General features: G+C 50.1%; 53 protein-coding genes and 1 tRNA gene (2 of these 54 cut by a window edge). 24 read left to right on the forward strand and 30 right to left on the reverse strand.

The window, feature by feature from the left end; all coding sequences use genetic code 11:
- Positions 1-1,117 carry the 5' portion of a nicotinate phosphoribosyltransferase gene (pncB, locus tag RTX30_RS07835; RefSeq protein ID WP_312688630.1) on the reverse strand. The gene continues 86 nt to the left of window position 1, outside the view, so only the first 1,117 of its 1,203 coding nucleotides appear in the window; its start codon is at positions 1,115-1,117; its stop codon lies off the left edge, out of view.
- A 265-nt stretch (positions 1,118-1,382) separates the two neighbouring features.
- Here pncB and pepN point away from each other — a divergent pair, with 265 nt between their 5' ends.
- Positions 1,383-3,995 (forward strand): aminopeptidase N, encoded by a 2,613-nt coding sequence (gene pepN, locus RTX30_RS07840; protein ID WP_312688631.1) that lies wholly within the window; start codon positions 1,383-1,385, stop codon positions 3,993-3,995.
- A gap of 38 nt (positions 3,996-4,033) precedes the next feature.
- Here pepN and ssuB read toward each other — a convergent pair whose 3' ends face one another.
- Genes ssuB through ssuE form a run of 5 tightly spaced genes read right to left on the reverse strand, consistent with a single transcriptional unit; the run spans position 4,034 to position 8,286 of the window.
- Positions 4,034-4,810, reverse strand: coding sequence for an aliphatic sulfonates ABC transporter ATP-binding protein (gene ssuB / locus RTX30_RS07845; protein WP_312688632.1), 777 nt, complete (start codon positions 4,808-4,810; stop codon positions 4,034-4,036).
- Entirely contained in the window at positions 4,807-5,595 is a 789-nt protein-coding gene (gene ssuC / locus RTX30_RS07850; RefSeq protein WP_312688634.1) for an aliphatic sulfonate ABC transporter permease SsuC, read from the reverse strand. Before ssuC ends, ssuB begins: the two co-directional genes overlap by 4 nt.
- Positions 5,596-5,604: 9 nt before the next feature.
- Positions 5,605-6,750: an FMNH2-dependent alkanesulfonate monooxygenase gene (ssuD, locus tag RTX30_RS07855; protein WP_312688636.1), complete on the reverse strand. Its 1,146-nt coding sequence runs from the start codon at positions 6,748-6,750 to the stop codon at positions 5,605-5,607.
- On the reverse strand, positions 6,747-7,718 hold the full coding sequence (locus RTX30_RS07860; protein WP_312688637.1) for a sulfonate ABC transporter substrate-binding protein: 972 nt from the start codon (positions 7,716-7,718) through the stop codon (positions 6,747-6,749). Before RTX30_RS07860 ends, ssuD begins: the two co-directional genes overlap by 4 nt.
- A complete protein-coding gene (gene ssuE / locus RTX30_RS07865; protein ID WP_312688638.1) occupies positions 7,711-8,286 on the reverse strand; it encodes an NADPH-dependent FMN reductase in 576 nt (191 codons plus the stop codon). The genes RTX30_RS07860 and ssuE overlap by 8 nt, the downstream gene beginning before the upstream one ends.
- Positions 8,287-8,535: 249 nt before the next feature.
- Between ssuE and pyrD the strand changes: the two genes are divergently transcribed.
- Together pyrD and zapC are read left to right on the forward strand one after the other, a co-directional pair.
- A complete protein-coding gene (gene pyrD, locus RTX30_RS07870) occupies positions 8,536-9,546 on the forward strand; it encodes a quinone-dependent dihydroorotate dehydrogenase (protein WP_312688639.1) in 1,011 nt (336 codons plus the stop codon).
- Between the two features lie 168 nt (positions 9,547-9,714).
- Positions 9,715-10,257, forward strand: coding sequence for a cell division protein ZapC (zapC, locus tag RTX30_RS07875; protein ID WP_312688640.1), 543 nt, complete (start codon positions 9,715-9,717; stop codon positions 10,255-10,257).
- Here the strand turns inward: zapC and RTX30_RS07880 are convergent.
- Positions 10,254-11,363 carry a YcbX family protein gene (locus tag RTX30_RS07880; protein ID WP_312688642.1) on the reverse strand — a complete coding sequence of 370 codons (1,110 nt, stop codon included), beginning with the start codon at positions 11,361-11,363 and terminating at the stop codon, positions 10,254-10,256. The two genes, zapC and RTX30_RS07880, sit on opposite strands and share 4 nt — an antisense overlap.
- Before the next feature lie 100 nt (positions 11,364-11,463).
- Between RTX30_RS07880 and rlmKL the strand changes: the two genes are divergently transcribed.
- The 6 genes from rlmKL (at position 11,464) to rmf (ending at position 19,394) form a co-directional block, all read left to right on the forward strand.
- The gene (gene rlmKL / locus RTX30_RS07885; protein ID WP_312688644.1) at positions 11,464-13,572 is read left to right on the forward strand and encodes a bifunctional 23S rRNA (guanine(2069)-N(7))-methyltransferase RlmK/23S rRNA (guanine(2445)-N(2))-methyltransferase RlmL; all 2,109 of its coding nucleotides are present in this window, start codon (positions 11,464-11,466) and stop codon (positions 13,570-13,572) included.
- A 12-nt stretch (positions 13,573-13,584) separates the two neighbouring features.
- Positions 13,585-15,492 (forward strand): ABC transporter ATP-binding protein, encoded by a 1,908-nt coding sequence (locus tag RTX30_RS07890; RefSeq protein ID WP_312688646.1) that lies wholly within the window; start codon positions 13,585-13,587, stop codon positions 15,490-15,492.
- Between the two features lie 11 nt (positions 15,493-15,503).
- The gene (pqiA, locus tag RTX30_RS07895) at positions 15,504-16,772 is read left to right on the forward strand and encodes a membrane integrity-associated transporter subunit PqiA (RefSeq protein ID WP_312688648.1); all 1,269 of its coding nucleotides are present in this window, start codon (positions 15,504-15,506) and stop codon (positions 16,770-16,772) included.
- On the forward strand, positions 16,762-18,402 hold the full coding sequence (gene pqiB, locus RTX30_RS07900) for an intermembrane transport protein PqiB (RefSeq protein WP_312688650.1): 1,641 nt from the start codon (positions 16,762-16,764) through the stop codon (positions 18,400-18,402). The genes pqiA and pqiB overlap by 11 nt, the downstream gene beginning before the upstream one ends.
- Positions 18,399-18,971, forward strand: a complete 573-nt coding sequence (gene pqiC / locus RTX30_RS07905; RefSeq protein WP_312688652.1) for a membrane integrity-associated transporter subunit PqiC — start codon at positions 18,399-18,401, stop codon at positions 18,969-18,971. The genes pqiB and pqiC overlap by 4 nt, the downstream gene beginning before the upstream one ends.
- 255 nt (positions 18,972-19,226) lie before the next feature.
- On the forward strand, positions 19,227-19,394 hold the full coding sequence (gene rmf / locus RTX30_RS07910; protein ID WP_071889965.1) for a ribosome modulation factor: 168 nt from the start codon (positions 19,227-19,229) through the stop codon (positions 19,392-19,394).
- Positions 19,395-19,463: 69 nt separating this feature from the next.
- On the opposite strand, the gene fabA is transcribed toward rmf, so the two are convergent.
- Both fabA and RTX30_RS07920 read right to left on the reverse strand, forming a co-directional pair.
- Positions 19,464-19,982 (reverse strand): bifunctional 3-hydroxydecanoyl-ACP dehydratase/trans-2-decenoyl-ACP isomerase, encoded by a 519-nt coding sequence (fabA, locus tag RTX30_RS07915; RefSeq protein ID WP_312688655.1) that lies wholly within the window; start codon positions 19,980-19,982, stop codon positions 19,464-19,466.
- Positions 19,983-20,051: 69 nt separating this feature from the next.
- Positions 20,052-21,812, reverse strand: coding sequence for a Lon protease family protein (locus tag RTX30_RS07920; RefSeq protein ID WP_312688657.1), 1,761 nt, complete (start codon positions 21,810-21,812; stop codon positions 20,052-20,054).
- Positions 21,813-21,983: 171 nt separating this feature from the next.
- On the opposite strand from RTX30_RS07920, the gene matP reads away from it, so the two are divergent.
- A complete protein-coding gene (gene matP / locus RTX30_RS07925; RefSeq protein WP_312688659.1) occupies positions 21,984-22,436 on the forward strand; it encodes a macrodomain Ter protein MatP in 453 nt (150 codons plus the stop codon).
- A 73-nt stretch (positions 22,437-22,509) separates the two neighbouring features.
- Here matP and ompA read toward each other — a convergent pair whose 3' ends face one another.
- Positions 22,510-23,562 (reverse strand): porin OmpA, encoded by a 1,053-nt coding sequence (gene ompA, locus RTX30_RS07930; protein WP_312688661.1) that lies wholly within the window; start codon positions 23,560-23,562, stop codon positions 22,510-22,512.
- A gap of 367 nt (positions 23,563-23,929) precedes the next feature.
- A complete protein-coding gene (gene sulA / locus RTX30_RS07935; RefSeq protein ID WP_312688662.1) occupies positions 23,930-24,439 on the reverse strand; it encodes an SOS-induced cell division inhibitor SulA in 510 nt (169 codons plus the stop codon).
- A gap of 217 nt (positions 24,440-24,656) precedes the next feature.
- Here sulA and RTX30_RS07940 point away from each other — a divergent pair, with 217 nt between their 5' ends.
- On the forward strand, positions 24,657-25,277 hold the full coding sequence (locus RTX30_RS07940; protein WP_312688664.1) for a TfoX/Sxy family DNA transformation protein: 621 nt from the start codon (positions 24,657-24,659) through the stop codon (positions 25,275-25,277).
- On the opposite strand, the gene yccS is transcribed toward RTX30_RS07940, so the two are convergent.
- Positions 25,271-27,400, reverse strand: coding sequence for a YccS family putative transporter (gene yccS / locus RTX30_RS07945; protein WP_312688666.1), 2,130 nt, complete (start codon positions 27,398-27,400; stop codon positions 25,271-25,273). The two genes, RTX30_RS07940 and yccS, sit on opposite strands and share 7 nt — an antisense overlap.
- A 17-nt stretch (positions 27,401-27,417) precedes the next feature.
- Entirely contained in the window at positions 27,418-27,864 is a 447-nt protein-coding gene (locus RTX30_RS07950; protein ID WP_312688667.1) for a YccF domain-containing protein, read from the reverse strand.
- A 122-nt stretch (positions 27,865-27,986) separates the two neighbouring features.
- On the opposite strand from RTX30_RS07950, the gene helD reads away from it, so the two are divergent.
- Positions 27,987-30,041 carry a DNA helicase IV gene (gene helD, locus RTX30_RS07955; protein WP_312688669.1) on the forward strand — a complete coding sequence of 685 codons (2,055 nt, stop codon included), beginning with the start codon at positions 27,987-27,989 and terminating at the stop codon, positions 30,039-30,041.
- Between the two features lie 26 nt (positions 30,042-30,067).
- On the opposite strand, the gene mgsA is transcribed toward helD, so the two are convergent.
- Positions 30,068-30,526 carry a methylglyoxal synthase gene (gene mgsA / locus RTX30_RS07960; RefSeq protein ID WP_312688671.1) on the reverse strand — a complete coding sequence of 153 codons (459 nt, stop codon included), beginning with the start codon at positions 30,524-30,526 and terminating at the stop codon, positions 30,068-30,070.
- A 134-nt stretch (positions 30,527-30,660) separates the two neighbouring features.
- Between mgsA and RTX30_RS07965 the strand changes: the two genes are divergently transcribed.
- On the forward strand, positions 30,661-31,074 hold the full coding sequence (locus tag RTX30_RS07965) for a CoA-binding protein (protein ID WP_312688672.1): 414 nt from the start codon (positions 30,661-30,663) through the stop codon (positions 31,072-31,074).
- Between the two features lie 25 nt (positions 31,075-31,099).
- On the opposite strand, the gene hspQ is transcribed toward RTX30_RS07965, so the two are convergent.
- Both hspQ and rlmI read right to left on the reverse strand, forming a co-directional pair.
- Positions 31,100-31,417, reverse strand: coding sequence for a heat shock protein HspQ (hspQ, locus tag RTX30_RS07970; protein WP_312688673.1), 318 nt, complete (start codon positions 31,415-31,417; stop codon positions 31,100-31,102).
- 60 nt (positions 31,418-31,477) lie between these two features.
- Entirely contained in the window at positions 31,478-32,668 is a 1,191-nt protein-coding gene (gene rlmI, locus RTX30_RS07975) for a 23S rRNA (cytosine(1962)-C(5))-methyltransferase RlmI (RefSeq protein WP_312688674.1), read from the reverse strand.
- Positions 32,669-32,760: 92 nt separating this feature from the next.
- Between rlmI and yccX the strand changes: the two genes are divergently transcribed.
- Positions 32,761-33,042: an acylphosphatase gene (yccX, locus tag RTX30_RS07980; protein WP_312688758.1), complete on the forward strand. Its 282-nt coding sequence runs from the start codon at positions 32,761-32,763 to the stop codon at positions 33,040-33,042.
- Here yccX and tusE read toward each other — a convergent pair.
- Both tusE and yccA read right to left on the reverse strand, forming a co-directional pair.
- A complete protein-coding gene (tusE, locus tag RTX30_RS07985; protein WP_312688675.1) occupies positions 33,039-33,368 on the reverse strand; it encodes a sulfurtransferase TusE in 330 nt (109 codons plus the stop codon). The genes yccX and tusE overlap by 4 nt on opposite strands.
- Before the next feature lie 88 nt (positions 33,369-33,456).
- A complete protein-coding gene (yccA, locus tag RTX30_RS07990) occupies positions 33,457-34,116 on the reverse strand; it encodes an FtsH protease modulator YccA (RefSeq protein WP_312688676.1) in 660 nt (219 codons plus the stop codon).
- A 271-nt stretch (positions 34,117-34,387) separates the two neighbouring features.
- Between yccA and RTX30_RS07995 the strand changes: the two genes are divergently transcribed.
- On the forward strand, positions 34,388-36,016 hold the full coding sequence (locus RTX30_RS07995; protein ID WP_312688677.1) for an ABC transporter substrate-binding protein: 1,629 nt from the start codon (positions 34,388-34,390) through the stop codon (positions 36,014-36,016).
- A gap of 143 nt (positions 36,017-36,159) precedes the next feature.
- A tRNA-Ser gene (locus tag RTX30_RS08000) sits at positions 36,160-36,247 on the forward strand.
- A 372-nt stretch (positions 36,248-36,619) separates the two neighbouring features.
- On the opposite strand, the gene RTX30_RS08005 is transcribed toward RTX30_RS08000, so the two are convergent.
- The 8 genes from RTX30_RS08005 to RTX30_RS08040 form a co-directional block, all read right to left on the reverse strand.
- Positions 36,620-36,850, reverse strand: a complete 231-nt coding sequence (locus RTX30_RS08005) for a hypothetical protein (RefSeq protein ID WP_312688679.1) — start codon at positions 36,848-36,850, stop codon at positions 36,620-36,622.
- Between the two features lie 550 nt (positions 36,851-37,400).
- A complete protein-coding gene (locus tag RTX30_RS08010) occupies positions 37,401-37,892 on the reverse strand; it encodes a hypothetical protein (protein ID WP_312688681.1) in 492 nt (163 codons plus the stop codon).
- Positions 37,885-38,727, reverse strand: coding sequence for a transcriptional regulator (locus RTX30_RS08015; protein WP_312688682.1), 843 nt, complete (start codon positions 38,725-38,727; stop codon positions 37,885-37,887). The genes RTX30_RS08010 and RTX30_RS08015 overlap by 8 nt, the downstream gene beginning before the upstream one ends.
- A 293-nt stretch (positions 38,728-39,020) precedes the next feature.
- Positions 39,021-39,698: a hypothetical protein gene (locus RTX30_RS08020; RefSeq protein WP_312688683.1), complete on the reverse strand. Its 678-nt coding sequence runs from the start codon at positions 39,696-39,698 to the stop codon at positions 39,021-39,023.
- The gene (locus RTX30_RS08025; protein ID WP_312688684.1) at positions 39,688-41,319 is read right to left on the reverse strand and encodes a hypothetical protein; all 1,632 of its coding nucleotides are present in this window, start codon (positions 41,317-41,319) and stop codon (positions 39,688-39,690) included. Before RTX30_RS08025 ends, RTX30_RS08020 begins: the two co-directional genes overlap by 11 nt.
- On the reverse strand, positions 41,309-43,837 hold the full coding sequence (locus RTX30_RS08030; RefSeq protein ID WP_312688685.1) for a CS1-pili formation C-terminal domain-containing protein: 2,529 nt from the start codon (positions 43,835-43,837) through the stop codon (positions 41,309-41,311). Before RTX30_RS08030 ends, RTX30_RS08025 begins: the two co-directional genes overlap by 11 nt.
- Before the next feature lie 24 nt (positions 43,838-43,861).
- Positions 43,862-44,530 (reverse strand): hypothetical protein, encoded by a 669-nt coding sequence (locus tag RTX30_RS08035; RefSeq protein ID WP_312688686.1) that lies wholly within the window; start codon positions 44,528-44,530, stop codon positions 43,862-43,864.
- A 60-nt stretch (positions 44,531-44,590) separates the two neighbouring features.
- Positions 44,591-45,175, reverse strand: a complete 585-nt coding sequence (locus tag RTX30_RS08040; protein WP_312688688.1) for a common pilus major fimbrillin subunit EcpA — start codon at positions 45,173-45,175, stop codon at positions 44,591-44,593.
- 895 nt (positions 45,176-46,070) lie between these two features.
- On the opposite strand from RTX30_RS08040, the gene RTX30_RS08045 reads away from it, so the two are divergent.
- Positions 46,071-47,834 (forward strand): ShlB/FhaC/HecB family hemolysin secretion/activation protein, encoded by a 1,764-nt coding sequence (locus RTX30_RS08045; RefSeq protein ID WP_312688690.1) that lies wholly within the window; start codon positions 46,071-46,073, stop codon positions 47,832-47,834.
- A 211-nt stretch (positions 47,835-48,045) separates the two neighbouring features.
- On the opposite strand, the gene RTX30_RS08050 is transcribed toward RTX30_RS08045, so the two are convergent.
- Positions 48,046-48,639 carry a LuxR C-terminal-related transcriptional regulator gene (locus RTX30_RS08050; protein ID WP_312688692.1) on the reverse strand — a complete coding sequence of 198 codons (594 nt, stop codon included), beginning with the start codon at positions 48,637-48,639 and terminating at the stop codon, positions 48,046-48,048.
- Positions 48,640-49,234: 595 nt separating this feature from the next.
- Between RTX30_RS08050 and RTX30_RS08055 the strand changes: the two genes are divergently transcribed.
- Both RTX30_RS08055 and agp read left to right on the forward strand, forming a co-directional pair.
- Complete coding sequence (locus RTX30_RS08055) at positions 49,235-50,620, forward strand: diguanylate cyclase (RefSeq protein ID WP_312688693.1); 1,386 nt, start codon at positions 49,235-49,237, stop codon at positions 50,618-50,620.
- A 170-nt stretch (positions 50,621-50,790) separates the two neighbouring features.
- Complete coding sequence (agp, locus tag RTX30_RS08060) at positions 50,791-52,029, forward strand: bifunctional glucose-1-phosphatase/inositol phosphatase (RefSeq protein WP_312688694.1); 1,239 nt, start codon at positions 50,791-50,793, stop codon at positions 52,027-52,029.
- Positions 52,030-52,065: 36 nt separating this feature from the next.
- On the opposite strand, the gene RTX30_RS08065 is transcribed toward agp, so the two are convergent.
- Entirely contained in the window at positions 52,066-52,293 is a 228-nt protein-coding gene (locus RTX30_RS08065) for a YccJ family protein (RefSeq protein ID WP_312688696.1), read from the reverse strand.
- A gap of 19 nt (positions 52,294-52,312) precedes the next feature.
- Positions 52,313-52,909, reverse strand: a complete 597-nt coding sequence (wrbA, locus tag RTX30_RS08070) for an NAD(P)H:quinone oxidoreductase (RefSeq protein ID WP_312688698.1) — start codon at positions 52,907-52,909, stop codon at positions 52,313-52,315.
- A 394-nt stretch (positions 52,910-53,303) separates the two neighbouring features.
- Between wrbA and RTX30_RS08075 the strand changes: the two genes are divergently transcribed.
- The 3 genes from RTX30_RS08075 to rutR all read left to right on the forward strand — a co-directional run bounded on the left by RTX30_RS08075 (position 53,304) and on the right by rutR (position 55,294).
- On the forward strand, positions 53,304-53,480 hold the full coding sequence (locus RTX30_RS08075; protein WP_071889987.1) for a general stress protein: 177 nt from the start codon (positions 53,304-53,306) through the stop codon (positions 53,478-53,480).
- Positions 53,481-53,610: 130 nt separating this feature from the next.
- Entirely contained in the window at positions 53,611-54,525 is a 915-nt protein-coding gene (locus tag RTX30_RS08080) for a DMT family transporter (protein ID WP_312688703.1), read from the forward strand.
- Positions 54,526-54,655: 130 nt separating this feature from the next.
- Complete coding sequence (gene rutR, locus RTX30_RS08085; protein WP_312688705.1) at positions 54,656-55,294, forward strand: HTH-type transcriptional regulator RutR; 639 nt, start codon at positions 54,656-54,658, stop codon at positions 55,292-55,294.
- On the opposite strand, the gene RTX30_RS08090 is transcribed toward rutR, so the two are convergent.
- Positions 55,291-55,686: a lysozyme inhibitor LprI family protein gene (locus RTX30_RS08090; RefSeq protein WP_312688707.1), complete on the reverse strand. Its 396-nt coding sequence runs from the start codon at positions 55,684-55,686 to the stop codon at positions 55,291-55,293. The genes rutR and RTX30_RS08090 overlap by 4 nt on opposite strands.
- Positions 55,687-56,187: 501 nt before the next feature.
- On the opposite strand from RTX30_RS08090, the gene RTX30_RS08095 reads away from it, so the two are divergent.
- Together RTX30_RS08095 and RTX30_RS08100 are read left to right on the forward strand one after the other, a co-directional pair.
- Positions 56,188-57,171: an autoinducer 2 ABC transporter substrate-binding protein gene (locus RTX30_RS08095; protein ID WP_312688709.1), complete on the forward strand. Its 984-nt coding sequence runs from the start codon at positions 56,188-56,190 to the stop codon at positions 57,169-57,171.
- Between the two features lie 105 nt (positions 57,172-57,276).
- Positions 57,277-57,337, forward strand: partial view of a sugar ABC transporter ATP-binding protein gene (locus tag RTX30_RS08100; RefSeq protein ID WP_312688711.1) — the start only. 1,439 nt of this gene lie beyond the right edge of the window; only the first 61 of its 1,500 coding nucleotides appear in the window; the start codon lies at positions 57,277-57,279; its stop codon lies off the right edge, out of view.

Consider the following 57,337-nt stretch of genomic DNA (forward strand, 5'->3'; position numbering starts at 1 on the left):
GGCTGTCCGATAATTTAGCCACCGGTTTGCCGTTACACTCGACCAGCTTAATCACAATATTCAGCGGCTTAACGTCAGGGATATCGCACGTTAAGCGGGTACCGATGCCGAAGCTGAGATTAACCCGTGATGAAAAGTGGCTGTAGAGATCCAGCGCTTTATTGAGATCGAGGTTGTCAGAGAACACCAACGTTTTGGACAGCGGATCGATACCCAGTTTTTCATAATGGGCGATGGCTTTTTCACCCCATTCCACCGGATCCCCTGAATCATGACGCAGTCCCTGATAACGGGTCGCGAATTCCGGGCCAAAGTCGCGTAAAAACGCATCCATCGTAATACAGTCGGTGAGCGCAATCCCTAACTGACCCGGATACTCTTCCAGCCAGGCCGCAAGGGCAGCACGCTGGCTGGTGGCAAGGCTTGGGCTGATTTGCTGATGCGCCTGGAACCACTCATGTGCCTGGGTGCCCATTGGCGTCAGGGAAAGACGGCGTGCCAGGTCGTAATTACTGGTACCAACAAACCAGGGTTCCTGTTGAAGGCGTTGCACAATGGCTTGCTGCACATCGCGTGAGAAACGACGACGGGTGCCGAAGTCCATCAGACGGAAGCCGGACATATCCAGCGCGGCGGTTCTTACAGCAAAATCCGCCAGCTTTTCTTCCAGATGCAGCAGAGCCTGCTGCACACCCATCTGTGGTGAGCGGCAACGGTGTACCACTTCACTGATCATCGCCAACAGCGGCACTTCCCACATAATCACTTCACGCCACGGGCCGGAAAGACGAATGTTGAGCTTGCCGTTGTCGTTGCTGATCGTGACCTGTTGCGGGTCGTAACGGAAGTTACGCAGCCAGTCGAGGTAATCAGATTTGAAGAAAGGGAGGCTGGACAGCCAGCGGAACTCGTCATCCTGCAAGCGCAAATGTTGCATGGCATCGACGTGTTCGCGGATCGCGTCAGCATAGATGCCGAGCAGGTCGTCGCCGCGACAGCGGAATTCTGCGGTTACGTGCACATCATAATAATGATGGAACACCGCCTGCTGCATATGCAACTTGTAAGCGTCGGTATCCAGCAGCGTTTGCAGACCAGGGAAAGCGAGTTGAGTCATGGCGCGCAGTAGCATCCTCTTACAGGAGCGTTTAGTACAATAAACAAAGCAGGTAAGTTGCTGGAGTATACCTTGTTTACCAATTTATTGAACCCCGATCACACCACATCGCACAGAATGGGTCGATGGCATTTCGTGCCTCTTGTTGCATAAATGTAGCAAACAGAGCGTTTCCCTCTGAAAAGATGAAGATTCTGCGTGGCGCGTTTTACGCAACCGGAATAGACTGGAGTCGTAACCACACAGAAGATGCTAAAGGTTTTTTATGACACAACAGCCACAAGCTAAATACCGCCACGACTACCGTGCGCCGGATTACCTGATTAGCGATATTGACTTGACCTTTGATCTCGACGCTGCCAAAACCGTCGTCACTGCGGTGAGTAAAGTGTCACGCCATAGCGCCTCTCCTGTACCGCTGCGTCTGGATGGCGGCGATCTGACGCTGATTTCCATCCATGTTAACGACACTGCCTGGACCCAATATAAAGAAGAAGGCAACCAACTGGTGATCGACGGTCTGCCGGACCGCTTTACGCTACGCATCGTTAATGAGATCAGCCCGGCGGCGAATACTGCGCTGGAAGGGCTTTATCAGTCCGGTGAAGCACTGTGCACTCAGTGCGAAGCCGAAGGGTTCCGCCATATTACCTGGTATCTTGATCGCCCGGATGTGCTGGCGCGCTTTACGACCAAACTGATTGCGGACAAAACCCGCTATCCGTTCCTGCTGTCCAATGGTAACCGTGTCGACCAGGGCGAACTGGACAAGGGTCGCCACTGGGTACAATGGCAGGATCCCTTCCCGAGACCCTGTTATCTGTTTGCGCTGGTGGCGGGGGATTTTGACGTTCTGCGCGACACCTTTACGACCCGCTCCGGGCGTGAAGTGGCGCTGGAGTTGTATGTCGATCGCGGTAACCTCGACCGCGCACCGTGGGCGATGACCTCGCTGAAAAATTCCATGAAATGGGATGAAGCGCGTTTTGGACTGGAGTACGATCTCGACATTTATATGATCGTGGCTGTCGATTTCTTCAATATGGGGGCAATGGAGAACAAAGGGTTGAACATCTTCAACTCGAAATATGTTCTTGCCCGTACCGATACCGCCACCGACAAAGATTATCTCGATATCGAACGCGTGATCGGCCATGAATATTTCCATAACTGGACCGGTAACCGCGTGACCTGCCGCGACTGGTTCCAGCTCAGCCTGAAAGAGGGGCTTACCGTGTTCCGCGATCAGGAGTTTAGTTCTGATTTAGGGTCACGCGCGGTAAACCGCATTAACAATGTGCGCACCATGCGCGGCATGCAATTTGCGGAAGACGCCAGTCCGATGGCGCACCCGATCCGTCCGGATAAAGTTATCGAAATGAATAACTTCTATACACTGACGGTGTACGAAAAAGGGGCTGAAGTGATCCGCATGCTTCATACCCTGCTTGGTGAAGAGAACTTCCAGAAAGGGATGCAGCTCTATTTTGAGCGTCATGATGGCAGCGCAGCGACCTGCGACGATTTTGTGCAGGCGATGGAGGATGCATCCAATATCGATCTGTCTCATTTCCGCCGCTGGTACAGTCAGGCAGGCACACCGATTGTCTCGGTGCAGGATGATTACAACCCGAACACCGAACAATACACCCTGACCATCAGCCAGCGCACCCCGCCAACGGCGGAGCAGCAGGAGAAGCTGCCGCTGCACATCCCGTTCGATATTGAACTGTACGATAACGAAGGCAAGGTGATCCCGTTGCAAAAAGGCGGGCATCCGGTGCATCACGTGCTGAATGTGACGCAGGCCGAACAGACGTTTGTGTTTGATAATGTCTACTTCCAGCCGGTACCGTCGTTGCTGCGTGAATTCTCTGCGCCGGTAAAACTGGAATATAAATGGAGCGATCAACAACTGACCTTCTTAATGCGCCATGCCAGCAATGACTTCTCACGCTGGGATGCGGCGCAAAGCCTGCTGGCGACGCACATTAAACTCAATGTGGCGCGTCAGCAGCAGGGGCAGGCGCTGTCGCTTCCTTTGCATGTGGCAGATGCTTTCCGCGCGATCCTGTTGGATGAAACCATCGATCCGGCCCTGGCGGCGGAGATCCTGACTTTGCCTTCGGCGAATGAAATTGCCGAACTGTTTGAGGTGATTGATCCGCTGGCAATTGCCACGGTGCGCGAAGCGCTGACCCGCACGCTGGCGACCGAACTGGCTGATGAGTTCCTTGCCGTGTATAACGCACATAAACTCGACAGCTATCAGGTCGAGCATGCAGATATTGGCAAACGTGCATTGCGTAACACTTGCCTGCGTTATATCGCCTTTGGCGATGCACAACTGGGCGACAAACTGGTCAGTAAGCAGTATCACGACGCCGATAATATGACCGATGCGCTGGCAGCTCTGTCTGCAGCCGTGGCGGCGCAATTGCCTTGCCGCGATACGCTGATGCAGGAGTACGACGACAAATGGCATCATGACGGTCTGGTGATGGACAAGTGGTTTATTTTGCAGGCAACCAGTCCGGCAGATAACGTACTGGAGACGGTGCGTGGATTGCTGAAACACCGTTCGTTTACGCTGAGCAACCCGAACCGTATTCGTTCGCTGATTGGCGCCTTTGCCGGCAGTAATCCGGCGGCGTTTCATGCGCTGGACGGCAGCGGTTATCAGTTCCTGACTGAGATGCTGACTGAGCTGAACAGCCGCAACCCACAGGTGGCCTCGCGCCTGATTGAGCCGCTGATCCGCCTGAAACGCTATGATGCCAAACGTCAGGCAATGATGCGTGCGGCGCTGGAGCAGTTAAAAGCGTTGCCGAACCTCTCTGGCGATTTGTACGAAAAAGTCAGTAAGGCACTGGCGTAACAAAGAAGAGGGGCGCTGTTCGCGCCCCTTTTTGTCGATCAGGCCTGGCGGGTTCGCGGTACCACCGTGTTTTCCGATCCGCGGCGCTTCATTACCCGGTTCAACACTTCCTCTTCCAGTTCCGCCAGCCGTACCGATCCCAGACGACGCGGTCGCGGAAGATCAATACTCAAGTCCAGGCCAATTTTGCCTTCTTCTATTAATAAAACGCGATCGGCCATGGCAACCGCTTCACTTACATCGTGCGTCACCAGCACCACCGTGAATCCCTGTTCCTGCCACAGTTGTGTGATCAGCGCCTGCATCTCCAGGCGGGTTAACGCATCCAGCGCACCAAGCGGTTCATCCAGCAGCAGCAGCCCCGGTTTGTGCACCAGCGCACGCGCCAGCGCCACACGCTGTTTCTGCCCGCCAGAGAGCGCCGCAGGCCACTCCGATGCGCGCTGTTCCAGCCCGACAGACTGCAGCGCCTGCTGTGCCGCGTTGCGCCAGGGCCCTTTTAATCCCAGCCCGACATTATCGATAACCGACTTCCACGGCAGCAGCCGCGCATCCTGAAACATCATGCGCGTGTCGCTCTGAATGCTGGCCAGTGGCGTTGTGCCCGCCAGCAGTTCGCCGCGGTTTGGTGATTCGAGCCCCGCCAGCAAGCGCAGCAGGGTGCTTTTGCCGCCACCGCTGCGACCGACCACCGCAACAAACTGCCCGGTGGCGATATGCAGATCAAGCCCATTCAACACCGGTTTATCGCCATAGTGTTTGCTTACGCCACTCAGTAACAGCGGGATCCCCTGATTCAGCTTTGCCGTATTCATGCGTTTGCCTCCTTCCCATGATAAGCGGGGTGCCAGCGCAGCCACAGGCGTTCCAGCAACTGCGCGCTGACATCGGCGAGTTTGCCGAGCAGGGCATAAAGAATGATCGCGACCACCACCACATCGGTTTGTAGAAATTCGCGGGCGTTCATCGCCAGGTAACCGATACCGGCATTGGCTGAGATGGTTTCCGCCACAATCAGCGTGAGCCACATCAGGCCGAGGGCGAAGCGCACACCCACCATAATGGAAGGGAGTGCACCGGGCAGGATCACATGGGCGAACAGCGCAAAACCGGACAAACCATAACTGCGCGCCATTTCGACCAGTCCGGGATCAATGTTGCGAATGCCATGCCAGGTATTGATATAGATCGGGAAAAGCGTACCGAGCGCGACGAGGAAAATTTTGGCACTCTCGTCAATGCCAAACCACAAGATCACCAGCGGGATCAGCGCAAGATGCGGTACGTTACGCAGCATTTGGATGGAGGTATCCAGCAAACGTTCGCCCCAGCGAGACAAACCGCTGATCAAACCCAGCGCCAGACCGATACTGCCACCAATGGAAAAGCCGATAGCCGCACGCCAGGAACTGATGGCCAGGTGCTGCCACAGTTCGCCGCTGGCACTCAGGGTCCAGAACGCTTCCAGCACCCCTTCGGGCGAGGGGAGAATACGCGTAGACAACCAGCCTGCTGATGAGGCAATTTGCCAGATAATCACAATCCCGGTTGGCAACAGCCACGGCGCAATGCGCAACAGCGTTTTGTTCTGTGCAGCCATCTGTGCTCCTTAGCTCTGCGCCACTTTTCGTGGAATAAATTCATTCGCCACTGTCTCGCCCTGTAATAGCAATGGCTGAGGCTGCGGGATCCGCGGGATGGCGACATCAAGGTGAGGGAACAGTAATTCACCTACGCGGTACGCCTCTTCAAGATGCGGATAACCGGAAAGGATAAAACTGTCGATACCCAGCGCGGCATATTCGTTAATCCGCGCCGCTACGGTTGGCCCGTCGCCGACGAGCGCCGTTCCTGCGCCGCCGCGTACTAACCCGACGCCTGCCCACAGATTCGGACTGATTTCCAAATCGCTACGCCGACCTTTATGCAGGGCGGCCATCCGCTGCTGGCCAACCGAATCCTGCCGGGCGAAGGCGGCCTGGGCCGTTGCAATCGTCTCGTCATCAAGATGAGAAATCAGACGATCTGCGGCCTGCCAGGCTTCGGCATTGGTTTCGCGCACAATAATATGCAGACGGATGCCAAAACGCACTTTACGTCCGTGTGCTGCTGCTTTTGCGCGGACCTGGTCAATCTTCTCTTTCACCGCTCCAGGGGGCTCACCCCAGGTGAGATAAAGATCGACTTGCTCTGCCGCAAGATCCTGCGCCACATCCGATGAACCACCGAAATAGAGCGGAGGCCGCGGTTGTTGAACCGGCGGGAAAAACAGCTTTGCGCCACGTACATGGACATGTTTGCCCTCAAAATCCACCGTTTCCCCTTCCAGCAGTCGGCGCCAGACATGTGTGAATTCCGACGACACTTCGTAACGCTCGGTATGGTTCAGAAACACACCATCGCCTGCCAGCTCCTGCGGATCGCTACCGGTGACCAGGTTAAACAGCGCGCGACCATTAGAGAGACGATCCAGCGTGGCGGCCTGGCGTGCGGCCACGGTGACTGATGTAACGCTTGGGCGTAGAGCGACGAGGAATTTAAGGCGCTGCGTAACCGGGATCAAAGACGCGGCCACCAGCCAGGCGTCTTCACAGGATCGCCCGGTCGGGATCAGCACGCCGCTAAATCCCAGCCTGTCCGCCGCCTGGGCGATTTGCTGCAAATAGGCTTGATCAACAGGCCGGGAGCCGTGGTCAGTGCCCAAATAATGACCATCACCATGGGTGGGTAAAAACCAGAACAGATTCAGGCTCATAACTTCGCTCCTTGTTGAGTTGGCTGCCAGATGCGGGTGCGAATATCGACTTTTTTCGGTAACAGATGGTTGTCGTAGAAAAGATCGGCTGTCTGCTGTTGTAACGCTGCCGTGGCCTCGTTGACCGGTACAATTTTGGTTGGCGGACGGTGATCAAAATAGGTGGCAATGACGGGTTGCGGTAATCCCATGGTTTTTGCCAGCAGCGCGACACTTTCATCACGGTGACTAAGGGTGAGGGCATCCGCTTCGCTAAAGGTGTCAAGTACGCCCTGAATAAAGGCACCGTTTTTTTCTGCATAGGGGCGGGCAGATAAATAGAAGGAGCCGGTCTGTTTCAGCGTGGATCCATCTTTTAATACTCGCACACCACCTTGTAATAGGGCGGCGGAGTAGTACGGATCCCAGATTGCCCAGGCATCGACATTCCCTTGCTGGAATGCCGCGCGGGCATCTGCTGGCGTCAGAAACACGGGTTGTATGTCAGTAAATTTCAGCCCGGCCTGTTGCAGCGCGCGCAGCAGCAAATTATGGGAGCTGGAGCCTTTTTGTAACGCCACTTTATGGCCTTTTAACTCACCGACGGTTTTGATAGCACTGTTTTCTGCCACCAGGATCACTTCGGCTTTTGGTTTCGGCGGCTCAACGCCAACGTAGACTAAATCGGCACCCGCCGCCTGCGCAAAGATCGGCGGGATATCGCCCGTGCTGCCGATATCAATACTGCCGACGTTAAGCGCTTCCAGCATTTGCGGGCCGGCCGGGAACTCGACCCAGGAAATTTTGGTGTTCGGGTAGCGTTTTTCCAGTAAGCCATGGCTTTTAGCCAGCACCATACTGACGCTGCCCTTTTGGTAGCCAATGCGTAATGCCTCTGGCGCAGGTTCTGCCGCCTGTGTCCAGGTCGCCACCGTCAATAATCCGCTCAGTGTCAGCCAGCGGGCGGGATGATTAAAAAATTTAAACATGAGCCACTCCCTGTGGTCGGTGAAAGTCAGGGGCCTGAATATCGCGGCGGTGCAGCGCCTGCCAGAACGTTTCCAGTGCGCTGTCCAGCCGGATTTGCAGGTTGGGGCTCAGGCCGGGTTTGTGTTGATAATCCAGCACCTGGCTGTCGTCGGCGAAGACGCCGTGCAGGATCTCCTGGGCTTTTAGCGCACTGAGCACTGGCTTGAGTGCGTAATCAACCGCCAGCATATGTGCCACCGTACCGCCCGTGGCCAGAGGCAGCACCACTTTGCCTTCCAGCGCGCGTTCGGGCAGTAAATCCAGCAATGTCTTCAGCGCGCCGGAAAACGAAGCCTTATAGATAGGGGTGGCGACGATCAAACCGTCGGCCTCTTTCAATTGCTCAATCAACGTTTTTAACGCCGGGCTGTCGAAGCGGGCATAAAGCAAATCTTCAGGCGCGAAGTTATGCAGGTGCCAGTGGCACACGTCGATATCCTGAGCACTCAAATGCTCGCGGGCATATTCCAGCAACGCGCTGGAGCGGGAAGGGAAGCGCGGGCTTCCGGCAAGGGTGACAACGCGCATACAAGCTCCTTATAACCAATTGTTTGCTTTTAGGTAACATTCATAACAATTGATGTCAGTGTGACAGAGCCGATTTATTCCACTAAATGCTTTATTTGAAGAAAAAATGCTAAAAATTGCATAAAGAGAAAGCAGCCAGGGAAACGATTGCGCCCAAAGACGCTTTTTTTGCCGCAGGTCAATTCCAATTGCCGGGGGTTTCGCAGATAATACGCCCCCGGTTTGCACACCGGGAATCCAGGAGAGTTCATGTACTATCCCTTCGTTCGTAAAGCCCTTTTCCAGCTCGATCCTGAGAGCGCTCATGAATTAACATTTCAGCAATTACGCCGTGTGACCGGCACGCCGCTCGAGGCGCTGGTGCGTCAGCGTGTACCGGAAAAACCGGTTCAATGCATGGGGCTGACCTTCAAAAATCCGCTGGGACTGGCGGCAGGTCTGGATAAAAATGGCGAATGCATTGATGCACTCGGCGCGATGGGGTTTGGCTCCATTGAGATCGGCACGGTAACGCCACGCCCGCAACCGGGAAATGATAAACCGCGGATCTTCCGTCTGGTTGCTGCCGAAGGCTTGATCAACCGCATGGGCTTTAATAATCTCGGCGTGGATAACCTGGTCGAGAATGTTAAAAAAGCCCACTTTGATGGTGTACTGGGCATTAATATTGGCAAAAATAAAGATACACCTGTCGAGCAGGGAAAAGATGACTACCTGATTTGCATGGAAAAAATCTATGCCTATGCGGGTTATATCGCTATCAATATCTCCTCGCCGAACACGCCGGGGCTACGTACCCTACAATATGGCGAAGCGCTGGATGATCTCCTGACCGCGATTAAAAATAAGCAAAGCGATTTGCAAAACATCCATCATAAATATGTTCCGGTGGCGGTGAAGATCGCGCCGGATCTTTCTGAAGAAGAATTGATCCAGGTGGCCGACAGTTTAGTTCGTCACAATATTGATGGTGTGATCGCCACCAATACCACACTGGAAAGATCGCTCGTTCAGGGAATGAAACATTGTGATGAAACCGGTGGTTTAAGTGGACGTCCACTGCAATTAAAAAGTACTGAAATAATCCGTCGTCTGTCGCAGGAATTAAATGGCCGTTTGCCGATTATTGGCGTTGGCGGTATCGACTCGGTTATCGCTGCGCGCGAGAAAGTTGCTGCAGGCGCAACGCTGGTACAAATCTATTCTGGTTTTATTTTTAAAGGCCCACCGCTGATTAAAGAAATCGTCACCCATATCTAATCTTTTTTTCCTTACTGAACCACCAGGGCTTTATTTCCAGCCCTGGTTGTTTTATATTCCGTCACTGTTGCTAATTTAAACATTATAGTCTTTTATTATTGGGTAATAACCGAGGCGGCAGAACAGGATGAAAAAGTAACAGGATGTTTAAGGGACGGGGGGAGAGAAATGCGAATTAAGCCTGACGATAATTGGCGTTGGTATTTTGATGACGAGCATGATCGAATGATGCTCGACTTAGCCAATGGCATGTTATTTCGTTCCCGCTTTGCCCGTAAGATGCTGACGCCCGATGCTTTTTCGCCATCCGGTTTTTGTGTTGATGACGCCGCGCTCTATTTCTCTTTCGACGAAAAATGCCGCGATTTAGATTTATCTCATGAGCAGCGAGCGGAACTGGTGCTCAATGCGCTGGTAGCGATTCGTTTTTTGAAACCGCAAATGCCAAAAAGCTGGCATTTCACTGCGCACGGTGATCTCTGGTCGCCTGTCATCGGTGAAGGTGCCTGCGTCTGGCTGAGCGATACGCAAGAGTGCGTAAATCTGCTGGTGGTTGAGACAGGCGAAAATGCTGCGCTCTGCCTGCTGGCGCAGCCGTGCGTGGTGATCGCCGGACGCACGATGCAGCTCGGCGATGCGATTAAAATCATGAATGATCGCCTGAGACCGCAAACGCATGCCAGCAGCCTGCGCTATGAGCAGGCTGTTTAAGCCTCCAGCCGAAGCGCTGTTTTAGGTATACAGCTACAGCAGAGAATTGAACCGTCTCCGGCGATGGCCGATTTTTTCATGGCGCTGACTTCACCTTCCACCAGACGTATGCGACAGCAACCGCAAATCCCCGCCCGGCAGGAATAAGGCACGCGAATCCCCTGGTTTTCCAGTTGCTCCAGCAATACCTGCTGATTATTGCCGCGGAAAGTCTGCCCCTGCCAGTTAATTTCTACCGTGTTGGTCGGCTGTATATCCGTTTCTAACGCCTCTTCCACTTCACCGGCACCGTAAAGCTTCGCCGGTGCGGTCGCCAGTACCACGACCTCGTCACCGACACGGATCACCCCACTATTACGGGCAATTAAATTCTGACCGAAATTCACATCACCCGTATCTTGTGCAGTGCGGAATCTCTGCAATGTCGCCAGGGGTTCACCAGAAGGATGTTTCTGGCCACGCTCCGGGCTGACCGTAGTGAAAACACAACGGCTGCAGGGCTTCACCACATCAAACACCACATCACCCACCCGCAGCACTTTCCAGCTATCTTCTTCCCAGGGCTGTGCGCCTGTTACCACCAGGTTGGGGCGAAACTGCTCCATTTTCACGCTGGCCGGGCACCGGTTCTGTAAATCACGCAGTGAGGCTTCGTTGGTCAGCAAATAGGGGAAACCGTCGGCGAAGGATAAGGGCACCGCTTCATGCCGCTTGACCCGGCGGGTCAGGGTTGCGCCCACCCAACGTAGCTGTACATCACGGGCAAAAAAGCCGCTAAGCCACTGGTTAATCGCCGCCGGCGCGATCAGAGCGGTGAAATGGTTCCCCCAAACTTCCGTTGGCGAGGCTTCAGGAGCGAAGTCGCCAAAGCGGATCAGCGCGCTGCTGCCGTCGGGGGCGGTCAGATGCAGACCATCGGTGAGCGGCGACGGCGTAAAGCGCACCATCTGCGGAAACTGCCGGGCAGTCATAAAGGTGCCATCGGGCTGGGTAATCATAAAAACGCGGTCAAAGGCAAGGCCGCTGATGTCGGCAAAAGCATGCGTCAGGCCAATACCGCGCATGGATTTCACCGGATGGATAAAAAGACGTGAGAGAGTCGGCACGTCTTACCCCCTGTCAGACGAAAATTAGCCCTCAACTTTATGACATGAACGCCAGATTAGCTATAATGCGCAACAATTTTCGTTGAGTATAAGTGACATTATGATTTCTCTGTTTGCCAGTACGGCCCGCGGGCTGGAAGAGCTGTTAAAAACTGAACTGGAAAAACTCGGTGCCGTCGAGTGCCGTGTGGTTCAGGGTGGTGTCCATTTTGAAGGTGACACGCGGCTCCTGTACCAGAGCCTGATGTGGAGTCGTCTGGCTTCGCGTATTATGCTGCCGCTCGGTGAGTGTAAGGTTTACAGCGACCTTGACCTCTACCTTGGCGTGCAGGCGATCCCGTGGACAGAGATTTTCAATCCTGGCGCGACCTTTGCCGTCCATTTTAGCGGGCTGAATGAAGAAATTCGCAACAGCCAGTACGGTGCATTGAAAGTAAAAGACGCGATTGTCGATAGCTTTACCCGCAAAAACTTGCCGCGTCCAAACGTCGAGCGCGACATGCCGGATCTGCGCATTAACGTGTGGTTGAATCAGGAAACGGCCAACATCTCGCTGGATCTGAGCGGTGAAGGTCTGCATTTACGTGGTTATCGCGATCGTACCGGTATTGCGCCGATCAAAGAGAATCTCGCAGCCGCTATTGTCATGCGTTCTGGCTGGCAGCCGGGGACGCCGCTGCTGGATCCCATGTGTGGTTCCGGCACTTTGTTGATCGAAGCTGCGATGGCTGCAACCGACCGGGCTCCGGGGCTGCATCGCGGTCATTGGGGTTTTGGCGGTTGGGCGCTGCACGACGACGCCATCTGGAAAGAGGTTAAAGCCGAAGCGCAAACCCGTGCGCGCGAAGGGATCGCGGCTTACCCATCGCGCTTCTACGGTTCTGACATTGACGCGCGGGTGATTGAACGTGCCCGTAGCAATGCCCGTCGCGCCGGCGTGGGCGAACTGATCGCTTTTGAAGCAAAAGACGTGGCGCAGTTAACTAACCCGCTGCCGAAAGGCCCATACGGTACGATTATCAGCAACCCGCCCTACGGTGAACGTCTTGAAAGCGAGCCGGCGTTGATTGCGCTCCATAGCTTGCTGGGGCGGTTGCTGAAAGCGCAATTTGGCGGCTGGAATCTGTCGCTGTTCAGCGCCTCTGTCGATTTGCTTAATTGTCTGCAGCTGCGCGCTGAGCGGCAGTTTAAAGCTAAGAATGGCCCGCTGGACTGTGTGCAGAAAAACTACCATCTGGCCGAAAATACGGGTGAAGCAAAGGCCCCGGCGATGGCGGAAGATTATGCAAACCGCCTGCGCAAAAACGTGAAAAAGCTGGAGAAATGGGCGCGTCAGGCGGGGATCGAATGCTATCGCCTGTACGATGCCGATCTGCCGGATTATAACGTGGCAGTGGATCGTTATGCGGATTGGGTGGTGGTGCAGGAGTACGCCGCGCCGAAAACCATTGATGCGCAGAAAGCGCGCCAGCGTCTGTTTGATATTATTGCTGCCACGATCCATGTGCTGGGGATCGCGCCAAATAAACTGGTGTTGAAAACCCGCGAACGGCAGAAAGGCAACAATCAGTATCAGAAGATGAATGAGAAGGGCGACTTTATGGAAGTGAGCGAATATAACGCTCGCCTGTGGGTTAACCTGACAGATTATCTGGATACGGGTCTGTTCCTCGATCACCGCATTGCGCGTCGCATGTTGGGGCAGATGAGTAAAGGCAAAGATTTCCTCAACCTGTTCTCTTACACCGGTAGCGCCACTGTGCATGCTGGTCTGGGCGGCGCCCGTTCCACCACCACGGTAGATATGTCCCGTACGTATCTCGAATGGGCTGAACGTAACCTGCGTCTGAATGGCCTGAGCGGCCGTGCGCATCGCCTGATCCAGGCCGATTGCCTTGGCTGGCTGCGCGAGACGGATGAACAGTTTGACCTGATCTTTATCGATCCGCCGACCTTCTCTAACTCGAAGCGTATGGAAGACTCCTTTGATGTGCAGCGCGATCATATGCGTTTGATGGAAGATCTCCAGCGTCTGCTGCGCAAGGGCGGTACCATTATGTTCTCCAATAACAAACGTGGTTTCCGTATGGATCTCGACGGGCTGGCGAAACTGGGTCTGAAGGCACAAGAAATTACCCAAAAAACGCAGTCGCAGGATTTCGCCCGTAACCGTCAAATCCATAACTGCTGGCTGATTACCGCAGCCTGAAAGGAAAAGTAAATGTCATTAATCAGTATGCATGGCGCATGGCTGTCATTCAGCGACGCGCCGCTTCTCGATAATGCCGAACTGCATATCGAAGAAAACGAGCGCGTCTGCCTGGTCGGCCGTAACGGTGCCGGTAAATCCACGCTGATGAAAATCCTCAACCGGGAAGTAAACCTGGATGATGGTCGCATCGTTTATGAGCAGGATTTAGTGGTGGCGCGTCTGCAACAGGATCCACCGCGCGATGTCACAGGCAGCGTCTACGATTTTGTTGCCGAAGGGATTGAAGAACAGGCCGAGTACCTCAAGCGTTACCACGATGTTTCGCACCTGGTGATGACCGACCCCAGCGATAAAAACCTGGCTGAACTGGCGCGTGTCCAGGAGTTACTGGATCACCACGGCCTGTGGCAGCTGGAAAACCGGATCAATGAGGTTCTGGCGCAATTGGGGCTGACGGCGGATATGTCGTTGTCGGCACTGTCCGGCGGCTGGTTGCGTAAAGCCGCATTAGGGCGCGCGTTGGTCAGCGGCCCGCGGGTACTGCTGCTCGATGAGCCGACCAACCACCTTGATATCGAAACCATCGACTGGCTGGAAGGGTTCCTGAAATCGTTTGGTGGCACCATCATTTTTATTTCGCATGACCGTTCCTTTATTCGCAATATGGCAACGCGCATTGTCGATCTCGATCGCGGTAAACTGGTTTCTTATCCGGGGGATTACGATCAATATCTGTTGGATAAAGAAGAAGCCCTTCGCGTGGAAGATCTGCAAAACGCTGAGTTTGATCGCAAACTGGCGCAGGAAGAGGTGTGGATCCGTCAGGGCATTAAAGCGCGTCGTACCCGTAACGAAGGCCGCGTGCGCGCTCTGAAGGCTATGCGCCGTGAACGCAGCGAGCGCCGCGAAGTGATGGGTAGTGCAAAAATGCAGGTGGAGGAAGCGTCCCGCTCCGGCAAAATCGTCTTTGAGATGGAAAACGTTAACTATGCCGTTGACGGGAAAACGCTGGTTCGCGACTTTTCGACTCAGGTTCAGCGTGGTGACAAAATTGCACTGATTGGCCCGAACGGCTGCGGTAAAACCACACTGCTGAAGCTGATGCTTGATCAACTGAAAGCAGATAGTGGCCGCGTGCATGTGGGTACCAAACTGGAAGTCGCCTATTTCGACCAGCACCGTGCCGAGCTGGATCCGGAAAGAACCGTCATGGACAACCTCGCGGAAGGTAAACAGGAGGTGATGGTCAACGGTAAGCCGCGCCATATCCTTGGTTATCTGCAGGACTTCTTGTTCCATCCGAAACGGGCAATGACGCCAGTGCGCGCGCTTTCTGGTGGGGAACGTAACCGACTGCTTTTGGCGCGTTTGTTCCTGAAGCCCAGCAACCTGTTGATCCTCGATGAACCGACCAACGACCTTGATGTCGAGACCCTGGAATTGCTGGAAGAGCTGATCGACAGCTACCAGGGCACTGTTCTGCTGGTGAGCCACGATCGTCAGTTTGTGGACAACACGGTGACGGAGTGCTGGATTTTCGAGGGAGAAGGGCGGATTGGTCAGTATGTAGGCGGTTATCACGATGCGCGCGGGCAGCAATCTGCTTCCCAGGCGCAGAAGCAGGCCGCGGTGAAAAAAAATACGGAAACGCCGGTTGCCAAAGCAGAAACTGTCAAACGAAGCGCCAACAAACTAAGCTATAACCTGCAGCGTGAGCTGGAACAGTTGCCCCAGAAGCTGGAACAGCTGGAAGCTGAACTGGAATCGCTGCAGGCCCAGGTGGCGGATGCCGCGTTCTTTAGCCAGCCTCATGATCATACGCAAAAAGTTCTGGCTGATATGGCTTCGGCGGAGCAGGCGCTGGAAACAGCGTTTGAACGCTGGGAGTATCTGGAGGCTTTGAAAAACGGCGCATAAAGGGAGTCAGTATGTGTGAACATCACCACGCTACCCGTCACATTCTTTGTTCACAATGTGACTTGCTGGTTGCGTTGCCGTCGCTGGAACATGGTCATAAAGCCACTTGTCCTCGCTGCGGCACCACACTGACGACCGAGTGGGACGCGCCGAGGCAGCGTCCCACTGCTTATGCTATTGTCGCGCTATTCATGTTGCTGCTCTCCAATCTGTTTCCTTTCATCAATATGAAGGTCGCGGGCGTCACCAGTGAAGTCACACTGCTTGAGATCCCCGGCGTAATGTTTTCGGAAGATTACGCCAGCCTTGGCACGTTTTTTCTGCTGTTTGTCCAACTGGTGCCAGCTTTCTGCTTGATCACCATCCTGCTGCTGGTCAACCGCGTTACGATGGATTTTCGCCTGAAAATCGCGCTGGCGAGGATCCTGTTTCAGCTGAAAAGTTGGGGGATGGCTGAAATCTTTCTTGCTGGCGTGCTGGTGAGCTTTGTGAAATTGATGGCTTATGGCGATGTCGGCATTGGCAGTAGTTTTATTCCCTGGTGCCTGTTCTGTCTGCTGCAATTGCGTGCGTTTCAGTGTGTTGACCGCCACTGGCTGTGGGATGACATTGCTCCGGCGCCGGTTGTACAACAAACATTGCATGTGGGCGTCCCGGGCATTCGTCAGGGGCTGCGTTCATGCCCGTGCTGCACAGCGATTGTGGCGGCGGATGATCCCGTTTGCCCACGTTGCCATACGCGCGGGCGTGTGCGGCGTAAAAACAGCCTCCAGTGGACCATGGCATTACTGGCCACCGCCGTTCTGCTCTATCTTCCCGCTAATATTTTGCCGATTATGGTGACGGATCTGTTAGGCGATCGCATGCCCTCGACGATCCTCGCCGGCGTGATTTTGCTCTGGAGCGAAGGCTCCTACCCCGTGGCGTTGGTGATCTTTATTGCCAGTATTATGGTGCCGACCCTAAAAATGATTGGCATCGCCTGGTTATGCATTGATGCGAAGGGGCACGGCAGACGCGATTGTGAAAGGATGCACCTGATTTATGAAGTGGTTGAGTTTGTCGGGCGTTGGTCAATGATCGACGTGTTTGTTATCGCAGTACTGTCTGCGCTGGTGCGTATGGGCGGATTGATGAATATCTATCCTGCGATGGGGGCGATTATGTTTGCACTGGTCGTTATTATCACGATGTTTGCGGCAATGACTTTTGATCCGCGTTTAAGCTGGGATCGCGCGCCAAAAACGCACCATGAGGAGTCGTTAAAGCATGGAGAATAAGAGTGGGGAGGCCAAGGTGCAGAAGGTAAGAAACTGGTCGCCGGTATGGATTTTCCCGATCGTCACCGCCCTGATTGGCGCCTGGATCCTGTTTTATCATTACAGCCATCAGGGGCCGGAAGTGACGCTGATCACCACCAATGCAGAGGGCATTGTTGGCGGAAAGACCACCATTAAAAGTCGTAGCGTGGATGTTGGCGTGGTGGAGAGCACCACCCTGACCGATGATTTAACCCATGTTGAAATTAAAGCGCGACTCAATTCCGGGATGGAAAAGCTGCTGCATAATGATTCGGTCTTCTGGGTCGTGAAACCGCAAGTGGGGCGCGAAGGCATCAGTGGGCTGGGAACGCTGCTTTCCGGCGCGTATATCGAACTTCAGCCGGGAGTAAAAGGAAACAAGCCGGAACAGTATAATTTACTGGATTCTCCGCCGCTGGCACCGCCAGACGCTAAAGGCATCCGGGTGATCCTCGACAGTAGCAAGGCCGGGCAACTGACCGCTGGCGATCCTGTCCTGTTCCGTGGCTATCGCGTTGGTTCTGTCGAAACCAGCACGTTCGATACGCAAAAACGCACTATGAGCTATCAGCTCTTTATTAATGCGCCAAATGACCGGCTGGTGACGAGCAATGTGCGTTTCTGGAAAGATAGCGGCATTGCCGTGGATCTCACGTCGGCCGGCATGCGGGTTGAGATGGGGTCGCTGGCCACGTTGTTCGGCGGCGGCGTGAGTTTTGATGTACCGGAGGGCGTCGATCTTGGTCAGCCGGTGGCGGAGAATACGGCCTTCACGCTGTATGACGATCAGCGCAGTATCCAGGAGTCGCTCTATACCGATCATATCGACTACCTGATGTTCTTCAAAGACTCCATCCGCGGCCTGCAGCCAGGAGCACCCGTTGAGTTCCGCGGTATTCGTCTGGGTACCGTCAGTAAGGTTCCATTCTTCACTAAAGGTATGCGGCAGGCGTTGAATGATGACTATCGCATTCCGATCCTCGTGCGCATTGAGCCAGGGCGCTTGATTAACCAGCTCGGTGAAGATCCCGATATGAGCGCGCATCTTAATGAATTGCTAAAACGCGGCCTGCGCGGCTCTCTGAAGACCGGCAATATTGTTACCGGCGCACTGTATGTCGATCTCGATTTCTACAACAACGTGCCTGCCATCAATGGCATGCATGAATTTGCTGGTTATCAGATCATCCCTACGGTGAGCGGTGGTTTAGCGCAGATCCAGCAGCGCCTGATGGACACGCTGGATAAAATTAATAATCTGCCGCTGAATCCGATGATCCAACAAGCAACCAGTACTTTGTCGGAGAGTCAGCAGACGCTTAAACGCTTGCAAACGACGCTGGATAATTTGAACAAGATAACGGCCAGTCAGTCGATGCAGCAACTGCCTGCAGATATGCAAAGCACTCTGCGCGAGCTAAACCGCAGTATGCAAGGCTTCCAGCCCGGTTCAGCGGCTTATAACAAAATGGTGGCGGATATGCAGCGTCTTGACCAGGTTCTGAGAGAGCTTCAACCAGTGCTAAAAACCCTCAACGATAAGAGCAATGCGCTGGTGTTCGAAGCGAAAGGGAAAGACGATCCGCAGCCAAAGAGGGCGAAACAATGAAAAAATACATTCTGACCGGCATTGTCTTGCTGCTGACGGCGTGCAATAGCGGTAGCGATAATAAACGCTACTACCAGCTTCCCTCGCCAACGCAAACTGCGGTACAGACCAGCACAGGGCAGGCACAGGGAAGCCGCCAGCTGTGGGTTGAGCAGGTTTCCGTACCGGATTATCTGGCGGGCAACGGGGTGGTTTACCAAACCACCGATGTGCAGTTCGTTATCGCCAATAATAATCTGTGGGCCAGCCCGCTTGATCAACAGCTACGCAATACGCTGGTGGCAAACCTCAGTAACCAGCTACCGGGTTGGGTTGTGGCGTCGCAACCGCTGGGTAGCGAGCAGGATACGCTGAATGTCACTGTAACGGGCTTTCATGGGCGCTATGACGGGCGGGTTATTATCAGCGGCGAGTGGTTACTCAAGCATCAAGGGAAGCTGGTGAAACGGCCATTTCATATTGAGCTCAAGCAGCAGCAGGATGGTTACGATGATATGGTGAAAATGCTGGCGCAGGGGTGGCAGCAGGAAGCCGCCAGTATCGCGACGGAAATACAACGTCTGCCATAACGAAATATAATGGTTTACAGACCGCCAGAAGCGTAAGCCCTGGCGGTTTTTTTTATCTCTTTTGCCTCAGAACGTTACTTGTACTCGATCACATTTCTTGTACAAATGAACCATCGAATAGTTCACATTTATGACACTGGCGTGAATTTTGCGCATTGACGGCAAAGTCGATTCAAGGTATTCGTAACCTGTGGTTGCACATTTAGTGACCACTGTTTTCTTTTCCACCAGATCAAATAATGAGGGAAACGAGGCATGAAGAGACAAAAACGAGATCGCCTGGAACGGGCACATCAACGTGGTTATCAGGCTGGTATTACTGGACGCCCGAAAGAAATGTGTCCGTACCAAACCCTGAATCAAAGGTCCGAGTGGCTGGGAGGCTGGCGGCAAGCCATGGAGGACAGGGCCGTAATTGCCTGATCTGTCTCTTTAAAAAAGAAACCTCCGCATTGCGGAGGTTTCGCCTGTACAGGGTAGTGAAACCCAATATCAGAATGCAGACGTGTCCTGGAACAGACCGACTTTCAAATCATTTGCGGTATAAATAACGCGACCATCCACCAGCACTTCACCGTCAGCCAGACCCATGATCAAACGGCGGTTAACAATGCGCTTGAAGTGGATACGGTAGGTAACGAGTTTCGCGGTCGGCAGGATTTGACCGGTAAATTTGACTTCACCTACGCCCAGCGCACGGCCTTTACCTTCGCCACCCAACCAGCCCAGATAGAAACCAACCAGCTGCCACATTGCGTCCAGACCCAGACAGCCTGGCATCACAGGATCGCCAATGAAATGGCAGCCAAAGAACCACAGGTCCGGGTTGATATCCAGTTCAGCTTCAACATAGCCTTTATCAAAGTTACCGCCGGTCTCAGACATTTTGACCACACGGTCCATCATCAGCATGCTAGGGGCCGGCAGTTGCGGGCCTTTTTCACCAAACAGTTCGCCGCGACCAGAGGCAAGAAGATCTTCTTTTGTATAGGATTCGCGTTTATCTACCATGTTCTCAGTAAGCCTTATTTGTAGTTTCGGACGCAGGATAGCTAACACGTGTACGCTGAACAAGTCCGATCAGTTTTGACTAAACCAATTTAACCAGCGAAGCGGCCACGGAAAACGATGACGAGCATCTTGTTGCATCGCCTGGGCGATACGTTCCTGGATGGCTTGCTTAAGGTTATTCTGCCCTTCAGCATCCCATGACAGGCCAGTTAATAAGGGTAGTGCATCCGTCACGTCATCGACCGCCCAAATGAAAAATTGCTTCGCCTCCATGGCATCCAGCAGACTTTGTGGCAGGGATAAGTGACGGACATTCGCCGCAGGAATAATGACACCTTGTTCACCCGTCAACCCACGTTGCTGGCAGATGGCGAAAAAGCCTTCGATTTTCTCGTTCAGTCCGCCTACAGGTTGCGCACGACCAAATTGATCCACGGAACCGGTAATCGCCAGGTTTTGATTCAGTGGCACTTCAGCTAACGCGCTGATCAATGCACATAATTCAGCCATGGAGGCACTGTCACCGTCTACTTCACTGTAAGATTGTTCAAACGTGAGTGAAGCGGAGAAGGGGAGTTGCTGTTCTAAATCCAGCTCAGCCATCAAAAAGGCCTGCATGATCATCATGCCTTTGGCGTGGATATTGCCGCCGAGTTCTGCTTTACGCTCAATGTCATTGAATTCGCCGTCGCCCGTGTGGACAACGCACGTAATGCGCGAGGGCTCGCCGAAGGCACGCGGATGACCAGGAAACTCAATGACCGACAGCGCATTTATCTGACCAATACGTTCACCTTCAGTTTCGATCAGGATCTGCTCAAGTAAGATCTCATCCTGCATACGCTCGGCCAGGAAGCCTTCCCGCCATTCACGCTGTGCAAGCATGGTCTGAAGTTCTTCACCACTAAACGTCTCGCTGGTTGACATAGCGGCAACTTCGCGCAGTTGCCGCATAAGCCACAATGGGCACAGGGGCAGTGTTTCCTGATCGCCCGTATAGCGAACCGCTTCACGGATAAGCGTCTTCCATGCATCCGTGGCCGGGCAGGGAAGCTGTGCGCAGTGCGCGGTTTGCTCAACCCAGCGGCGCCATACTGCCATCGTTTCAGCATCGGCAATCTGCAATGTTTCTTCGTATTCGCTGTAAATGGCCTGCGAAGCGAGTTCTGGTTCCATCTCCTGGAATTCAGCCAGAGAATCGCGTTCACCGATAAGGATGACCTTCAGATCCAGCGGCATCGATGGAACGATTACCGGCAATGGCCGTGACTCGTCAAACGAGACCCAGTCGAAACGACGACGAGTGATCATGCTTTTCAGACGCATCCACAACAGCGGCTGGGCTAACAGAGTGCGCAACGAAATCACCAGGATGCCGCCATTTGCCTGATGTACCAGACCAGGTTGCAATGTGATTTCATGGTTAAACTGACGCAGGCAACCGAACAATTGCTCTGCTTCCACCCAGTCAGCAATGACGACCCGCTGATGACCCACGAAGTTAGCCGTCGGATCTTCAGTAGTTTCAAAGCGGATTTCTGCACCATTGATATGATATTGACCGCCTGTTAGCGGCCGCGCTTCAGCGCTCATTTCATCGGCAGCGTTAGCGATAAGCTCGAGATATTCGGCTTCTTCTGGCGCTTTGGCTAATAAAAAGCGCGACGTTGCCAGCGGATAAAGCAACTGCTCCAGCGCGTACTGTAATCGGGGTTGCGTATCGGCCAGTGAAAAGTCGGTGCCTTGCGCCAGCTCAGACGATTCAAATATTTCCTGATAGCTATCGGTATCAGGAATTACGTCGTTCCATTCGAGTTTTGTAATGGTCAAAGTCGTTTTTTTAGTTGGGTGTAAAAGCGGGGATTATACCGTAAACACCGGTACAGCACACGGATTACCCGACGCAACCACGGTCACGATCCAACGTGGATGATTTCTTTTCAGCAGAGCCGCAAAAAACTGATATTCTGAACTGAGTTACACGGTAACGTTGAGATCGCAATGAAATATCAACAACTGGAAAATCTCGAAAGCGGCTGGAAATGGAAGTATCTGGTGAAGAAGCATCGTGAAGGGGAATTAATCACGCGCTATATAGAAGCCAGTGCTGCTAAAGAAGCAGTCGATGTATTGTTGACCCTTGAAAATGAGCCGGTACAGGTTAATAGCTGGATAGTGCAGCACATGAATCCCGCGCTGCTCAACAAGATGAAACAAACCATCCGGGCCAGGCGCAAGCGGCATTTTAATGCTGAACATCAGCACACGCGTAAGAAATCCATCGATCTGGAATTTGTTGTCTGGCAACGGCTTGCCGGGCTTGCGCAGAGGCGCGGGAAAACATTATCAGAAACGATTGTACAGCTGATAGAAGATGCGGAGCATAAAGAGAAATATGCCAGCCAGATGTCGACGCTAAAGCACGATCTACAGGCATTATTAGGCAAAGAATGACGCGTGCTGTTTGTTTTACAAATAGCAGGCAATAAAAAACCCCGCTCACAGGCGGGGTTTTTTAGACGGAAACTTAAGCCTGAGGCTGAGTTACCACGTCTTTGCTGCCACGAACTTCGATCTCAACACGACGATCCGGAGCCAGGCAGTCGATCAGCGCAGCGCGCGGTTTCACGTTGTCACAGGTATTGCCAGTAACCGGCTGGGATTTGCCCATACCACGTGCGGAAACTTTGTTCGCCGGGATACCTTTAGATACCAGGTAATCAACAACGGACTGAGCGCGTTTTTCAGACAGACCCTGGTTGTAAGCGTCAGAACCGATACGGTCGGTGAAGCCCAGAACCACTACGGAACCGTCTTTCGGATCCAGGTTGCTCAGCTGGCTGTACAGCTGATCCAGCGCCTGCTGACCTTCCGGTTTCAGGGTAGCTTTGTTGAAGTTGAACAGAACGTCAGACTTCAGAGTGAAGTGCTTGGTCTGTACTTCCGGAGCCGGAGCCGGAGCCGGAGCTGCTACAACCGGTGCAGCATCTTCTTGCTGGCCGAAACGGTAGGAAACACCAACGCTCAGCAGACCGTTATCCGGACGTCCACCAACGGTATTTGCATCACCGATGTTGTTAGTCCACTGGTATTCCAGACGGGTAGCGATGTCGCGGGTAACTGCCCACTCAACACCACCAGCGAATACTGGGGAAACACCGGTGTCGTGATCTTTGAAACCTGCGTTGTTCTGAGCGTCTGCACGCCATACCATACCACCCAGACGGGTGTACAGATCCAGGTCATCAGTAATCGGGTAACCCAGTTTAGCGGTCAGCTGAACGCCCTGAGCTTTAAAAGCACCGTTTACGGTATCGCCTTTGTACGGCATACGGCCTAACCAGTCGTAGCCCATTTCAAAGCCAACGTACGGGTTAACCTGATAACCACCGAACGCACCAGCACCTAATTGGCTTTCGTGAGTCGGGCCATCGTTAGGGATCTGGTTGTTACCAACATCGTGGAACTGAGACCAGCCCAGTTTAGCACCTGTATACCAGGTGTTATCTTTCGGAGCGGCCTGCGCTACGGTAGCGAAGCCAGCCAGTGCCACTGCAATCGCGATAGCTGTCTTTTTCATTTTTTGCGCCTCGTTATCATCCAAAAATCGCCATGGGAATCTCTCAGAGAAGCCACGGTTAAATCCTTCACCGGGGGCATTGCTCATTTATAACTCAGCAGATATCTTTACCGATATCCTTGGCTTATGCCGAGCACCCCTGGCGATGTAAAGTCTACAACGTAGTTAGAAACTTACAAGTGTGAAGTCCGTCAGGCATATGAAAAAAAAGGCTTTGTGTACACATTATTTAACATTTCTGACTAAGCTTTAGTCGATATGATTTACCCGCAAAGCAGGCTGGACGAGCTTTGTCGCTGTATTTGACAGAGAAAAGGTACAAGCCAACTATTAATAAAAAATATCCTGGGATAAATCTTAAATTTACTCAATGATACAAATTTGAGTGAATTTTTATCCCCGATAGCTGTCTCGGAGCCAAAGGATCATGACGAACGGGACGCATTACGAAACCAATAGCGTTACCTTCTTCTGCGGCCATTGCCAGACGCCGGTGTTCTTCTTCCGTTAATTCTTCAGCATGCCAGCCAATTACAACACTATAATTACCGGTGCGTAATGCGCGAATCATCGATTCCAGAGTAACGTCAGGCGATAGCTGATTAAGTTGCATAACCTTGGTCAGGGGAAGACCTGCGGCTTGTACCCAATCACGGCTTAACTTTTGTTGGGGCGTTAACCACAATTGCCAGCGTGATTGTTGGCCCAACTGCTGCAGTAAAGGAAGCAAAAGAAGTTGCGTCATCATGGGCTGGTCTTCGCGATAGACCACTTCGCTAATCAACCCTGTCGTGACGCTGGTGGGTTCAACACGCTTAACGGTGCTGAGTGCGGAAGCGAATGTTGTTGAACGATTAGCATAACCAGAAGTGTACATAATCAATCCAGCCCTTTGAGTTACTGTATAAACATACAGTAACCTTTGGACGTTCAAAGATCAACCTCATTTTCTGAAACAAACTCGCAATTTTGTTTTGTCGCAGCTTCACAAAGTAAAATTTGCTTGCCGTCCTGCCCACAGTTGCCTATTTTCCTGATTAACGGATCCGTTACCTATCTTAATGTCGTTACTACGTGATTTTAAAGGAATAATCATGGAAGAGCTGTCACACCAACGGATTCATCAATCGTGTAAATACCTGTCCTCGCTCGGGGAAATTCGCCATCGCGCACATTTTGGTGGCTATAGCCTGGCGGTGGACAATACCATCTTCGCTCTGGTGTCTGTAGGCGAACTTTATCTCCGCGCTTGTGAAGAAAGTACACACTATGCCATCACCCGTACCGCACCTCTGCTGAGCATCAACAGACGCGGACGTCAGGTCTCGTTAAATTACTATTTCGTCAACGAGGGCTTATGGAGCGATCGGACGCTCTTATTGCAGTTGGGGGAATTGTCGCTCAACGCTGCACGACGCGATACGCTACAACGATCTGTGCAGAAGCGATTAAGGGACTTGCCGAACGTGACATGCCAGCTTGAAACCTCATTATGTGGAGTGGGGATAACCGATGTGCAGACGCTGCGCATGCTTGGGGCGAAGGCCTGTTGGCTGAAACTAAAAAGAGTGAACCGACATCTTAGCGTAAATGTTCTTTTTGCGCTGGAAGGGGCAATCAACGGTTTACATGAAGCAGCACTCCCGGTGCAAAAACGCCGGGAGTTAATTGAGTGGCTTAATGAATTGCAGGTTAAGGGAGCAAAAGCTTACTGAAGGATTTGCCGTTTCAGTCGGTACACTTCGGGCAATAAAGCAATTAACAGCCCAATTTGCTGAAGCACCAGAGGGGCTTTGCTGTCCGGTCGTGGTTCGAGATGTTTGATACGCTGTGATAATTCGGCGAGTGCGGCCTGCACTCGCCCTTCACTGCCCGGTAAATGATGCAGTGCATCATCTACATAGCAGACGGCGTCATCAAGCAGTCGAAGGATCTCCGGTTGCGTAAGCTGCTCGCGATGTGCTCCCAATGCTGAAATGTAACTGGTAAAGGTATGGTTCAGGCATAAGAGCCGGAACGCTGCATCGCGAAGTTCTGGCGTGGCGCCCGGTTCTGAAGACATATTCGATACGACAGAGGCCAGTTCCGCATCTCGGTTATAAGCATTACGCCGTGCAATCCGGTAGGCCAGCCGGTTATCCCGCCCCTGGTGATATTGTTCCAGGATGGCATCGAGGTAACGGCAATTCGCGTTGAAAGCCTGCTCTGTTATTCTGGAAAGGTGGCGAAAACGCCAGTCCGGCCAGATAAAACTCACCGCAGCCCAGGCAATAGCACAGCCGATAAGCGTATCAATAATGCGGGGAACCGCCACTTCATACCCTTCGCCCAGCAGGTTAAAGCAGAGTAGAACAAGTAACGTAATAAACATGGTTGCATGGGCATACTGTATGGTGCGAAAAGCGAAAAAAAGCACCCCGGTGATCACGATGAGTACCAGTTGTCCTTCATGTGAGGGGACAAAATAGAGAACAGGTAAGCCAATAGCCACACCAATCAGCGTGCCGATCACTCGCAGGGTTAAACGATGGCGGGTCGCATTATAGTTTGGCTGGCAAACAAACAAACTGGTAAGCAGGATCCAGTAACCATGCTGTAAACCTGTCACCTGGATAAAAGCGTAACCGACGCACAGCACGACGGACATGCGAATAGCGTGGCGGAACAGGGCGGATTCAGGTGTCAGGTTGTTGCGAAGCCGTAGCCAGATATCGCTGAAGCCACTCAGCCGATCATCAGCAAGCTGCTCTTCTGTGTCGCTGGGCTGTTGCAACTGCGGTTGCCCGGACTCTATGGTCGCGAGCTGAGCATCAATGGCGCGTAAGTTGTCGAGCAGAAAACCCAGCGCTTTCAAATGTTCCGATGATGTCGTGCCATTCGCCCGAATGCGGTCCAGCGCAGCATCAAGGTGAACAAATGCTCTTTCGAAGCGCGCGTCATGCTGATAGGGCGTACGCAGCAAAATGGCGCGGGCGAACTGGGCGCAGGCCAGAGATTGCATTGACAGTAGCCGCTGAAAACGGAACATAACATCGCTATAGCGGAAGTGCTCGCGCAGGGTCTGGTATTGAATATGTGAAGAGCTGGCGCGTTCATGAATATCCTGCGCGACAAAATAATAATGCAGCGTTTGACGAGTGCTACGTTGCCCGCGATCGCCGCGCAAACGGGTAAGCAGCGTGGCTTTAGTCTGGTTGAGCGTCGTGACCAGTTGACCATTGGCGAGGGCGAGATCGTAAAAGGGAGCCTGGCTCTCATCTTCAATATCCGGATCAAAGAGACGCGCTTTGAGCTCCAGATAGTGCGCCAGCCCTTCGTAGCAGCGCGACAGGTTATCCTGGAGGGCACGAACAGGAAAGACCAGGTGCCCAACTAACGTTAAAACGTTAAACCATATAGCGCCAGCGAGCAGTAACAGGGGCTGTTGATACCACTGCTCAAAAAGCGATATCCCCAGCATGGTATAAATCGCGATTAGCAGCGCGCCAAAAGCAATCGTGGCGTAACGTTGGCCCAGTCCTCCCAGCAGGATAAAACCAATCGTTGAACTGACCAGGCCAATGGCGAATAACCACGGCCAGGGGTATAAAAGTTCGACAGAGGCTGAAGCAATAAAGAAGCAGAGCAGCGTAATAAGAAGATTGCGTAGCCGCCCGGTAAGGCGGTCGTCCAGATCCGCCAGTGCGGCTGCGACCACACCCAGAGTAAGCGGGATAGTCAGCTTGACCTCTTGCAGCATCCAGGGCAGTACTGCAGTTCCGCAGAGCGCGATAAAAATCCTGACATTATAGAGCCAGGCACTGTTCCATGTGTAACGGCGAATAAGAGGACTCAGCATAATGAATGACGATCCGTTTACTGAAAACGGCGACGCGCGTTAGCTTCGCGCGCGGCGCGGGCTGTTTCGACCGAGACGACCCGGCGGCCAACCGGCCATAATGCAATAGCGGCAATCTTGAAATTCGCCACGCCGACGGGAATACCAATAATGGTCATGCACTGGGCGATCCCCGCAACGATATGCATGATGCAGAGCCACCAGCCGAAAAGAACAAACCAAAGAATATTCAGCACGGTACCGCCAACGTTCAGCAGCCCGTTTTTACCCTGAGGCGTTAGTTCGTCGACATGAATCGCTTCATTACCCCAAGGGATTAGCGAGAGTTTAGTGATTTCCCAGCAAGAGCGCGTCAACGGCAGGGTAACAATTAACAGAATGCTCACCAGCGTTGCCACTAACCAGCCCAGGGTGGTGGCAAAACCGCCAAGAACAAAGTTGAGAATATTCAGAATGGTACGCATAAAACCTCAGTGCAATGCAGTAAGCGAAATATCCCCGCAATTGTAACGATTTTTTTGGCTGGAGCACCAATTCTCTGGCAGGTAAACTGACAAACATTGTCACAAGCTGAGAACGATAAGTCATGGAATTGAAAGCGACGTCATTGGGAAAACGGCTGGCGCAGCATCCTTACGATCGCGCGACGATCCTCAATGCAGGCATAAAAGTGGCGGGAGACCGACATGAATACCTTATTCCTTTCAACCAGCTACTGGCAATAGAGTGCAAACGCGGGTTGGTCTGGGGTGAAATGGAGTTCCTGCTTACGGATAAAAAAGTTGTTCGTCTCCATGGTACGGAATGGAGCGAAACCCAACGTTTTTATCACCATCTCTACGAGCGCTGGAATAACTGGAGCGTGGAAATGAGTGAAGTTGCGGCAGGCGTTTTATCCAGACAACTGGATGTGATTGCCGGTCGCGTTGAACAAAAAAAGTGGTTAACGCGCAAACAGGTCAGTGGTCTTCAGCAGCAATTACAGCAAGCATTCACGGCGCTACCTATACCGACCAGCCGCCTGAATGAGTTCGATAATTGCCGCGAACTGTGGCGTCAGTGTCAGGAATGGCTTAACGATCTTGAAGGCCGAAGGGCACAGCATAACCAGACTTATACCGATGCCATGCTGACGGAGTATTCGGCGTTTTTTGATCAGATCGAAACCTCACCTTTAAATCCTGCGCAAGCGCGCGCGGTCGTCAATGGTGAACAAGCATTACTGGTGCTCGCTGGTGCCGGTAGCGGTAAAACCTCTGTTCTGGTGGCGAGAGCAGGATGGTTATTGACGAGAGGAGAAGCGGCGGCCGATCAGATCCTGCTATTAGCCTTTGGTCGCAAGGCGGCACGGGAAATGGATGAACGTATTCGCGCACGGCTGCATACAGACGAAATCTCCGCTCGTACTTTTCATGCTCTGGCGCTACATATCATTCAGCAGGGCAGTAAAAAAGTGCCGCAGATCAGCGAACTGGAGGGCGATACATCAGCTCGTCTGGCGCTGTTAACCGAAAGCTGGTGCCAGCAATGCAGTGAAAAGAAAGCGCAGGCTAAAGGTTGGCGGCAATGGCTGGAAGAGGAGCTCGCGTGGAGTGTTCCGGAAGGCAACTTCTGGGAAAACGAAAAATTACAACGGCGTCTTGCTCCGCGGCTGGATCGTTGGATTGGCCTGATGCGTATGCACGGTGGCGCGCAGGCAGAAATGATTGCCAGTGCGCCTGAAGAGATACGTGATCTGTTTAGTAAGCGTATTAAGTTAATGGCGCCTTTGCTGAAAGCCTGGAAAACGGCCTTAAAAGCGGAAAATGCCGTCGACTTTTCTGGCTTGATTCATCAGGCGGTGAATGTACTGGAGAAGGGGCGTTTTATCAGCCCGTGGAAACATATCCTGGTGGATGAATTTCAGGATATTTCGCCGCAGCGGGCACTGCTGTTGGCGGCGCTGCGTAAACAAAACTCACAGACTACGCTATTTGCGGTGGGGGACGACTGGCAGGCGATTTATCGGTTCAGTGGCGCGCAACTCTCCCTGACTACGGCGTTCCATGATTATTTTGGCGAGGGCGATCTCTGTGCGCTGGATATCACTTATCGTTTCAATACGCGGATTGGTGAAGTGGCGAATCGCTTCGTTCAGCAAAATCCATGGCAACTGGCGAAACCGTTAAACAGCCTGACAGCAGGCGATAAGCATGCCGTTACGCTGCTGGGGCAAGATCACCTGGATGCCCTGTTGGATAAATTGAGCGGCTATGCCACGCCAGAAGACCGTATCCTTGTTCTGGCCCGCTATCATCATGGCAAACCCACCAGCCTGGAAAAAGCTACAACGCGCTGGCCTAAATTACAGCTCGATTTTATGACAATCCATGCCAGCAAAGGCCAGCAGGCAGATTATGTGATTGTGTTAGGGTTAAACGAAGGGACAGATGGTTTCCCTGCGCCAGCCCGCGAATCCATAATGGAACAAGCGCTGTTGCCCCAGCCAGAGGATTTTCCTGATGCGGAAGAGCGGCGTCTGCTGTATGTCGCGTTAACCCGCGCACGGAAACGTGTCTGGCTGTTGTTTGACAAAGAGAACCCGTCGCGCTTTGTCGACATTCTTAAATCGCTGGATGTCCCGGTAGCAAGAAAACCCTGAAATCAGGCGGCGCGAGCCGCCCGATCTTATTTCAGTCGTTCAGAAAGGTAGCGTTGATAATCGGGGATCAGAATTTCAACCGGCGTATTGAACTGCGGGGAGGCGATAATAAAGTCCGCAGTGGACAAGTTCGTCGCAACCGGAATATTCCAGACCGTTGCCAGTCGGAGAAGCGCTTTTACATCCGGGTCATGTGGAACGGCGTTCAGCGGATCCCAAAAGAAAATTAAGACATCAATTTTCCCTTCGGAAATTAACGCGCCCACCTGCTGATCGCCACCCATCGGCCCGCTCAGCATGGCATTCACTTCCAGCCCTGTTGCGCGCTGGATCAAATTTCCGGTCGTGCCTGTCGCATATAACTGATGTTGCGCTAACACCGATTGATGCCGTTCTACCCACTTCATTAACATCTGCTTGCAGTGATCGTGAGCGACCAAAGCGATATGTTTGTGCTCGGGTAGGGTGCGAGTCGTTAATTCCATATTTTTTTCCGTCAGTGATTTTTTCTACAGATTACTGGAAGCGCTTGTTGCTGCAAGAGAAGTCGCCAAAAAAACTGAAAATGGTTGAGTTCCACAGTTTGATTTACACTTTGTGCATTCGCCCGGAGGAAACCATGAAAGAAAACGATATCGCAGGTATTTTACAATCAACTCAGACTATTGCGCTGGTAGGGGCAAGCGATAAACCCGATCGCCCGAGTTATCGCGTAATGAAGTATCTTCTGGAACAGGGTTACCATGTGATCCCGGTTTCGCCAAAAGTCGCGGGTACGACGCTGCTGGGGCAGCAAGGTTATGCGACACTGGCCGACGTGCCAGAAAAAATTGATATGGTTGATGTCTTCCGTAACGCCGAAGCCGCGTGGACTGTCGCGCAGGATGCCATTGCGGTAGGTGCAAAAACCTTGTGGCTGCAGCTTGGTGTTATTAATGAGCAGGCCGCCGTGCTGGCGCGTGAAGCGGGGTTGAACGTGGTAATGGATCGTTGCCCGGCTATTGAAATCCCGCGTCTCGGGCTGGCGAAATAAAACACCCCGCACAGGCGGGGTGAGATCAATTACGCAGGCGCGGTGCCTGAAGTTGTTTACGAATGGTGCGCGCCAGTTCGTCCATCGAGGGTTGTTCCGGATGTTCATCCGTCACTTCGCTGGTCAGTTGCGCTTCTGCAAGATAGGTATGGACGGGTTGCCCATCATCATCTTCCATCACCACGTGATACCAGGGCAGTGCGCGCAACTCGTCATTCACCGCCAGTTCATCGGCGGAGGGTTCGTCAAGAGAATATTCGGGGTCGATATCGACCACTACGCCAAGATAACCCAGCAGTGAGTGGCGAACCTGCTGGCCGATACCGAATTTGCTGGCAATCATTGTCACCTCCCGGGAGCCTTGCATAACACGAGATATGTAGGCAAAGCTCCAAAATTCAAGTTACATGACGCGACAGGCAAACCCTTTCAGATACAGCCCTTCCGGGTAGGTAGCGATCACAGGGTGATCGGCGGCCTGACGGAACTGCTCTATAAATTGTATATCACGACCAGCATCTATTGCGGCATCTGCAATGATTTTCTGAAATAAATCTGTGGTCATCAGACCTGAGCAGGAGAAAGTGAGCAATACACCGCCCGGGTTGAGCAGCTGGATCGCCAGCATATTGATATCTTTGTAGCCGCGGCAGGCGCCCATCAACTGGCTTTTGTTCTCGACGAACTTTGGCGGATCCATGACGATGACATCAAACGTTTCTCCCTGATCGCGATATTTGCGCAGCAGTTTGAAAACGTCATCGCGAACAAACTCCGCCTTGCTCAAATCCAGTTTATTCAGAGTGACGTTTTGCTTTGCTACATCAAGCGCTTCTTGCGACGTGTCTACACTCACAACCTGACGACAACCGCCCATCAGGGCAGAAACCGCAAAACCGCCAGTATAAGAAAAACAGTTCAGAACACGCTTGTCCGCCACATAGCGGCGTGTTGCCAGACGGCTGTCACGCTGATCGAGGTAGTAACCCGTTTTATGCCCGCCCTGAATGTCGACAAACAATTTCATGCCGTTTTCTTCAATCGGCAGCAGGGCTGGCGGCAGTTCTCCCAGTACCGGGCCTTGCGTCAGTTCCAGACCCTCTTTCTTACGTACGGCAACATCGCTACGATCGTAAATTGCGCAATGCGGGTACAGCGTTTGCAGTGCCGAGAGCAGAGCCGGGCGCTGATATTCTGCGCCTGCGCTTAATAACTGTAGGACAAGAAAATTACCAAAGCGGTCAATGGTGACGCCGGGTAACCCGTCGGATTCCCCGGCGATGAGACGATAGCTATCCAGTCCGTCGCGCTGCGCCAGCCAGTCGCGCCACTGTTGTGCCTGCTGGAGGCGACGAGTGAAGAACGCGATGTCGATACTTTCATCTTTATCGAATGTCCAGACACGCGCACGAATTTGTGACGCCGGCGATAAGGCACCGCGCGCCAGCCATTTGCCCTGGTGATCGACAATATCCACGGTTTCTCCGAGGCTGGCTTTCCCTTCCATACGGGCAACCGCGCCGGAGAAAACCCAGGGATGACGGCGTAATAAAGATTTCTCACGCCCTTTGGCTAACACTAAACGTACACTCATATTTGGCTATTCTATAAACTGAAGAAAATGGGCGCTATTGTCACGGGTTCGCCCGGTAAATGCAACGCGCCAGTACGGAAAGGGGAATGAAGATGGCACATGTCTGCACAAAAGCCTGGGTACATGGAAGGGTACAGGGGGTGGGGTTTCGCTATAGCACACAGCATGAAGCCAAACGCCAGGGCCTGACGGGTTACGCCCGTAATCTGGATGATGGAAGCGTCGAAGTTCTCGCGTGTGGTGAGGCCGAAAGTGTTAACCGTTTGATCGAATGGCTTAAAGCCGGAGGACCACGCAGCGCACGTGTTGACAGAGTTCTTACGGAACCCTGTCAACCAGACCGGGAATGGGACGATTTCAGTATTCGCTATTAAATACACTTCACCGGTTTAGGCAGGCCCGCTATTTTCGTTGCCTGCTTCGCAGGCCCTTTTGGGAAAAGGCGGTAGAGATAGCGGCTGTTGCCTTTTTCTTCGCCGTACTTGTTCGCCATGGCTTTTACCAACATGCGAATGGCTGGCGAGGTATTGAACTCCAGATAAAACTCACGCACAAAACGCACCACTTCCCAGTGCTCGGGGGAGAGAGCAATTCCCTCTTTGTCTGCGATAGCCTGTGCCAGCGGCTCGCTCCAGAGTGCACTCTCTTTCAGATAGCCTTCGCTATCGGTTTCGATTTCTTTGCCTTCAAAGATCAACATTGTTTTTCACTACCTCAGCCAACAACGGCGGGAGTGTAGCAAAAAATAAAGCCCCGCATAAGCGGGGCTGAAGGCAGTTCTTTGCGGCTTAGTCTCTGCTGGCAAAACCGAGGATGCTCAACAGGCTCACGAAGATGTTATACAGCGATACGTACAGGCTCACCGTGGCGCGAATGTAGTTGGTTTCACCGCCATGAATGATGTTGCTGGTTTCAAACAGGATAGCGCCGCTGGAAATCAGAATAAATACCGCGCTAATAGCCAGATGCAACGCTGGCAACTGCAGGAAGATATTCGCCACCATACCAATCAGCACAACGACAACGCCAGCCATCAGCATACCACCGAGGAAAGACATATCTTTGCGAGTTGTCAGTACATAGGCCGAGCAGCAGAAAAACACCAACGCGGTGCCGCCGAGCGCCAGGCCGATCACATCGCCCATACCGGCAGAAAGGTACGCATTCAGCATTGGCCCCAGGATATAACCGAGGAAGCCAGTAAAGGCGAATGCAGCCAGGATACCGGTCGGCTTGTTGGCGAGCTTATAGGTCAGGAACATCAGACCATACATCCCGACTAATGTCAGGATTAAGCCCGGCGACGGCAGCATCAACACGGTACTGGCTGTCGCGGTAATGGCGGAAAAGGCCAGTGTCAGGCTCAGTAAGAAATAGGTATTGCGTAAAACCTTGTGCGTGCTTAGCAGGGAAGTGCGATCACGCGATGAAGAAATAATACGATCCATGAGTCACTCTCTTATGACAGATGTAATTAATTGTGGAGTCTAAAAAAGACTGGTTCCCTGACAAAGTTGTTTTACCCATCTTTACTCATAAAGCAAGTCTGTTTGCACGGTGACTTTTGCGTAAAAACGGGCAGACGATGCCACAAGCGATAAATGTGAGGCAAATCCATACTGGTGTCTTATATGTCACTGAAATCCATTGCCCTCTAACCATTTGAGCGCTAAGAGTGTTATGGCATCGTCATTATGTTAACTATCAAGGCGAAGGGACATGAAAAAACAAACACAAAAACATATCGCACTCTCTTTTTTGACTGTCAGCATGTTGGGCGCCTCTGCTGCCTCTTATGCGGCGACAGTGCCAGCCGGAACGACGCTGGCGGAGAAACAGGAACTGGTACGTAACAATGGCAGTGAACCTGCATCGCTTGATCCGCATAAAGTTGAAAGCGATGTTGAGTTCAATATTGTCAGAGACATGTTCGACGGACTGGTGTCGGTCAGAAAAGATGGCTCTATTGAACCGGGTCTGGCAGAAAAATGGGAAAATAAGGACAACACGGTCTGGATTTTTCATCTGCGACCTGGGATTACCTGGTCTGATGGTACCGCGATTACGGCGAAAGACGTGGTCTGGAGTTGGCAGCGGTTGGTGGATCCGAAAACGGCTTCCCCTTACGCCAGTTACCCCGGCAATATGCATATTGTGAATGCGGTTGATATTGCACAGGGCAAAAAATCACCTGATACGCTGGGTGTAAAAGCACTGGATGACATGACACTTGAAGTAACACTGTCGCAACCGACGGCGTATTTCTTGCCGATGTTAGGGCATCCTTCACTGGTAACGCTGGACCCGGTACTGATTGGCCGTTACGGCGACAAGTGGACGAAGCCAGAACATATTGTGACCAGCGGCGCTTACAAAGCGACAGAGTGGGTCGTGAATGAACGTATCGTTGCCGTGCGCAATCCGCGCTATTGGAATGACAAAGCGACGGTCATCAATAAAGTGACTTACCTACCAATCAATTCGGAAACCGCAGATGTAAATCGTTTCAAAGCGGGTGAAATTGACATTACGAATACCATCCCGGTGAACCAGTTTGCCCAACTGAAAAAAACGCTTGGCGATCAGGTTAGTGTAGTGCCGCAGTTAGCGACCTACTATTACGAGTTCAATACCACCAAGCCACCCTTTAACGATCCGCGCGTACGCCGGGCGCTCAATATGGCGCTGGATAAAGATATCATCGCCGATAAAGTGATGGCGCAAGGTCAACGTCCTGCATGGGTTATCAGTCAGCCTGAAATTGGTGGTGTAAAAATCGTCCCGCCAGAGTACGCATCGTGGCCACGTGAAAAAAGGCTGGCGGAAGCAAAGAAACTGCTGAATGAAGCGGGCTTTAATGAGCAGCATCCGCTGAGTTTTAATCTGCTTTACAACACCATGGAAACGCACCAGCGCATTGCCATTGCCGCGAGCTCTATGTGGAAGAAAAATCTGGGTGTTGAAGCCAAACTGCAGAACCAGGAGTGGAAAACGATGCTGGATACCATGCATAACGGTACTTTCGATGTTGTACGTTATGCCTGGATTGCCGATTATGATGATGCGGCGACGTTTTTGAATAATTTCTGCACCGGGGAGAGTGAAAATACCAGTCAGTACACTAACCCAGCTTATGACGAAGCCTTGCATAATGCCGCAAAAGCGAAAGATATTGCGGAACGAGGCAAATATTACCAGCAGGCGGAAGATCTACTGGGCCAGGATGTCCCGGCCATACCGGTGTATCACTATGTGCGTACCCATTTGGTCAAACCATGGGTAGGTGGCTTTGACCCCGACACTCTTGGTTTCTTCCTGACGAAAGATATTTATATTAAAAAGCACTGAGTGTTTTTACAGCGATTGCGTTGAATAAATCATCATAATGCTGATATTTCAGGCGAATAACACACTTTTGATGATTTTTCAGGCAAATAAACATTCTTGGTCTTTACAGACGACACTGGGATGTTTATAGTGCGCCTCATTCCGGAAGTGTGGCCGAGCGGTTGAAGGCACCGGTCTTGAAAACCGGCGACCCGAAAGGGTTCCAGAGTTCGAATCTCTGCGCTTCCGCCAGATTAAACAAGGGGTTACCAAAAGGTAACCCCTTTGTTTTTTTGGTTTATAGTCCATTCATCGAAGCTTTCCAAATTCTGACTGTTTCGCCGCAGGTCGTAGCATGGCTATCAACTTCATTTTTCGCTCACGAACCTGTACTCGCCCTCTTTTTTGAACCAATAGGCTTTGTTGCAGAACACGTGCAGCGACACAACGAGCCCTGCGCTACACAGTTACTATCAATGCACGTGGGATAAGAGCGGGATTAGCGTTTCGAAAACGCAAACCAGCCAGATGGCAGGTCATATCATAAAAGTATTGCTGGCAGGGGAACGAAGCGGAGGAGAAATATCATTGATTTTCCTCCACCTCAGGAGCATGTCAGGAAGGTTAAATCTTCGCGCCTAAAATTCTGGATGCGACAGCTTTTGCGGCTTCAAGTTTTGCTTTCCCCGCTTCGGAATGTGTGCCAGATTCGAATGCTTTGAAGTTAAGTTCAATGTTCTCCACTGCTTTTTCTACAAACACTCTAGGCAGTTCTGAGCAAATGGACTGAAAAATTATTTCATATGCTAAAGCACGACACTGAAGATCATTAATCACTTCTTCTACTGGCTTCATAACCTCTCCTTAAGAACAGTATGACAATCACCCACAGACAAAAAATGTCCGTCTCGAGTACCTGTGCGATATGAATATTTACTATCGTTCAGTTAGACAAATAACACCAGAGAAAGCCGTGACCAAAGCGGGCCGGACCCATCGAAAGACATATCGAAGCCGGTTATAGGTGCGGTAACGCCATTCTGCTACTAAAACCCCGGTTCGAAAATTAACGCCCATGCCGTATCAGGCGATCTTTTTTGGGGGGATGGATGCCCGTGATGATCCGTGTCCTGGTTTTCGCATAGACGTTCGCGGTGCAGGTAAGGACGCCACCGTCTGCCGTTATGGCTGCATACTGCCACAAGGCACAAAAGCTTTCAGAGTACCAATCTCCGGGGGCATCCCTGATTAAAAAGGGCTACCGAAAGTAAACCCTTTTATTTTCTCGCCTTCGGTCAGCGCGAACCATTTTTCACTTACCTTCCAGGGGAGAGAAGCATACCGATCAAGCCGCTAAATGCTTACTCGATCTGGTACGGGTGAAAATGGGTGTCAGCTGTGCAATTTAGCGCAGTGAACGGGTGCAATAAAAAATAGGCCGCTTACCGATAGAGAATACAAAACCATCATTACCCAGGTTGTGAATGGAGTAAGTTATTTGTTTTTGCGGATAAACATAAAAGTCCGGTAACATTTGAGCGATAATCTCATCGGGTAATGATTCAACATTAGCAAATTTGTGAATGACACTGGATTTGAGATGGTAGATGTCTTTATTGTCAGTCCAGCTATAAGAAATATCTCGTCGAATATTTCCTTGCTGATGAACACCTTGTGCATAGGTGCCACTTACCGAAACAACACCTTTCTTTTCATGTGGTGTGTACATGAAATCCAGCGTTAAATCTGCACGAGCATCACCGTGAAAAACGACGATAGTCGCTGAGCATGCATCTGAATGGAGAAGCTGTAATTTCATCCTGTCATAAAAATAAGGTAGGCAAGCACCAGTGATGAAAAATAATATTAAGAAGCAGAGCGTTTTCCCCTTAGTCATCGTTCACCCCCCGAAAAAATAGCGAGGTGCATTCGGGCGAAGTGGAAGGTGAAAGTTCATTTTTGCATAAAAATGCCGTCAGGGTGGGAGACGTTCTGGATAAATAAGCGTAAATCCAGGGATGCGTGCGGCAATCCAGACCGGTACTTTTTATTATGTTGCTAATGTGTCCGTCATTATTATCGCCATCATAGGCATCATTGTTTGCATAAAAATTACAGCCCTTTTCTTTTTCAATCCAACGATACGACTGAAATAAAACGGGGGCTCCACTGATATGTTGAAAGAGTAGTGTGGTCAGCATTCCCATAATGAAAGAAATAAGCATGACGATAGCGAATGCTTTCCAGTGCAGACGTTTCGGAGAAGGCTTTTTAATGTTGATTGACGGCACTCCAGCCAAAAGCAATGGAGTACTATGAGGTAATGTTTCGTTAGTGGGGATCTCGTTGTTCGTTGTATTGGCAGTGTCTGGAACAAACTCAGACATAACTTCCGCTTGCCTGTAAACCTTCACACTGGCATCAATCTGAAAGCCTTTTCTAGGGATCGTCGCAATGAGTCTTCTGTCTGTTTCTCCAACGGCGCGTAAGCCACGCCGCACGATAGAAATGTTTTGATAAAGGGTATTGGCGGGCACCAACATTCCTTCTTCTTCCCAGACTTTTTTAAAGAAATCTTGTTGAAGTACAACGTTGGGTGAGGCTTCCAGCAATAGCAGAAGACACCGGCTTGCCGGAGATGTTAATGTGACACTGACCTCAGGATTATTTGCAGAAATTAGCTTTTTGGATCCCGGTCTGAATTCAATGTTATCGTTGATAATCCAGTGCATATATTGATTATGACGAGGCCGGAGGCGCTGTCCCTTTTAGAATAAAATCTTCATTGATTAATAGCTTCCCAGATATTTATTTCAACATACCGTTGTGTTAATTACCATTCTTTTTACAAGAAAATGTGTGTCTTAACGTTAATATCTAAAGGTATGCTATCTATTCTGTATTTAATTTACAATAAATAGAAATACATACCTCTATGTAATTATTGAAAAAAGTTCAAGCCACTTATTGCTTTAAATTAAACTACGTGAACGTCTAAAATTTTTGTAAGAGGGCATGCAGTTAGTCATTCGCATAAATTATTGGTCTTGATGAATCTTTCATCGTAGATAATGATTGTACTCGAAGCATGTTTTAACGCCGGGAGGCGAAGAATATCACCCGGACGCAGATACCAGGATTCACCCTCTTCTTCAGTTGAGGTGCAAAACGGCTTTATCAGCAGTTTGAACCAGGTATTGCCGGTATTTTTAAAGGTCCCGTTAGTACGATTATACGCCCACTTAAAATTTATTTTACGCGGCCTTACAACAAGCACTGTATCTAACACAACCACTGGCATCATACCTACGGAGCTGGTTGCAGTGCGGGCGATATTGCGATTCTCAGGCGAAATTTCATAAAAAATAGCGCGATAGTAACGTTCTTTGTCGTCATGAGGACCATTGTATTGAAATTTAAAAAAATCTCCCTCGCTGGGTTGCAGTACCAATTGCTTTGGTGTGTAAAGCAGTTCGCCAGGAAATACTGGCGTGCGAATCTCATTTGCGCCAGGTTTGTCAATGCCAAACACAGTGACCCTGTAAAGGCGAGCCGACACGTTATTATTGACGATATATTTACTGACAACCGACTTTTCGGGCGCCATCGAAAAAGTTAGATTTCCTGCATAAATAGCCTGAGATGGCTTGGGCAGAATGAGTATCATCAATAAGAATATATTTTTAAAAGAGTTATGGAACATTTCGCCACGTCGCCTTTACTCTGATCTCCCCGGCTGCGCTTACGTCTCCGTACCATTGATCCCCCGTTAATGAATAAAGGGACTGTGGGGAATCCATTGCCACAGAAAACCTCACTGTTGATTTGTTCATGAGCCCGTTGTTGCCATTACTGTCGATCCAGGGAGACTCCACCCAGAATGCATCCGTCATATCCCGCCACTGACCATCACAGCCAACATCATAGGTTCTCATGTCGCCGGTACGGGTGGCGAAACTGAGGTAAGCCGGAAAGGGCACTTGGGTCAGGCCGTCCGGGGAGCTAAAAATACACCAGGAACGGCCCTGTAATGACTGGGTGGGGCCTGAAACGTTAATCATGACTTCATCTGCAGCGGTTTTGCCATTCGTGGTAACGGTATAATCAAAATCCAGAGAAGGATTTCCGTTACCGACATTGCCTTGTCGGGTTGGATTAGCAACCGCATCGCTGGAAATGATGCTTATGCTAAAATCACGTGGTTTAATGATAAGCTGACTCGATGTTGAAAATTCATACCAGCCTGATTCAGGTGCAGTAATATTACGCAGGCGGAAATTGAAGATGTCTCTTGAGTTCACATCACTGATGCCCAGATCGACCATTTTTTTCAAAAAGTTTGAAGATAAAAATACAAAGACCGAATACCAGCCTTTCATATCATTGAAGGTATAATAATTTATCATGCCATTAACGGTTTTCCATGACTGGCCATCAAGGCTGAACTGCATGTCACCGGACGATATTGCTGCTTCAAGCGCGGCATTTTTAATGGATGGGAAAATCTGAATGGAAGTATTACTGAGGCCATTTTGATTCAAAACATAACTCATCATACGGCATGCAACACCGCTATTTCTGCCTATTACCTGAAGAAAGCAGCCGGAGCTATCGGCGCCTAATGTTGGTTTGCCATCACTGTTAATGAAGATTTCAGACAGAGCTGATGTGTTATAAAGTTTTAATTGTGCACCTTTCGTGAAAGAGACTTTGCGGGTATACCAGAGGCCTGTCGCCATATTCTGGCAACGTTCGCCTTGACTGGCGTTGTAACTCTCGCGAGTTTGACAACCATTAATCGTCATTGAAAAGTTACTGCCAACCGGGATGCTATTAAGTTGTTGGTAAAATTGGTCGGACATCATCCCATGCATCCATTTCGCCCCACCGGGAGGCACAACAACGCCATAGAACCCCTGGTTATCGGTCATTTCTGGTTCGATCAAACTGGTATTTGCATCACAGCCGGAGTAATGGCTAATACAGCGTAAACCCGAGAGCGGGTGGGCAACAGGGGAGTTTTCGAGCCACATGTCAAATCTCCAGTTGCTGTTTAAGAGAGTGTTATAGCCATTATCGATATAACCCAGGCTCTGTTGATAAAGTGAACCTTTAAGCGTGGTCCAGCGATTGGAACCGGTCATTCTCGGATCCAGTGCGCCTGCAGGGGTCACAAAAAAACTATCATCGGTGTCATTTTCAACAAAGACATATTCGCGGGTTGGTGCATCACTGAATACTGTTTTTGTCACGGCAGAAAACGCGGGATAAGTAACAGCAATTAAAATAAGAAAGAGATGTGTAGGATATCTTTTAACCCGCATGGTTAAACTCCGTTGGCGTTGTACTGGCATATGATTTTAAACCCCGGCAAATAACATCACCTACCCAAATAGCCCCCCGTGCGTCGCTAATATCCAGCTCCGTTTCACAGCGTTTATTATTGCCATAGTAAAAGTCTATGACAGGGTATTTCTTATCAACATCCATCACAAACTCACCATTATTGTCGGTCTGTGCCCGGCCGACATGGTTGTTGATTGGGGCATTGGCAAGTGATGTCCCATCTTCTGCGTGTATGCGACCGAATACAGTGACGATCTGTTTTATTGTCGGCTCAATAATGACAACATTGCCTGGGTAAAGCGTAAGCGAACTCTTTCTGCCGCTGGAAATATCATAACTATCCAGCGAGTTTTTGCTGTTTTGAATTTCAATTTCATACGTATTGTAAGATTGCAAGGGGATATAATTACGTGAGCCGGTTAATTGTACAGCTCGTCCGTTAACCCTTGCTGAAAGTTGGCCTTCGTCTTCGATATCCGTCCGGATAATAATGCCAGCATTGCCTTCATTACTACCACTGGCCACTATTTCTTTTCCCTGCCAGCCAATACTACCGCTGGAGGTTAAATTAGCATTGATATAACCGTCAGCACCACTATTTACATTGACCGTACCAGAGGACAATCTCGATTCGTATCTTACGCCAGCCCCACCACTGAACGCACGATGACCCTGAGCCGAGCCTGAAACCACATGAGAAATATCAGCACCGACATTACGAATAATGCCTTCGTCATACGTTTTCTGTACTGCAATATTCGCCGCTGTGTAACCGTCCTGGTGCGTCATTCCAGTACGAAGCCAGTTTCCCAATGGCAGAGAAAAATCTAGCGCCACGTATTTTTGAATACTTGAACTGTTGCTGTAGAGTCCCGTTTCATACCGTTGTACGCCGAGGCGTAAGCCCAACGAGCCGAAAACGCCGTTATACAGTGGCTGCGCGTAATCAACCAGGTAGTAGTGACTCTTATGATAACGATCTTCATTATAGCTGGCACTTAGCGAACCGAGCCTTGACCACAGCATATTGCCGTTTAGCGAAAGACCAACCGCGCGGTTATTAGCCCTATTGCGACGTAACGCATTACCAATGTTCGTCTTTTCCTGGCTAACCCATATTGAACTGAAGCCGCCGGGCAGTGCCATGCTCATATTACTGATTAGGCTCCATGAACGGTCTGAAGAGGCCATATTCTGCAGATTTATGTTTAAAAAATCGTCGACTGGCAATGACAGATTCGTTTCGACGATGCTTAGCGAATTGTAGTTATACCCTGTCGCCATCCAACGAGAATTACTCAACATGCCTGAGGAAGAGACGCCAATAATGGTAGTGTCACGTGCTTTTTTTTCATTGCCCTCTTCCGGGTACCAGTCATTCATATGTATCCGGCCACCCCATATCTGCCAGCCAGTAGCAATGCCAGCCCCGGTATTCTGCGAGAAGATTTTATTTACGCGCTGGATACTTTTATTGATCGTTTTACCGTTAACTACCACTTCAACAGTGATGTCATAAATGCCGTGCGGTAACCCACGGGTGTCAATTTCATGACTACCCATATTAAAATTCTGAATGCTCAGTAACTTATTATCGCGATACAGGAGAGCTTCCCCGGCAGAGGGGAAAAAGGCAATGATCGGCGTAACGGAATGAGAAGAATCAAATACAGTCGAATTTGCATTATTCCCCCAGGAGAAACCATAAGCCTTACCGGAGGAAATAGCGGTAATCGGGCCAAGAGATTGCAAATTCCATGTATCAAGCATGCCCGCCGCGAAGCGGTAACCCGCAAAATCGCGTTCATACATCGCCTTATACATGGCAGTTTGTTGGTGCGCAGTTCCCATACCATAAAGCGTGCCATCGACAAAGATATGATGTTCACGCATCGCCAACGCTTCGTTAAGAGATAAGTAACTTGAGGTATTATTATCTCCGTCTGGCGTCTGGTTGCTATATATGCCCAGAACATAGTTAAGCGCACTGCTGAGTTTTTTTCCGCTTGATGCGCCCATATGCGCTGTATGCTTTTGCAACAGTGTTGCTAACGCCTCAGGTTTTATCACCAGTTGTAACGTAAGTTGCTGAAAATTAAGATGCAGAAAAGCATTATTGTTAAGTGTAATTTCCATGTGTTGATCAAAAGCGACGTCAGTAAGGTCGATTAATTTGTCGCTTGTTTCATCATTCAAATGAGCATTCTCGTCATGGCGTTCGAGTTCAATTCGACGTATCTTTAACGTGTTATCATCCATCAATATCAAAGCGCGACCTATACGCTGATCATCTTTGTTATCATGCGCATTATTTAGATGTATAAATAAAGGTATATTCATGCCGTCATGCAGAGCTTTATTAAAAGTCTCGGGTATTATCACGCCGCCAAAATTTATAATATTCTGGTTGTTGGCACAGGCATTATTGATTGCATTGAATGTCATCGTGGTGAATGCTATTAAAAAACAAATGGCTTTTCTATCCATAATGAACATTAGCGTCACTCCATGACAACTTATCTATTTAATTGGTAAGAATTGTTCAGCTTGCCATGCCGCAATGCGACTTTCAGGATCCAGTATGTTTACTTTGGTAAATTTACGCGTGCGCCCTGGAAGTAAAAAATAGTTTTCATGGCATTGATCACCCTTCCCAATTTCCTGACAGGAACCGTAAGCAATTATGCGAAGAGTTGCATTGCCGGTATTTGAAACGCTGCCGTTGGTATAGTGGTAGTTATAGTGGGCCTTGCGCGGAGTGACGACCAGGATCGTGCTGATCCTCGCTGAAGCCGTTGCCATAGCGCTACGCACACTCTTATTCTGTTGTTCCATACTGAGAGCCTGGTCTGTCCAGATAATGCGATAGTATCGCTCTTGATTGTCTTCAGGTCCTTTATAATAAAAGCGGATTGTTTCAGAACTATGTGCGGGCAAAAGAGTACTGCCTGGTGTGTAGAGAATTTCATCTTTATTTTCCATAGGAATGATCTTCCCCTCAGCAAGGGGGGACGTGATTCTTTCTATGTCAATATTGATAAGGCGACCGGATGACGTCGTATTTTTGATTTCTTTACTTAACATGACGCTATCGCTGTAGATGAATGAAGATATATCTCCAACATCCAGCGCCCACGTGGGGAAATTAAAACTTACCAGCAGGCTCATCGCAGTAATGAATTTTTTCATAGAGATACCCGTATGGTTAAACAGGAGCAATGACATGCTCCTGTTTCGTCGCCACTATGTTCAACTGGTCCAGGTTGCATCGAACTGAACACTAACATCACCGCTCCAGACTCCTTCCGGAAGCTGGCTGAAGTCTGACATGGGCGCCGTTCCATTGGTCGTGCCACTTATGATGGAGAAGGTGAAGTTCTCCTGAGCAGAAGATTTGCCACTGGTTTTGTAGCCATTTGACAACGCGCTAAGATTTCCACCCATGATCCCGCCTGCCGTGTCAATTAATGTCGTATCAGTGCCTTTTGCTAAGGGGGTTCCCTGATAATTGACACCGACATCTAACGTCGATCCGGAGCCATCAAGCTGGGTTAAGGTGTTGGCGACCAGGCGTGAAGTCAGTTTGAATGCCGTTGCCGTGGTGTCCCCGTCAATAGAGACATCAAACAGTCCTTTTTGCGAGTTAAATGCGTTTAGCCCTGCCGCATATTGGAAAGATAAACTTCCCAGAGGCGTGACGGCCAATTTGCCTGACGTGTCTTTTTTGGCCGTAGCCTGCCAGCTTGCAACTGCCTGAGCGGTTATATCAGCTGCCTGTGCAGCCTGAATACCCAATGCAGAAAAAAGGATGAGTGCCGTTACATTATGTTTCATTGTCAATTACCCTCAGTGAGTTAAATATGTCTGCAGTAAAACGACTGCTTCTCTTTTGAGTAAACTATGCGAGCGCTACACGTTTAGTTGAATAGTTAACATTGCTCCTTATTTATTTAATGAGCCGGCATTTGTTTTGCACATATTCTTAATCATACGCTTATCGATTATGGTGAGGCTTATCAATATAAAGGTCCTCACATGACTGCTCGATGATAATAATTCTCTTTTTTGAGCTTTATAAAATCATGGAAATTTGAGTTAGAGAGAATAACATCACGAAAAGTCGCCAGTTAGTAAAAAAAGCTGTTCGAAAAATGATATTAGTAGTGTTAAAAGTTTTTATCATAAAATAATCTTATTTTTCAATGTGCTGCTGTGCAATTTTAGCGTTTCTTTAACATTTTGGCTTAACGCTTTACGGGGTTGTTTGGGGTATTTAAGTCAGTCGATAAAATATTAGGGAGCATTAATGTGATGATTTAAGATATAACTTGCATAAAATATCAAGTCTTGTATAAGCGTTTTGATTCGGCTTGCTATTAGGAAGTTAATGTTATGAAAAAATCTTTCTGAAAAATGTTTTATGTCAGCAGGTTGAATATAGTATCTACATGATCTTCCATGAACAGCTTTATTGATGTTCTTATAAGGGTATGCCATATTTTTCTTTACTATGTAGTAACAGTTATTAAGCCATGGAATAAAAAACTGAGTTGTATATTCCCTAAGCCAATACAAGAATTTTATGGAAATGAATTTTTCATGTGGATTAAGGATGAATTCATTTGATTTATTTGGGGCGGGCGTTATTTTTTGTAAAAATCACAAGGAGAGGGGGGCCAACTAAGTACTGATTATTTACAAGGCGCCTCGGGATAACTGCAGGAACAGAGTGGCTGACTACGCGCATTCGCGTAAACACGGAGGCATGAAATCTTTTTCAGCAGTGGATAGTCACACCGACAGAAAAATTATAAGGCATGCCTGTTCCAGGCTTGAGAACAATATGAAGAGATATCTCCTACGGGTTACATTTTTTATCGTGTTGGTAACGAGTCTGGACTCTGTTGCCGAACCTCAACTGGAACGGTTGGTTAAAGAACAGCGAAAAAACGACAACAGTAATCTTTTTGAGAACAAAATTGATAAAAAAGATGTGCTTTCTGGCTTACCTGACGACAGCGAGTTAACCTTTGAATTGCCTGAAGAAGCGTTATGTTACCCAATAGATAAAATGATTATTGAGGATCAGTTTATTCGCCTAACGAAGATCAGCAACACAGTAAAATTCTTCATGGGAAAGTGCCTCGGGGTAAAAGGGCTTGAAAAAATATCGCAAGTTTTACAAGATGCTCTGATTATGGCCGGCTATGTGACTTCACGTGTGCTGATACCCTCTCAGGACCTATCATCAAAGAGACTGATCATGCGTATTGTGCCGGGGCGAGTAGGCGATATTATTATTGAAAATGCAAACATATCGAAAAATTCCCTGCCTTTTTCAACAGGCGATATCCTCAATTTAAGGCATATTGAGCAGGGGCTGGAAAATATACAAAGAACACCCTATACACAGGTAAAGATTGATATTGTGCCAGGGGGGGATGAAAGCCAAAGCAATATTATCATTAAAATTGAGCGCGCAAAGACATGGAACGTCAGGCTTGTGTATAACAATTGGGGAGAAGGCTCCACGGGTAAAAATTTGTATAGCGGGGTTGGCTATCTCTATAATCTGGCCAGAGTCAGTGATATTTTTTATTTATCAGGCACGCGAAGTACAACCGGAGCATATGACAATGTGAGTGCATATTATAGCCTGCCGTTTGGTTTTTGGGCGTTCGACCTCTTCTACAATACCAGCCACTCACGGCAAAAAGTGAATGTTTCAGCATTTTCTTTTGATTATTTAGGCAAAAATGAGTATTTCAATTTCAAAACTTCAAGAACACTCTTCAGAGATAAAGATAAGAAACTTTCAACCAGTGTTGAGGCCATACGACGCAAAGCGAAGTATACCCTTGGTGATGTCAATCTCGCTTTGCAGGAGCGAAACATGGGGAATTTTCGGCTTGCGGTCAATTACAAGCAGTACTTCTATGATGCAACCCTGGATGTCGCACTTGGCTGGCAACGTTTTTGCCGATTATTTGGCGGAAAGAAAACACCCGATATGTTGTCAGGTTCGGTAAGTTCAAACAGCAATATTATTACCGTGAATCTTGACTATACAAAATGGTTAGAAATATTAAATCGTCCATTTTTTTATAATATGAATATTGGCGTACAATACTCTCCGGATACACTGACTTTACAGGATCAATTTTCTGTAGGTGGCCGATGGACGGTGCGTGGCTTTGAAAATAGCACCGGCGTTGATGGCAATTCAGGTAGTTATATAAGAAACACTCTCAACTTTATTACAGGCTATCACGATACCTTGCTTTACGTGGGCGCAGATTATGGGCAAGTATCAGGCACGTCTGATTTGTCTGTTTCTGGAATTAACACCAAACTTGCAGGCGCGGTTATAGGTGGAAAAGGAACCCTTGAATCGTTCGGATATGATATTTCTGTATCAGTGCCACTAATGAATAATGCCTCTTTTGAAAATGATCGCTTCACGGTAAGTGCAAATTTTTCCTATCAAATCTAATGGTGTATTTTGCGCGGCTATCGGGTAGATGAAGTGGTTTTTATAAAGACTACTTTTGACGGAAACTCTTTGTCTACATTAATCAAAATTCATTTGAATGAATGACGCCAGCGCTGCTGTCGGCATGCTCTTTGTAATAATATTGCGCAGGAATAAGCCAGTTTTCTCTCCGCCTGAAAGGATCAGGCGGAGCAGCTTTGATGATGAGTGTTCATTGGTGTGGTTTCAGTCTTTCCGGTTTTAAGACCTGCTGGTGAGAAAAACCGACATCATCGAAGAGGTTTTCACTGATCAATAGCAGGTCGTTTATTTTTTTTCCACCCAGCTTTTTACAGGCTCTGTTACGATAGGCATAGACTCGCTTTGGCGATAAATTCATAACGCTGGCTATAAAGCTAATGCTTTTTCCCTTTAACGATTCTTTCAGTATCGTATGCTCAATAGCATTCAGCGAACTTTCTGTTTGCTTGATGATTTTTTTCTTTTTCACCACCCGCTTGATAGCATTCTTGATTTCTACTAACGAAGCTTTAGCTTTGAGGACTTCATCCGCTTGATTAATGATAATGTTTCTGCTTACATCAAGGATGACTAATATTTTGCTTAATTTACTTATTAGTGCAATCTCTTTTGCATATGACTTATTTTGTGCTTCAATATGAAGTATGATAACGTCATCCAACGACAGGTTATCGAGGTCTAAACCTTCAAGTTCTACTGGGATAATATTCCATTCTTTAGGCAGGGTTAATGAGATAATGCCTTTTTTGAAATAAATGTTATTACTGATTATATATATATTCATTCGCCATCCGTTTCAGTATTATCTAAAGGATCCTCTATATTGTAATGCTGGCGGAAATCTGTCTGGCAATTAAATTGTCTTATATAAGGAAATAAACGCTTAAGAAAGAGCTAAGCTTAAGATTCAGCTTTATTAGGCATTTGACATCATCAGGTTAAACTCAAGGCTCTGCCAGAGTAGCTACAAATCTGTAACAATGATCATAAAGGTTTCATCCAGTATCTCGGTCTTATGAAAACTACTCACCTTGTTGATTAATCCCACCAGGTAAATCCTGATGTCATCCATGCAGGGCAAGTCATTAGCGGTATGGGTGCATTTTTCATGTTAACGATTATAGGTCTATAATATTTTCAGTGCTGTATAAACTGGCTCTTATCTGGATTCATATTCTGTATTTGCAGGTCTTTTATTTATTTAAAATGCATATGCGTTTGTTTTACGAGATATCGTTCTGAGCCATGGCGGATCGAGTGTTCAACTCATCTCTCTATTGCTCGTACGGATTATCTTATACCAACCGCCACAGAGGGCTGACGTCCTGACATCGGCCCTGATGAAGCGCTCTGCCGACTCTAGCGTAAGGAACTCACTGATGGAGACTTACTTCAAGAATATGAAAGATGAGTGGTTACAGCTGCTTGAGCAGACTGCTCCACGGATCCGTCTGATGGCCTCTGAACTTGCCCGTAGTCATGCGTATGACCTGAGCATGCAATTTTATAAAACGGTGCTGGCAGATACCCACGCTGAAGAGTTTCTGTCTAATGAACAGGTGGAGCGGCACCTGAAAAAGGCGCTGGAGGAGTGGATCATCGATGTTCTGTCCTGTAACACGGAGGATATCGATCGGCTTATTAAAGTTCAGCAGGATGTCGCAGAGGTCCATGCCCGTATTGGTATTCCTGTTGAACTGGTTGAAATGGGTTTTCGCGTCCTTAAGAAATCTATTTATCCGGTAATTCATGCCAGCCCTCAGAACGCTGAAGACAAACTGGAAGTTTACCATTACGTTATTAACAGTATCGATCTGGTGATGGAGATTATGTCCCGATCCTTCACCTTTACAGAACACAATGCAATAAAGGAAGATGAGAATTATCGTATCTTTTCTCTACTCGAGAATGCAGAAGAGGAAAAAGAACGCCAGGTCGCAGCGCTGTTAACGTGGGAAACTGAAATTGTTTACAAACTGACACTCGATAATGATCTTGGTAATAGCGTCCCGCTCAGTCAGTCTGATTTTGGGCTATGGTTTAATCATAAAGGTCGGCACTATTTTAGTGGCATTGCCGAAGTCGGTTATATTGCAAACTTAATACAGGAATTTGACGGCGTTTTTCGCTCAGCCAGGCAAGCATCGCGTTTCCTGAATAACAAAGCGCAGCGCGTAAAATTTATGATTCAGGTCAGGAATACCATCTCGCAAATCGTGACTTTGCTTCGTGATCTCTTTGAAGAAGTCTCCCGCCATGAGGTGGGCATTGACGTTCTTACCAAATTACTCAATCGGCGCTTTTTGCCGACCATTTTCAAGCGGGAAGTTTCGCTGGCTAATCGTACCGGTATCTCTTTAGCCGTTTTAATAATTGATGTTGATAAGTTTAAACAAATTAATGATACATGGGGGCATCACACTGGCGATGAAATTCTCAGTAAAGTGGCCTATGCGTTTTACGATAATGTGCGCAGCAGCGATTTTGTGTTCCGCTACGGTGGCGATGAATTCCTTATTATTCTGACCGAGGTGAAAGAGGTTGACGCATTGCGCATTGCCGAACGCATTCGCATGCGGGTTGAAAAAACCAATATCAAAGCACCTGATGGGCAAGCGATCCCGCTTTCGTTGTCGATTGGTGTTGCAATGTTTCAGGGGCACCCTGATTACGAACGCATGATCCAGCTGGCTGATGAGGCGCTCTACGTAGCAAAAAAACGCGGGCGTAACTGCGTTGAATTATGGAAAGCGCCTTCTGAATAATGTCTTTAAATGCGTTGCGTCCATAATCTGCCGAATATTGATTTCTCTTTTATATGTTCTGAGCCTCATCACTTTTTGCGCCAGTCCACACTCCGTGGCGCGTGTCACGGTGCGCTGTCATAAATGTGTCACACTCTTTTTCCGGGATACAAAAATAGAGAGGAAACAGGATGAAAAAGATCTTTTGGTTCAGTGCGCTCGCCGCGGCGATGGCAACACCTGCGGTGATGGCGCAAACCGTGCCACAAGGGTATCAGTTACAACAAGTGCTGATCATGAGCCGGCATAATTTGCGCGCGCCGCTGGCAAATAATGGCAGCGTGCTGGAACAATCTACTCCGAATAAATGGCCGGAATGGGATGTACCTGGCGGGCAACTCACCACGAAAGGTGGCGTGCTAGAAGTGTATATGGGGCACTACATGCGCGAGTGGCTGGCGGAGCAAAAGCTGGTCGCGAATGGCGAGTGCCCGGAGTCAAAAAGTGTCTACGCCTGGGCCAACAGCTTGCAACGTACTGTTGCGACAGCGCAATTCTTTATCAATGGCGCTTTCCCTGGCTGTGATGTGCCGGTTCATCATCAGGAAAAAATGGGTACTATGGATCCGACCTTCAACCCGGTGATCACTGATGAGTCTGCGGCGTTCAGTGAGCAGGCGGTAAACGCGATGGAAGCACAGCGCCAGCAATACGCCTTAGGCGAAAGCTATAAGCTGCTGGAGAAGATTGTTCATTACGCACAATCACCCGCCTGTAAAGAGAAGCATCAATGCTCGCTGGCGGAGGGCAAAGATACCTTCAGCGCCAAATACCAACAGGAACCCGGTGCCTCTGGGCCGCTCAAGGTGGGAAATTCCCTGGTGGATGCGTTTACCCTGCAATATTACGAAGGGATGCCGATGGATCAGGTTGCCTGGGGCGAAATTAAAAATGAGCAACAGTGGCAAACGTTATCGAAATTGAAAAACAGTTATCAGGACACGCTGTTTACCTCAGCGGACGTCGCGCGCAATGTAGCAAAACCGCTGGTGAAATATATCGACAAGACGCTGGTCGAAGAGGTCGGGAGCGCACCAAAAATCACCTTGCTGGTAGGCCATGATTCCAATATTGCTTCGCTACTGACGGCGCTGGATTTTACCCCTTATCAGCTTCACGACCAGCATGAGCGCACGCCGATTGGCGGGAAGATTGTCTTCCAGCGCTGGCATGATACCGCAGGCAAACGGGATCTGATGAAGATTGAATATGTCTATCAGAGCAGCGAACAACTGCGAAATACCCAGCCTCTTACCCTCAAATCACCGGCGCAACGGGTTACGCTGGCGCTGAAAGGATGCCCGGTAGATAACGCGGGATTTTGTCCGATCGAGAAGTTTAATGCAGTTATGCGCGACGCCGCGAAGTAAAGTAAGACTCCCCCGCGTCAGCGGGGGAGGGAAGCACTACACGTTTTGGCGCTCTATGGTTTGTTCACCCCAAAAAAGCGTGTCCTTGTCTGTCTTTTCAAAAGCACGAAGCAGGACTTCGTCGCTGCCTTCTTCCCAGATTTGCTCCGCCAGCACTTCGTCATACTCCGCCAGTTCAAAAATCGCTTCAGCAATTTCTGGCGATGTATTACGTAAACTGGCCCATTCACCTACGCGGTGCGCTTTCGCTTCTTGAGTTGGCATCGGTATCCTCCTGTAGAAGTTAGCCGTTCAATTTAACTGCCAGACCGGCAACATACTCACCCTGATAACGGGCAATCGCCAGCTCTTCGGCACTGGGCTGCCGCGAACCATCGCCTCCGGCAATGGTGGTCGCGCCGTATGGCGTACCGCCGCGCACTTGTGAAACATCGAACAGTTCCTGCGCAGCGTAGCCGATGGGAACAATCACCATCCCATGATGTGCAAGCGTAGTCCATGTTGAGGAGATTGTGTGCTCCTGGCCACCGCCGGTACCCGTGGAGCTAAATACGCTCGCCAGCTTGCCATACAAAGCACCAGAGGCCCACAGTCCGCCGGTCTGATCGAGAAAAGTACGCATCTGCCCGGACATGTTGCCAAAACGGGTTGGCGTACCAAAAATAATCGCGTCATAGTCCGCCAGTTCCTGCGGCGTTGCCACAGGCGCATTTTGGGTTTTTCCGCCCGATTTCTGGAACAATTCAGCGGGCATCGTTTCCGGCACGCGCTTAATCACGACGTCCGCGCCATCAACCTTCTGAGCTCCTTCGGCGATAGCATGCGCCATCGTTTCAATGTGTCCATACATGGAATAATAAAGCACCAACACTTTAGCCATTTCTGTCACTCCTCGGTTTGACGTTAGCAGTCCGCATAACGCTGCACTCATTTAAGCGTATGCCGGGGCGCAAAGAGTGCAAGTAAGAGCGCCATTTCTTTGATAAATGGCAGATAAACAGAATGCGCGCTGCCGTTGCAATTTGACACATTTTGGCTCGCGACTGTTTTTAAAGACATAAGAAGAACTTATCTGTTTCGCTTCGGTAAGCGTTGCCAGTCGGCACTTAACCTGTTGCAGAATATTACCGGTGACTGGCTGAAAGGCGTTCATCCACTAAGCTTAATCTCACGCGGCGCGGATAAAGGCTCTGCCTTAACGCCGTGAGGTGAAAGGATCCTCTTTTACTGAATGCAGTATGATGTCTGATATTTCACTTATCTGGAGGTGAGAGATGGCAAACCATCGTGGTGGTTCAGGTAATTTCGCTGAAGACCGTGAAAGAGCATCAGCAGCAGGTCGTAAAGGCGGTCAACAGAGCGGCGGGAACTTCAAGAATGATCCTCAGCGCGCTTCTGAAGCAGGTAAAAAAGGGGGCAAAAACAGCCATGGTAGCCGCAGTAGCAGCTAACGTTGGTGGCGAATAACGCTGAACCGTTGTCGCCAGCCTCACCGCCGGGGTAACCCGGCGGTTTTTTATTGCCTTGCGCAGATGGCCCACTCACCGCAAACTATGGCGTTTTCCCTGTGCTGGTTGTGCTATGTCTTTCTCTCGCTACGCCTTTTCCGTAAAACCACAAGAAGCTTTACTCATCCTGATCACCCTGTTCTGGGGCGGGACGTTTCTGGCTGTACAGTACGCCGTATCGCTAAGTGGCCCGTTTTTCTTTGTCGGGTTGCGCTTTGCCACGGCCGCGCTGGCGGTGGCTTTGCTGTCATTGAATGTGTTGCGTGGCATCACCTGGCTGGAAGTGAAAGCAGGGGTAGTGATCGGTGTTGCCATTGCATTGGGATACAGTCTGCAGACCTGGGGGCTGCAATTTATCCCGAGCAGTAAATCGGCGTTTATTACCGCGATGTATGTGCCGCTGGTGCCGCTACTGCAGTGGCTTTGCCTCGGGCGTTTGCCGGGATTAATGTCCTGTATGGGAATCGCGCTGGGGTTTACCGGCTTGCTGCTGCTGGCTGGGCCGGAAGATCATCTGCTGGCACTGGGTAAGGGAGAGATCATTACGCTTGCCAGCGCACTGGCGATTGCGGCCGAAATTATTTTGATCAGCGCCTGGGCCGGGAAGGTGAATGTCCGTCGGGTAACGGTGGTGCAACTGCTGACGGCTTCGTTGGTGGCATTTTTTGCGATGATCCCAACTGGGGAATTTGTGCCGCCGCTCTCCGGTGGCTTGCTATGGGTAGCGCTGGGGCTGGGGATTTTCAGCGCCATTATTCAGGTAGTGATGAACTGGGCGCAGCGCAGCGTGTCTCCCACGCGCGCAACGGTCATTTATACCGGCGAACCGGTATGGGCCGGGGTTTTTGGTCGCCTGGCGGGAGAGCGCTTGCCGCTGCTGGCGCTGCTGGGCGGCGCGTTGATTGTGCTGGGCGTGCTGGTTAGCGAACTAAAGCTGAAAAAGCACAACGCGTCGCTGCCCACACCGGATGCGGAAGAAAAACCGTAAACGCGTTTTGCTGGCATAAAACATGGCAGGAAACGTCTTTATCACTAAGTAAGAGCGCGTAAAAACAGGGCGCAGGATCGAGGTGTCCTGTGCCATTTGTTATGCTGCAGCCAACCAAAGGAGAGCATAAATGGCACAGGGTAAAGTGAAAGGTGCTGGTAAACGCAGCAGAGCAGTAAATGAGAAACGGCAGGCAATTCTGGCTGCCGCACTGGAGGTCTTTTCGCGGCTGGGCTTCCATGGTGCACGGCTGGAACAGGTGGCGGAGGGCGCAGGCGTCTCCAAAACCAATTTACTCTATTATTACCCGTCGAAAGAGGCGCTCTATATTGCCGTGCTGCGCCAGATCCTCGATATCTGGCTGGCCCCGCTGAAAGCGTTCCGCAGCGACTTCGCACCGCTGGTGGCCATCAAAGAGTATATTCGCCTGAAGCTGGAGGTTTCCCGCGATCATCCGCAGGCTTCAAAGTTGTTCTGTCAGGAGATGCTGCAGGGCGCGCCGCTATTGAAAGCCGAATTGACGGGTGATTTAAAAGCGCTGGTGGATGAGAAATCAGCCATCATTGCTGACTGGATAGCCCATGGCAAACTTGCCGCCGTCGATCCGCACCATCTCATTTTTATGATTTGGGCCTCCACCCAGCACTATGCGGATTTCGCCAGCCAGGTGGAAGCCGTTACCGGTGCGACCTTACAGGATGAAGCGTTCTTTTTACGCACCGTTGACAACGTACAGCGGATGATTATCGAAGGTATCCGCGTGCGTTAATGTGCAGGCGGCAATGGGCAGCTCATATCACCTTCTTCACATTGCAACAGCGAGGCCAGCCAGGCTTCACGCTCGTTGGTTTTATCTGCCAGGCACTGGTTTTGCACCATAGGTTGTGCGCTGCCACCATCGACCCCAGAGCTGACGAAAGCGCAATCACTGTCGCGCAGGGTGATCCAACTTTGCTGGGCCTTTTTCAGCAGTGTCGCCTGTGCCGGGGTCGCGCGTTTGAGCGCGGTTTGGTAAGTCTGGTTGAGTTTTTTATCTGCTGCCTGATACTGCCCGGCGGTACAGCTATTGAGTTCGGATTGCGTGGCGGCGTTATCACACTCGTCGGCAAATGCCACGCTGCTGAGCAACAGCGCCGTCAGCGCCAGCATGCTACGTTTCATCAATGTTCCCCTGTTAACAACGTCAGTACAGCCGTTTAATTAACATAGCACCTGTCCGATGTCACCTGAATGTCAGCGCAGCGCTGGTGCGTGACTAAGGGTAACGGCTTAAAACCTCCCTTAAACACGGGGTAATGCCATGCCGTAATGCGCGACGGTAAACGCTACCGGAAGGCCGGATTACCTTTCTCGTTTCAGTTCTCAAATCTGTAAATTAATTTTGTCGGCACTACGACCGTTCGGGCGGAAAGAGACGTGCTGTGATGTGTAAATGATAATGATTTGTTTCTATTATGTTATATATTGCATTTATTTTAACATTTACAAAGAAGTTCTTGATGAGAACATCTTTAATTTTAACTTAAATTTAACTAAAATTTTACTTTTAATTTACATTTTTGGGCGTTGATCACAATTCATAAAACGACGTTGTTTTAGCTCTTCCCTTCGTTGTTAACCTCCCTTCCGCGACTTTCCTCTGTCCTCAAGAAAGGTACAACTATGAAATTCAAACTCGCATTACTCAGCGCAGCCCTCATTTCTGCAAGCATGGTATCTGGCCAGGTTGTTGCCGCGGAAAAGTACGAAATCGCCGTGGTGGCGAAAGTGACCGGTATTCCATGGTTTAACCGTATGGAAACCGGCGTCAACGAGGCGGCGAAAAAACTGGATGTGAATGCTTACCAGACCGGGCCGTCGACGCCGGATCCGGCGCAGCAGGTAAAAGTGATTGAAGATCTGATCGCCAAAAATGTTAATGCCATTATCGTGGTGCCAAACGACGCGAAAGTCCTGGAGCCGGTGCTCAAGAAAGCGCGCGACAAAGGCATCGTCGTGCTGACGCATGAATCGCCGGATCAGCAAATTGGTCAGTGGGATATCGAAACCATCGACAGCGAAAAATATGCCCAGGCCAACGTCGATGAGCTGGCAAAAGATATGGGCGGGAAAGGCGGCTATGCCATTTACGTCGGTTCGCTGACGGTGCCACTGCACAATGCCTGGGCCGATTACGCTATTAAGTATCAAAAAGAGAAATACCCCGAGATGTTTGAAGTCACCTCGCGTCTGCCGGTAGCCGAAAGCATCGACAAATCCTATGCCACTACCCTCGATCTAATGAAAACCTATCCGCAAATGAAAGGGGTAATTGGTTTTGGATCGCTGGGACCGATTGGCGCGGGCCAGGCCGTGCAGAAGAAAAGGGCGAAAGACAAACTGGCGGTTGTGGGCATTGCCATGCCGGGCCAGGCTGCGCCGTATTTAATGCGTGGCGATATCAAAAAAGCACTGCTGTGGGATCCGCGTGATGCCGGCTTCGCGCTGGTGACCGTGGCTGATCAACTGCTGCAGGGTAAAGAAGTAACCTCCGATCTGACGATTGACGGGCTGGGCAAAGCCGATGTCGATATGGAGAAAAAAGTCATCCGCTTCAACAAAATCCTCGAAGTTACTAAAGATAACGCGCAATCACTCGGCTTCTGAATTTTTCAGGCCACATCAGGGAACCGGAGCCCGGCCGCAAGGCCGGCTCTTTTCGCAGTACGTTTAACTATCGCGTCCCCGAGGGCGCAGGCAGGGGTATTGTCGATGACAGACACCACCGCATTTATCACGCTTGAGAATATCAGTAAGCGATTCCCCGGCGTGC

The sequence above is a fragment of the Kosakonia sp. genome, from assembly GCF_032052965.1.
Classification (GTDB): domain Bacteria; phylum Pseudomonadota; class Gammaproteobacteria; order Enterobacterales; family Enterobacteriaceae; genus Kosakonia.

Bases quoted from the DNA above. Each gene is read 5' to 3' on its own strand.
- RTX30_RS07950 (WP_312688667.1), bottom strand. From the start codon at position 27,864: ATGCGTACCATTCTGAATATTCTCAACTTTGTTCTTGGCGGTTTTGCC.
- sulA (WP_312688662.1), bottom strand. From the start codon at position 24,439: ATGTACACTTCTGGTTATGCTAATCGTTCAACAACATTCGCTTCCGCA.
- ompA (WP_312688661.1), bottom strand. From the start codon at position 23,562: ATGAAAAAGACAGCTATCGCGATTGCAGTGGCACTGGCTGGCTTCGCT.
- RTX30_RS08010 (WP_312688681.1), bottom strand. From the start codon at position 37,892: ATGACTAAGGGGAAAACGCTCTGCTTCTTAATATTATTTTTCATCACT.
- agp (WP_312688694.1), top strand. From the start codon at position 50,791: ATGAAAAAGATCTTTTGGTTCAGTGCGCTCGCCGCGGCGATGGCAACA.
- helD (WP_312688669.1), top strand. From the start codon at position 27,987: ATGGAATTGAAAGCGACGTCATTGGGAAAACGGCTGGCGCAGCATCCT.
- rlmKL (WP_312688644.1), top strand. From the start codon at position 11,464: ATGATTTCTCTGTTTGCCAGTACGGCCCGCGGGCTGGAAGAGCTGTTA.
- pyrD (WP_312688639.1), top strand. From the start codon at position 8,536: ATGTACTATCCCTTCGTTCGTAAAGCCCTTTTCCAGCTCGATCCTGAG.
- RTX30_RS07940 (WP_312688664.1), top strand. From the start codon at position 24,657: ATGGAAGAGCTGTCACACCAACGGATTCATCAATCGTGTAAATACCTG.
- pepN (WP_312688631.1), top strand. From the start codon at position 1,383: ATGACACAACAGCCACAAGCTAAATACCGCCACGACTACCGTGCGCCG.
- fabA (WP_312688655.1), bottom strand. From the start codon at position 19,982: ATGGTAGATAAACGCGAATCCTATACAAAAGAAGATCTTCTTGCCTCT.
- zapC (WP_312688640.1), top strand. From the start codon at position 9,715: ATGCGAATTAAGCCTGACGATAATTGGCGTTGGTATTTTGATGACGAG.
- RTX30_RS08055 (WP_312688693.1), top strand. From the start codon at position 49,235: ATGGAGACTTACTTCAAGAATATGAAAGATGAGTGGTTACAGCTGCTT.
- rlmI (WP_312688674.1), bottom strand. From the start codon at position 32,668: ATGAGTGTACGTTTAGTGTTAGCCAAAGGGCGTGAGAAATCTTTATTA.
- matP (WP_312688659.1), top strand. From the start codon at position 21,984: ATGAAATATCAACAACTGGAAAATCTCGAAAGCGGCTGGAAATGGAAG.
- RTX30_RS08020 (WP_312688683.1), bottom strand. From the start codon at position 39,698: ATGTTCCATAACTCTTTTAAAAATATATTCTTATTGATGATACTCATT.
- pqiA (WP_312688648.1), top strand. From the start codon at position 15,504: ATGTGTGAACATCACCACGCTACCCGTCACATTCTTTGTTCACAATGT.
- pqiC (WP_312688652.1), top strand. From the start codon at position 18,399: ATGAAAAAATACATTCTGACCGGCATTGTCTTGCTGCTGACGGCGTGC.
- ssuE (WP_312688638.1), bottom strand. From the start codon at position 8,286: ATGCGCGTTGTCACCCTTGCCGGAAGCCCGCGCTTCCCTTCCCGCTCC.
- RTX30_RS08080 (WP_312688703.1), top strand. From the start codon at position 53,611: ATGTCTTTCTCTCGCTACGCCTTTTCCGTAAAACCACAAGAAGCTTTA.
- pqiB (WP_312688650.1), top strand. From the start codon at position 16,762: ATGGAGAATAAGAGTGGGGAGGCCAAGGTGCAGAAGGTAAGAAACTGG.
- RTX30_RS07995 (WP_312688677.1), top strand. From the start codon at position 34,388: ATGAAAAAACAAACACAAAAACATATCGCACTCTCTTTTTTGACTGTC.
- yccS (WP_312688666.1), bottom strand. From the start codon at position 27,400: ATGCTGAGTCCTCTTATTCGCCGTTACACATGGAACAGTGCCTGGCTC.
- RTX30_RS07860 (WP_312688637.1), bottom strand. From the start codon at position 7,718: ATGTTTAAATTTTTTAATCATCCCGCCCGCTGGCTGACACTGAGCGGA.
- ssuC (WP_312688634.1), bottom strand. From the start codon at position 5,595: ATGGCTGCACAGAACAAAACGCTGTTGCGCATTGCGCCGTGGCTGTTG.
- mgsA (WP_312688671.1), bottom strand. From the start codon at position 30,526: ATGGAATTAACGACTCGCACCCTACCCGAGCACAAACATATCGCTTTG.
- tusE (WP_312688675.1), bottom strand. From the start codon at position 33,368: ATGTTGATCTTTGAAGGCAAAGAAATCGAAACCGATAGCGAAGGCTAT.
- RTX30_RS07890 (WP_312688646.1), top strand. From the start codon at position 13,585: ATGTCATTAATCAGTATGCATGGCGCATGGCTGTCATTCAGCGACGCG.
- RTX30_RS08095 (WP_312688709.1), top strand. From the start codon at position 56,188: ATGAAATTCAAACTCGCATTACTCAGCGCAGCCCTCATTTCTGCAAGC.
- wrbA (WP_312688698.1), bottom strand. From the start codon at position 52,909: ATGGCTAAAGTGTTGGTGCTTTATTATTCCATGTATGGACACATTGAA.
- RTX30_RS08090 (WP_312688707.1), bottom strand. From the start codon at position 55,686: ATGAAACGTAGCATGCTGGCGCTGACGGCGCTGTTGCTCAGCAGCGTG.
- RTX30_RS08030 (WP_312688685.1), bottom strand. From the start codon at position 43,837: ATGTTCATTATGGATAGAAAAGCCATTTGTTTTTTAATAGCATTCACC.
- ssuD (WP_312688636.1), bottom strand. From the start codon at position 6,750: ATGAGCCTGAATCTGTTCTGGTTTTTACCCACCCATGGTGATGGTCAT.
- RTX30_RS08050 (WP_312688692.1), bottom strand. From the start codon at position 48,639: ATGAATATATATATAATCAGTAATAACATTTATTTCAAAAAAGGCATT.
- RTX30_RS08040 (WP_312688688.1), bottom strand. From the start codon at position 45,175: ATGAAACATAATGTAACGGCACTCATCCTTTTTTCTGCATTGGGTATT.
- yccX (WP_312688758.1), top strand. From the start codon at position 32,761: ATGGCACATGTCTGCACAAAAGCCTGGGTACATGGAAGGGTACAGGGG.
- rutR (WP_312688705.1), top strand. From the start codon at position 54,656: ATGGCACAGGGTAAAGTGAAAGGTGCTGGTAAACGCAGCAGAGCAGTA.
- RTX30_RS07965 (WP_312688672.1), top strand. From the start codon at position 30,661: ATGAAAGAAAACGATATCGCAGGTATTTTACAATCAACTCAGACTATT.
- ssuB (WP_312688632.1), bottom strand. From the start codon at position 4,810: ATGAATACGGCAAAGCTGAATCAGGGGATCCCGCTGTTACTGAGTGGC.
- hspQ (WP_312688673.1), bottom strand. From the start codon at position 31,417: ATGATTGCCAGCAAATTCGGTATCGGCCAGCAGGTTCGCCACTCACTG.
- yccA (WP_312688676.1), bottom strand. From the start codon at position 34,116: ATGGATCGTATTATTTCTTCATCGCGTGATCGCACTTCCCTGCTAAGC.
- RTX30_RS08015 (WP_312688682.1), bottom strand. From the start codon at position 38,727: ATGCACTGGATTATCAACGATAACATTGAATTCAGACCGGGATCCAAA.
- RTX30_RS08075 (WP_071889987.1), top strand. From the start codon at position 53,304: ATGGCAAACCATCGTGGTGGTTCAGGTAATTTCGCTGAAGACCGTGAA.
- RTX30_RS08065 (WP_312688696.1), bottom strand. From the start codon at position 52,293: ATGCCAACTCAAGAAGCGAAAGCGCACCGCGTAGGTGAATGGGCCAGT.
- RTX30_RS08035 (WP_312688686.1), bottom strand. From the start codon at position 44,530: ATGAAAAAATTCATTACTGCGATGAGCCTGCTGGTAAGTTTTAATTTC.
- RTX30_RS08025 (WP_312688684.1), bottom strand. From the start codon at position 41,319: ATGCGGGTTAAAAGATATCCTACACATCTCTTTCTTATTTTAATTGCT.
- rmf (WP_071889965.1), top strand. From the start codon at position 19,227: ATGAAGAGACAAAAACGAGATCGCCTGGAACGGGCACATCAACGTGGT.
- RTX30_RS08005 (WP_312688679.1), bottom strand. From the start codon at position 36,850: ATGAAGCCAGTAGAAGAAGTGATTAATGATCTTCAGTGTCGTGCTTTA.